The organism is Achromobacter sp. JD-1 (genome assembly GCF_038594925.1).
GTDB classification, from domain to species: Bacteria; Pseudomonadota; Gammaproteobacteria; order Burkholderiales; family Burkholderiaceae_B; genus Achromobacter; species Achromobacter spanius_C.
Genome location: NZ_JBCGCS010000009.1, coordinates 56,842 through 111,892 on the forward strand (window position 1 = coordinate 56,842; position 55,051 = coordinate 111,892).

Sequence of the window (55,051 nt, forward strand, 5' to 3'; positions counted from 1 at the left end):
CCGCGCGGCACACGCGTCGGGGGCTTGCTGCTGGTGTTGCGGCGGTACTACGCCGGGTTATCAAGGTCGATGAATTCGACCTTGATGCCGAACTGCTCGGCCACCGCCTGGCCCAGCGCCTGCGCACCATAGCGCTCGGTGGCGTGGTGGCCGGCCGCAATGAAGCCGACACCGGTCTCGCGCGCCAGATGCACGGTGGATTCCGACACTTCTCCTGTGAGGTAAGCGCTGGCGCCAGCGTCCACTGCATCGGACAGCATGCCCTGCGCCCCACCGGTACACCACGCCACGCTGGATAAGGGTTGATCCGGATCGCCCACCACCAGCGGCTGCCGGCCCAGCCGTTCGGCCACGCGCGCGCCCAGTTGGCCCAGCGTCGTCAGGCCCGTGGCCTCGCCCAGCCACACCAGGTTGTCCTGCCCACAGGTGCGCGGAGAGCCATCGTCGCGCCGCGCGGGGACCAGGCCCAGCACGCGGGCCAGTTGCGCGTTGTTGCCCAGACTGGGGTGGGCGTCCAGCGGCAGATGATAGGCGTATAGATTCAGGTCGTTTTTCAAGGCCAGCGCCATGCGCGTGCGGCGCGTGCCGATCACGCGGCGGTCTTCGTTGCGCCACATCCAGCCGTGGTGCACCAGCACCGCATCCGCGCCACGTTCGACCGCGGCGCGCAGCAATGCTTCGCTGGCGGTGACACCGGTGATAATGTGTCCGACTTCAGATCGGCCCTCCACTTGCAAGCCGTTGGGGCAGTAGTCCTTGAAGCGGGCGGCTTGCAGGATGTCGTCCAGCCAACTGGCCAGCACGTGGGAGTCCACTTTTTTCATCGTTCGTCCTATCAGAATCATGCGCCGATATTGGCTGATATTTGCTCAGGCCGTCACGGTCTGCCTGGGTATTCTATTCGTGGTCACAACGTTGCGGCCCGACCTGCTGCGCCTTGGCGGCCCAGGGGCCGCGTCGCCCGCCGCCGTGGCGGCAGCGCGTCCACCCGCCGGCGGCGGCGTGGGGCCGGTGTCGTATGCGGACGGCGTGGCGCGAGCGGCGCCATCGGTGGTGAACGTCTACACGACCAAGCACGTGAACGTACCGCTGGTGCCGCTGCCCGACGATCCGGTGCTGCGCCAATTATTCGGACAAGTGCCGGGCATGAGCCGGCGTCAGGCGACGACCAGCCTGGGCTCTGGCGTCATCGTCAGCCAGGACGGCCATGTGCTGACCAACTACCACGTGGTGCAGGCGGCTGACGCGATTGAAGTCGCGCTGCGCGACGGCCGGCGCGACACCGCGAAGCTTGTGGGCGCGGATCCCGATACGGACCTGGCGGTGCTGAAGCTCAGTTCCTTGCGGACGCTGCCCGCCGCCACGTTGGCTGCCGACCGCGGCCTGCGGGTGGGCGATGTGGTGCTGGCCATAGGCAACCCGTTTGGGGTGGGCCAGACCACCACCCAGGGCATTGTGTCGGCGTTGGGCCGCAATGGCTTGGGGCTGAACACCTACGAAAGCTTCATTCAGACCGACGCGGCCATCAACCCCGGCAATTCTGGCGGCGCGCTGGTGGATGCCGAGGGCAATCTGGTGGGCATCAATACGGCCATCTATTCGGAATCGGGCGGGTCGATGGGCATCGGCTTTGCCACGCCGATCGAGATTGCGCGCAAGGTAATGGATGACATCGTCAAGACGGGCTCGGTCAAGCGCGGTTGGCTGGGCGTGGAACCGCAGGACGTGACGCCGGAGCTTGCCCGCGCGTTTGGCCTCAAGAATGACACGCGCGGCGTGATCATCGCCGGCGTGATGCGCGATGGCCCGGCGGCGCGCGCCGGTTTGCGTGTGGGCGATATCGTGCAGACGGTCAATGGCAAGCGCATGGCCGATACCGTGCAATTGCTGGCCGAGATTGCACAGTTGCCGCCGGGCCAGCGCGCCACGCTGGGCGTCTTGCGCGCGGGCAAGGCGGTCGAGGTGGCCGTGGCGGTGGGCACGCGCCCCGGCAAGCCACGATAAGGGTGATCGCGGCGGGCGGGGCTGCCTGGCATGCTGCTACTACGCATCGGGGGGCGGCCGTTCGGCCAGCAGGCGCACCATCGACAACACTGCTTTTTTGATGCTCTCGGGTTGGCTTTGCAGCAATGCGCCGATCTCGGCACAGTAGCCGTCCAGGGTGGCGAAGGGCGCGCTGGGCGTGGCGGATTCCGTTGCGCTTACCACGCCGTCGCTCAGCCAGGGGACGCTGGTGTCCAGCGCTTTCGCCAGGCGCAGCAACGTGGCGCGCGATGGCGCGTAGTGCTCATCGCGGGTAAGGATTCGATGGATGCAGGACTGCGGCACGCCGGAAAGGCGCGCCAACTGGTTTTGGCTGTGGATGCCGCGCCACCGCATCAGGGCGCGCAGCCTTTGAGCAGGCGACATGCCAACAATGTAGGGTGGCGGCCAGGCGCCGGCAAGAGTGAAAGAGTCCGATACTGGGCCGTGCCCTGCGCCTTGTCTTTCGTGGGGCCGTGCGTTTCTTTCGGGGTGTTTCGCCTGGCATGCGCCGCGGACGCAAGCGACGGATATGAATAGGGCCGCTCGAAGGCGGCCCTGCGCAATGCGACCCCAGGGGCGCCCTGTCAGTGGCGCTCGGTCAGTGAGTCAGAGACGGCGTCGTCGGCCGCGCCCGCCTTGGGCGTTACCATTCGGGCAACGAGCAGGCCCACTTCATAAAGCAGGCACAGTGGCACCGCCAGCATGAACTGGCTGACCACGTCGGGCGGCGTGACCACGGCGGCGATGATGAAGGCGCCCACCACCACATAGCCGCGCGCGGCGCGCAGCTTGGACAGTTCGACTACGCCCATCTTCACCAGCAGCACCACGGCCACGGGCACTTCGAAGGTGATCCCGAACGCCATGAACATCGTCATGACGAAACTCAGGTAGGCCTCGATGTCCGGCGCCGGCGTGATGGACTGCGGCGCGAACGTGGCGATGAAATGGAACACCGTGCGGAACACCACGAAGTAGCAGAACGCCATGCCCGCGATGAACAGGAACGTGCTGGAGACAATCAGCGGCAACGCCAGTCGCTTTTCGTGGCGATACAGCCCCGGGGCCACAAAGGCCCAGGCCTGATACAGCACAACTGGCAACGCCACGATGAAGGCGGCCATCATCGTGACCTTGACCGGCACCATGAACGGCGTGATGACGCCCGTGGCGATCATGCGCGTGCCTTGGGGAAGCGACGCCAGCATGGGGGCCGCCAGCACGTCGTAAATGGCCGATGCGCCGGGATAGATGAACAGCACGATGAACACGGCCACTACCGCGCCGACGGCGCGCATCAGGCGGGTGCGTAATTCGACCAGGTGAGAGATGAAGGTCTCTTGCTGGCCTTCTTCTTGGGAGGCGTCCTGGGTCACGTCGGTGTTCCGGAGGGCGGGACGGGCTTGGCGGCGGGCGCTGCGTCGTCAGCCTTGGGCGCGCGAGGCGCCTGGGCGGGTTGTTGAGGTGCGGGGGCCGCAGCCGCCGTGCTGCTGGGTGCGGACGCGGGCGGCAGGTCCAGGTCCAGGCTGTGGCTCTGCCCGGGCGGCGCGATCGTGCGCGTGGGTTCGGGCACGGCGTCGGGCGTGGGTTCAACCGACGCGCTTGCCGCGGAGGCCGACGCGTCTCCCACGATCACGGGGGCAACCTTGCCGTTGGCTTCACGCGCGACTTCGTCGAGTTCGGCCCGAAACTGCTGCACCGGCTCTTGCAAGGAAGCTTGCGTTTCATTCAGCGACTGTTGTACGCCTTGCGCGGCGTCTTCCATTTCGCTTTTGAATTTGCGCAGCTCGTCGATTTCGATTTCGCGCTGGATATCGGACTTCACGTCATTGACGTAACGCTGCGCGCGACCCAGCAGGTGGCCGACGGTGCGGGCTACCTTGGGCAGGCGTTCGGGGCCAATGACGATCAAGGCGATGACGCCGACCACCATCAGCTCGGTGAAACTGACATCAAACATGCGACGGCCGCTCGGGAAGGGAAGCAATAAGGGCCGGCCCTTTCAGGGCTGGCCCGGGATTCGAGCCGCGGCTCAGGAATTGGTCTTTTCCTTGGCCTGCACGTCGATGGTGTCATCGGCCACGCGCTGTTGCGCGATGGGTTCCGCTGGCTTGTCGCCGTTGGCGTCCTTCATGCCTTCCTTGAAGCCCTTTACCGCACCGCCCAGGTCCGAGCCGATGTTGCGCAGCTTCTTGGTGCCGAAAATCAGCGCCACGATGACCAGAACAACCAACCAATGCCAAATGCTGAAACTACCCATGATGTTTCTCCGAATTACGCGGTGGGGGCCACGCGCCCTTTCCAGGGTCGCGCGCCGCCAATAATGTGGAAATGCAAATGCGGGACTTCCTGGCCGCCTTCGACGCCAGAGTTGATCATGATGCGAAATCCACCATCAGGGCCCGGACGGCAACCGTTTTCGGCTGCTAGCCGCGGCGCCAACGACATCATTCTACCCAACCAACCTGCGTCCTCGCCGGTAATATCCTGCATGGATGTGACATGACGTCGAGGGATCAGCAGCAAATGCACCGGTGCTGCCGGATTGATATCGTGAAATGCAACAAAGTCCTCGTCTTCATAGACCTTCTTGGACGGGATTTCGCCAGCGGCGATTTTGCAAAAAAGACAGTTGTCGCTCATGTTTCCGGGCTCCGGGGTCAGTCTTTGGGGCGGCTGGCTTTTTCGGCCAGGCCCGACAGGCCTTCGCGGCGGGCCAATTCGGCCAGCACATCTTCTGGGCGCAGCTTGAAATGCGTCAGGGCGACCAGGCAATGAAACCACAGGTCGGCCGTTTCGCTGACGATGCGTTCCGGCACCCCGTCTTTCGCGGCCATGACCAGTTCCGTGGCTTCTTCGCCGATCTTCTTCAGGAAGGAATCGGGGCCTTTGGCCAGCAGCTTGGCGGAATACGACGTGGCCGGGTCGCCGCCGTTTTCAGGGCGGCGGGTTTCCAGCGTGTCGGCGATGCGGGCCAGGATATCGGCGGCGCTTAGCGTTTGATCGGTCATTTGTAGATCAGTTCGGGGTCTTTGAGCACGGGGTCGACCGTGACCCAGGAGGCGTGGTCCGTCGGCCCTTCCAGGCGACGGAAAAAGCAACTTGCACGGCCGGTATGGCAGGCAATGCCGCCTTCCTGGTGGACCTTGAGCAGGATGACGTCGCCGTCGCAATCCAGGCGCAATTCGTGCACTTCCTGCACATGTCCGGATTCCTCGCCCTTGCGCCACAGGCGCTGGCGCGAACGCGACCAGTACACGGCGCGGCCGGTGGCGGCCGTTTCGGCCAGCGATTCGCGGTTCATCCAGGCCACCATCATGATCTGGCCGTTTTCAACGTCTTGGGCGATGGCGGGGATCAGGCCGTTTTCATCGAAAACAACGTCGGCCATCCAGGCGGGTTCGGTGCTCATAGTTAGTCCAACCGTACGGAAATACCTTGTTCGGCCATGAAGCGCTTGCACTCGCCGACGGTGTGCTGGCCGAAGTGGAAGATGCTGGCGGCCAGCACGGCGCTGGCGCGGCCGGTGGTGACCCCATCGGCCAAGTGCTGCAGGTTGCCCACGCCGCCCGAGGCGATGACGGGCACCGGCACGGCGTCGGACACGGCGCGCGTCAGTTCTAGGTCGAAACCTGACTTGGTGCCATCGCGGTCCATGCTGGTCAGCAGGATTTCGCCCGCGCCGTAGGCGGCCATGCGGCGCGCCCAGGCCACGGCGTCCAGCCCGGTGGCCTTGCGGCCGCCGTGCGTGAAGACTTCCCAGCGCGCCGGTTCGCCCTCGGCCGACACGCGCCGCGCGTCGATGGCAACCACCACGCATTGCGAGCCGTGGTAGTCGGATGCGGCCCGAACCAGTTCGGGGTTGGCCACGGCGGCGCTGTTGATGCTGATCTTGTCGGCGCCCGCGTTCAGCAGGCGCTGGATGTCGGACACCTGGCGCACGCCGCCGCCCACCGTCAGCGGAATGAACACCTGGGACGCCACCTGCTCGATGATGGGCAGGATCAGGTCGCGGCCGTCGCTGGTGGCGGTGATGTCCAGGAAGGTGAGCTCATCGGCGCCCTGCTCGTTGTAACGGCGGGCGATCTCGACGGGGTCGCCCGCGTCCAGCAGATTGACGAAGTTCACGCCCTTGACGACGCGGCCGGCGGTGACGTCAAGGCAGGGAATGATGCGGCGGGTCAGCGCGCTGGTTACGGGCGCGCCGGCCTCGGTGCTGCTGCGGGAAAGAGTCATTTTGCCAATTCGTCGGCGCGAGCCTGGGCTGCCTGGAAATCAAGCGTGCCTTCGTAGATGCTGCGGCCCAGGATGGCGCCTTCGACGCCCTCTTCCTCGACGGCGCAGAGGGCTTCGATGTCCTGGATGCCGGCGATGCCGCCCGAGGCGTACACGGGGATGCGTACGTGTTGGGCCAGGCGGACCGTGGCTTCGACGTTCACACCCGACAGCATGCCGTCACGGCCGATGTCGGTGTAGATGATGGCCTCGCAGCCGTAGTCCTCGAACTTCTTGGCCAGGTCCAGCACGTCGTGGCGGGTCAGCTTGCTCCAGCCGTCGGTGGCGATCTTGCCGTCGCGGGCGTCCAGGCCGACGATGATCTGACCGGGGAAAGCGCCGCAGGCGTCTTGCAGAAAGCCCGGATTCTTGACCGCGGCGGTGCCGATGATGACGTACGAAATGCCGGCGTCAAGGTAGCGTTCGATGGTGTCCAGATCGCGAATGCCGCCGCCGATCTGGACGGGCATGTCGTCGCCGACGGCCTCCAGAATGGCCTTGATGGGCGCTTCGTTCTTCGGCTTTCCGGCAACGGCGCCGTTCAAGTCGACCAGATGCAGGCGGCGCGCGCCCTGGTCAAGCCAACGGGTGGCCATGGCGGCGGGGTCTTCGGAGAACACCGTTGCATCGTCCAGGTCACCCTGGCGCAGGCGCACGCAGCGCCCGTCTTTGAGATCGATGGCGGGGATCAGCAGCATGGTGGGCAGCAAAAAAGAAAGAGGGGTTGAATGGGCTGGCGCATGCAGGTCCGGGACCTACGGCTGCCAGTCTACAAAATTGCGATACAGGCGCAAACCGTGTTCGGCGCTCTTCTCGGGGTGGAACTGCACCGCGAAAATGTTAGCCGCCGCCACCGCGCAGGTAAAGGCGATGCCGTAATCGGTTTCACCAACTGTCAGGCTGGAATCATCCGGATCGGCGTAGTAACTATGGACGAAATAGAAGTGCGTATCGTCCGGAATGCCGGCCCAGATGGGATGAGAGCGCGTCTGGCGCACTTTGTTCCATCCCATGTGCGGCACTTTCAGCCGTTCGGGGCGGGTGTCGGCCAGGCCCGCGTCGCCGGTGTCAGCCAGGCAGGCTTCGTCATCGGCGGGGATCAGGTCGGCAAAGCGGGGGCCCGAGAAACGGCGCACCACGCCCGGGAACAGGCCCAGGCAAGACGTGCCGCCTTCTTCGCTGGAGTCAAACAGCATCTGTTCGCCCACGCATACGCCCAGCAAGGGCTTGTTGCGGGCGGCGCGCACGACGGCCTCGCGCAGGCCGGATTCGTTCAGGGTGCGCATGCAGTCCGCCATGGCGCCCTGCCCGGGAAACACCACGCGGTCGGCCGCGTCGATGTCTTGAGGCTGGTTGCAGATGCGGATGTCCGCGTCGGGCGCGGCGAACTTCAGGGCGCGGGCGACGGAGTGGAAATTGCCCATTCCGTAGTCAACGATGGCGATAGTGGTCACTTCTTTTGCCTGCTGCGTTGGGGTTGGCGAACGTTACAGCACGCCCTTGGTGGAGGGCACGACGTCGCCCATGCGCGGGTCGACTTCCATGGCCATGCGCAGGGCGCGGCCACAGGCCTTGAACACGGTTTCGGCCTGATGGTGGGCATTGAAGCCGCGCAGGTTGTCGATATGCAGGGTGATGAGGGCGTGGTTGACCAGCCCCTGGAAGAACTCACGCGTCAGGTCTACATCAAAATTGCCGATGTGGGCGCGCGTGAACGGGATGTGATATTCCAGGCCGGGGCGGCCCGAGAAGTCCACCACCACGCGCGACAGCGCTTCGTCCAGCGGCACGTAGGCGTGGCCGTAGCGGCGCAGGCCGGCCTTGGTGCCGACGGCTTTGGCAATGGCCATGCCCAGCGTGATGCCCACGTCTTCCACCGTGTGGTGCGCGTCGATGTGCAGGTCACCCTCGGCCTTGATGTCCAGATCGATCAGGCCGTGGCGCGCGATCTGATCCAGCATGTGGTCCAGGAACGGCACGCCCGTGTCGATGGTCTGCTTGCCGGTGCCGTCGATGTTGATGGCCACGCGGATGCGGGTTTCGTTGGTGTTGCGGGTGATCTCTGCGGTACGCATGTTAAGCACTCAAAATCTCTTGCAGGGCAACCAGCAAGGCGGCGTTCTCGGCCGGGGCGCCCACCGAGATGCGCAGGCAGTTTGCCAGGAGCGGATGGGCGTTGGAAAAGTTGCGAATCAATATTTTGCGCGTTTTCAGCGCAAGATGCACGGCGTTGCCATCCAGCTTGCCGGAAAAGCGGGCAAGCACAAAGTTGCCGGCGGAAGGGAATACCCTGACGCCCGGCAAGGCGGCTAGCGCGTCGGCCAGCGGGCCCCGGTCGGCGCGCAGGCGCGCGGCCTGCTCGTCCAGCACGGGCTTGTGGCGCAGCACCGCCATCAGCGTGGCCTGCGTCAGCACGTCCAGGTTGTAGGGCGGGCGCAGCTTGTTGAGTTCGGCGATCCAGTCGGGATGCCCGGCCAGATAGCCGAAACGCAGGCCGGCCAGACCGATCTTGGACACCGTACGCATGACGACCACGTTGGGGGCGTCCAGCACTTGCGGCATCCAGGTGCGGTCGGCGAAAGGCTGATAGGCCTCGTCCAACACCACCAGCCCGGGGGCGGCGGCGATGATGGCCTGCACGTCTTCGTCCGACCACAGGCCGCCGGTGGGGTTGTTGGGCACGGCCAGGAACACCACCTTGGGCTGATGTTCGCGGATGGCGGCCAGCATGGCCGGTAGATCCAGGGCCAGATCCTCGGTCAGCGGCACGCCGACAAAGCGCGCGTGGTCAAAGCGCGCCGCCATGTCGAAATAAACGAACGACGGCCACGGCGACAGCACCACGTCGCCCGGGTTGCAACAGGCCTGGACGATGATGTGGATGAGTTCATCCGAGCCGTTGCCAAACAGCACGTCGGCCGCATCGGGCACGCCGAACCCGGCCTTTACCGCCTGCTGCAAGGCGGACAGATCGGCGGCGGGATAGCGGTTCAGCGGCGTGTCACGCACGGCGCGGGCGATGTCGTCGCGCACCGCGTCGGGCAGTTCATACGGGCATTCCATCGCATCCAGCTTGATGCAGCCATCCGCGTGGGCGACCGGGTAGGCGGCCAGCGCCAGGACGTCCGCGCGCAGGGTGCCTTGGATGCGGCCAGCGACGCTTGCCGCCGGGGCCGCGCTCATGGCTTGTCGACCCGGTACTGGGCGCTGGCGGCGTGCGCTTGCAGGCCTTCGCCCAGCGCCAGTTCGGCGGCGATGCGGCCCAGCGTTTGCGCGCCCTGGTGCGACACCTGGATCAGGCTGGAACGCTTCTGGAAGTCGTACACGCCCAGCGGGGAAGAAAAGCGCGCGGTGCGCGACGTGGGCAGCACGTGGTTGGGGCCGGCGCAGTAGTCGCCCAGCGCTTCCGAGCTGAAACGGCCCATGAAGATGGCGCCGGCGTGGCGGATCTTGGCGGTCCAGATCTCAGGCTGTTCGGTGGAAATTTCCAGGTGCTCGGGCGCGATGTCGTTGGCGATCTGGCAGGCTTCTTCCAGGCTTTGCACCTGGATCAGCGCACCGCGATTGGCCAGGCTGACGCGCAGGATGTCGGCGCGCGGCATCGTGGGCAACAGGCGCGCGATGGCGGCTTCGACTTCTTCGATGAAGGCCGCGTCCGGGCACAGCAGGATGGACTGCGCCAATTCGTCGTGCTCGGCTTGCGAGAACAGGTCCATGGCGATCCAGTCGGCCGGCGTCTTGCCGTCGCAGATGACCAGGATTTCGCTGGGGCCGGCAATCATGTCGATGCCGACCACGCCGAACACGCGGCGCTTGGCGGCGGCCACATAGGCGTTGCCCGGGCCGACGATCTTGTCCACGGCGGGCACGGTGGCGGTGCCGTAGGCCAGCGCGCCCACGGCTTGCGCGCCGCCGATGGCGAACACGCGGTCCACGCCGCCAATGGCGGCGGCCGCCAGCACGATGGGGTTGCGCACGCCGTCAGGCGTGGGCGTAACCATGATCAGTTCCTGCACGCCCGCCACCTTGGCGGGAATGGCGTTCATCAGCACCGACGACGGGTAAGCGGCCTTGCCGCCCGGCACGTACAGGCCCACGCGGTCCAGCGGCGTCACCTGTTGGCCCAGCATGGTGCCGTCGGCTTCGGTGTAGGTCCAGGTATGGGCAAGCTGGCGCTCGTGGTAGCCGCGCACGCGGTCGGCGGCGGCTTCCAGCGCGTTGCGCTGCGCGGTGGGCAAGGTGGCCAGCGCGGCGTGCCAGTCGGCTTTGGGAATTTCAAGCGTGTCTGCCGAGGCGGCCGGCATGCGGTCAAAGCGCTGCGTGTATTCCACCAACGCGGCGTCGCCACGCGCGCGCACGTCAGCCAGAATGCCGGCGGCGGCGCGGTCGATGGACTCGTCCTCGGTGGCCTCGAAGGCCAGCAGCTTGGACAGGGCGGATTTGAATCCGGGATCGCGGGAGTCAAGACGATTGATCAGGGCCATGGCGTCATGGAGCAAAGCGGAAAGCGGCCGCCGCGACGTCGCGGCGGGCGGGGGTCAGGCGTTGCGGGAGGCGGCTCTTTCGAAGGCGTCCAGCAAGGGTTGCAGGCGGGCGCCGCGGGTCTTCAGCGCGGCCTGGTTGACGATCAGGCGCGACGAAATCGGCATGACGTCTTCCACCGCGACCAGGTCGTTGGCGCGCAGCGTGCCGCCGGTGGACACCAGGTCCACGATGCAGTCGGCCAGGCCAACCAGCGGCGCCAATTCCATCGAACCATACAGCTTGATGATGTCCACGTACACACCCTTGGCCGCGAAGTGTTCACGGGCTGAGTGCACGTATTTGGTGGCCACGCGCAGGCGCGCGCCCTGGTGCACGGCGCCTTCGTAGTCAAAGCCGTTGCGTACGGCCACGGCCAGGCGGCACTTGGCGATGTTCAGGTCGATGGGCTGGTACAGGCCGCCGGGCTGCTCCTTGGCATGTTCGATCAGCACGTCCTTGCCCGCGATGCCCAGGTCCGCCGCGCCATATTGCACGTAGGTCGGCACGTCGGAGGCGCGCACGATGATCAGGCGCAGGCCGGGGTCGCTGGTCGGCAGGATCAGCTTGCGCGAGCTTTCCGGGCTTTCCGTGACTTCGATGCCGGCTTCAGCCAGCAGCGGCATGGTTTCTTCAAAAATCCGACCCTTGGACAGCGCCAGGGTCAGGGGCTTCATCGTGGTGGCATTGGTCATTGCCGGGCAGCCTCAAAATGAACGGACCCACTCGGGGGGCAGCAAGCCGAAGGCGCAGCGTGGGGGCTACTACATTTCATGCCTGTTCCTGGCCGGTCACGCGTTGGATATTCGCGCCCAGGGCGCGCAGTTTGACTTCCATCTGGTCGTAGCCACGATCCAGGTGATAGATGCGGTCGACCAGCGTGTCGCCATCGGCCGCCAGGCCGGCGATGACCAAGCTGGCCGAGGCGCGCAGGTCGGTGGCCATGACGGTGGCGCCCGACAGGCGCTTCACGCCGCGCACGACGGCGGTGTGGCCGTCGATGTCGATGTCGGCGCCCATGCGGCGCAGTTCCTGCACGTGCATGTAGCGGTTTTCGAAGATGGTTTCGACGATGACGGACGTGCCTTCCGCCACGGCGTTCAGCGCCATCACCTGGGCCTGCATGTCGGTGGCGAAGCCGGGGTATTCATGCGTGCGAAACCCCACGGCCTTGGGGCGCGTGGACATGGCGCCGCGTATCCAGTCGGGGCCGGTTTCGATGGTCAGGCCGGCGTCGGCCAGCTTGTCCAGCGTGGCGCCCAGGATGGCGGGGTCGGTGTTTTTCAGCAGGATGTCGCCACCCGCCGCGCCCACGGCGCACAGGAAGGTGCCGGCTTCGATGCGGTCGGAGATGACGCGATGCTCGGCGCCATGCAGGCGCTCAACGCCGTCGATCACGATGCGGCCGGTGCCGTGGCCCTGGATGCGGGCACCCATCTTGATGAGCAGTTCGGCCAGGTCCACCACTTCCGGTTCGCAAGCCGCGTTTTCAAGCACGGTCTGGCCCTCGGCCAGCACGGCGGCCATCAGCAGGTTTTCGGTGCCGGTGACGGTGACCATGTCGGTGCGTACCGACGCGCCCTTCAAGCGCTTGGCGCGCGCCACGACGAAGCCGTGTTCGATGCTGATTTCCGCGCCCAGCGCGGCCAGGCCCTTGATGTGCTGGTCCACCGGCCGCTGGCCGATGGTGCAGCCGCCCGGCAGGCTGACGCGGGCTTCGCCGAAGCGGGCCAGCAACGGGCCCAGCACCAGGATCGACGCGCGCATCGTCTTGACCAGGTCGTACGGCGCTTCCAGCTTGTCGACGTGGTTGGCCTGCAAGGTGACCACGCCATCGGCGCCGCGCTCGGCCCGCATGCCCATGCGCGCCAGCAGGCGCAGCATCGTGGCCGTGTCATTCAGGTGCGGCACGTTGGCAAGCGTCAGCGCGTCGGCGGTCAAGAGGCCGGCGCACAGAATCGGCAGGGCCGAATTCTTGGCGCCGGATATCGAGATCTCGCCGTGTAGTGGCGTACCGCCGGTGATGCGCAGCTTATCCATTACTTGCCTGCTTGCTGGTATTCGTCGGGGGTCAGCGTGCGCATGGACAGCGCGTGGATCTCGGCCTTCATGCGGTCGCCCAGGGCGGCGTAGACCATTTGATGACGCTGGATCAGGCGCTTGCCTTCAAAGGCCGCGCTGACGATGACGGCGTCGAAATGCGAGCCGTCGCCTTGCACGTCAAGATGTTCACAGGACAGGCCATCCGCAATGTATTGGCGGACTTGCGCGGGAGTGGGAAGCATGGACGTCAGTTCCTGAGTTTGTAGCCGCTGGCCAGAAGCCGCAGCGCGTAAAGCGAGAGCACCAGGAATACCCCCGTCACCACCGCCAGGCTGCGCCAGGGCGAGACGTCCGACACCGAGAAGAATCCGTAGCGGAAGCCGTCGATGGCGTAGAAGATGGGGTTCCAGTGGGACACGGCCTGCCAGAAAGGCGGCAGGGTGTGGATGGAATAGAACACGCCGGACAGGAACGTCGCGGGCATGATCAGGAAGTTCTGGAAGGCAGCCAGTTGGTCGAATTTTTCGGACCACAGGCCCGCGACCACGCCCAGCACGGCCATGATGCCGCAGGACAGCACCGCGAAAACCAGCAGCCACAGCGGGTTGGCCGGCACCAGCGACACGAAGCCCAGCGCTACGAACCAGACGAACAGGCCCACGCACAGGCCGCGCACGATGGCCGCCAGCACGAAGGCGCCGAAGATGTCGCGGTGTGACAGCGGCGGCAGCAGCATGAACACCAGGTTGCCCGTGATGCGGCTTTGAATCAGCGACGACGACGGGTTGGCGAAGGCGTTCTGCAGCATGCTCATCATCATGAGCCCGGGGATCAGGAACGCGGTGTAGGGCACGGTGCCATACACCATCAGGCGCCCTTCCAGCACGTGCGCAAAGACCAGCAGATACAGCAGCGCCGTGATGACGGGCGCGGCGATGGTCTGGAAACCCACCTTCCAGAAGCGCAGCAATTCCTTGCGCAACAGGGTGGGAAAGCCGGAACCCGCATCCAGGCGGGGCTGCACCAGCGGCTGGCTGGCGGTCGCGTTGGACTGCGTCATGACGAGATCTCTTCAGGTTGCAGGGCGGGCGCGGCGGGTTCATCGCCCTGGTGCATGATGCGCACGAAAGCGTCTTCCAGGTCAACGCCGCCCACGCGCGCCATCAGCGCCTGCGTGGTGTCCAGCGCAACGACGCGGCCGCGCTTGAGCATGGCGATGCGGCCGCACAGGGCTTCCGCTTCTTCCAGGTAATGCGTGGTCAGCATGATGGTGTGGCCGGCCTTGTTCAGGCGCGAAATGAATTCCCACAGCGTGCGGCGCAGGTCCACGTCAACGCCCGCGGTGGGTTCGTCCAGCACGATGACCGGCGGGCGGTGCACCAGCGCCTGCGCCACCAGTACGCGGCGCTTCATGCCGCCGGACAGCGCGCGCATGTTGTTGTCGGCCTTGTCGGCCAGGCCCAGGTTGAACAGGATTTCGTCGATCCAGTCGTCGTTGTTGCGCAGGCCGAAGTAGCCGGACTGGATGCGCAGCGTTTCGCGCACGGTGAAGAACGGGTCGTAGACCAGTTCTTGAGGCACAACGCCCAGCGAACGCCGCGCCGACTTGTAGTCGGTGACGACGTCGTAGCCACAGACGCTGGCCCGGCCGGACGTGGCATGCGCCAAGCCGGCAAGAATCGAAATCAGGGTGGTCTTGCCCGCGCCATTAGGCCCCAGCAGGCCGAAGAATTCGCCGTGTTCGATGTTCAGGCTGACGTTGTCCAACGCCTGGAAGCCGGGGGCGGGCTTGCGCCCAAGCAGCTTTTGCCAGCCGCGTTGGCGCGGCGAGTAGATTTTGGAGACGTTTTCAAGACTGACGGCTGACATGACGGCGGGTGGTGCCCGAAAAAGAGCGAATTGATCATTATATAAGCGCACCGTGACGGCAAGCGCCTATGGCCCCGGCAAGCGTGGGGGATGCGCAAGCTATGCGTCCCCGAAATAATCAGCCCGGCGGGCCACTCAGGGCGCGCCGGGCCGGAAGCAGCCGGAACCGTACGGTTACTGGTTGCGCTTGTTCAGCGCCTGGATCAGGCCGTCGATGCCGCTCTGGTTGATCTGCTGCGCAAACTGGTTGCGGTAGTTTTCAATCAGCCAGATGCCTTCGACGTTCATGTCGTAGATCTTCCAGCCTTGCGGCGTCTTTTCCAGGCGGTAGTCCACGCCGGTGGGCTGGCCGTTGGATTGGCTGATCAAGGTGCGCACGACCACGTCGTCGGCCTTGGGATCGCCACGGAACGGCAGCGCCTTGACCGTGGTGTCGGGCGTAACGCGGGTCAGCGCGCCGCTGTAGGTACGCACCAGCGTGCCACGGAAGGCATCGGCCAGCTCGGTCTTTTGTTGCGCGGATGCCTGGCGCCAGAAGCGGCCGGCAGCCAGACGCGTGGTCTTCTGGAAGTTGACGTAGGGCAGGATGTGCTGGTTGACCACTTCGTTGATGCGCGCGGTGTTGCCGGCTTTGACGGCACCGTCGGCCTTCAGCACATCAAGCGCTTCGTTGGCCGTGGCAATGACGAATTGGTCGGGCGGACCACTGGGATCGGGCTTGGCCTGGGCAACGCCGGCCGCGGCAAGACCAAGCAGGCCCGCGAAGGCCAGGCGTTGCAACAGGGGAACAAAAGCAAATCGCATCAAAACTCCTTACTGTACCGATGAACGCAAGGCCACAGCTTACTTGGTTGCGGGGGCAGGCGCCGGGGCGGCCTTGTCCGCGGCAGGGGCATCGTCCTCGTCGTCTTCGTAGTTGGGCAAGGAACTTTCGTCATCCGCTCGGTTGCCCATCACCATGGCGTTGCGGCGTTGCAGATAGGCGTCGCGGATAAAGCTGTACGGGTCCAGCGCCACACGGTCGACCGTGTCGGTGGCGTCCAGCAAGCTGGCGCGGGTGTCGACCAGGCGCAGGCCCCACAGCGAGTTGCGCAGGCGCACGTTGTCGATGGAATCGATGCCCATGTACCCGTAGGTGGTGCCGGCGAAGTCGCCGGCCAGACCGACGCCGTCGCGCACGGTGGACGAACCGAAGATGGGCAGCACCAGGTACGGGCCCTGGCTAAAGCCCCACACGCCCAGCGTGGTGCCGAAGTCGTTCGGGATCTTGCGGGCGCCATTGGCCGAGGCCACGTCAAAGCAGCCGCCCACGCCCATGGTGGTGTTGAACAGGAAGCGGCCCAGCGTGTTCACGAAGTCGTGGCCACGGCCCTGCAGGAAGCTGTTCGTGCCCGACCAGAGGTCGGTCATGTTGCTGAAGATGTTGTGCACGCAACTGCGCACGGGCTGCGGCGTGACGAAGGTATAGGCCTGGGCCACCGGCTTGAATACCGCACGGTCGACCGTGTCATTGAACTTGTAAACGCCCCGGTTGAAGCCTTCCCATGGGTCGCGCGGGTCCGGGTTCTGCGGCGCGGCGCAGCCGGCCATCAGGACACCCGCCGCCGCGATGGTGGCAATTCGGGAGAGTGCGTTCTTGTTCATGATCAGGAGATCCCTATCAACGATTCTTATGTTATGGCGATGTCGAGGCGTGGCGCCGTTACAGCGTTTATCGCATCGTCTTTAATTCGGCGCTTTCGCGGCGGGCTAAGGCGATGTGGTGCCTTCTTTTTCGGCGGACCCATACAGGAACTTGCTGATCAGCTGCTCCAGCACGACCGCGCTCTGTGTATAGCGGATTTTTCCACCGTCGGTAAAGTTCTCTTCCTCGCTGCCCGCCGTCAGGCCCAGGTACTGCTCGCCCAGCAAGCCGGATGTGAGGATCGAGGCCGAGGAGTCTTTCGGAAACTGATAAGCCTTTTCCAGGTTCACCGACACGACCGCCTGGAAGGTCTTGTCGTCGAAGGTGATGCTGGACACACGGCCCACCACAACACCGGCGCTTTTCACGGCCGCGCGCGGCTTGAGGCCGCCTACGTTATCGAAATTGGCGGAAAGCGTATAGGTGGGGGCGAAGGAAAAGGTGCTGAGGTTGCCGGCCCGCAACGCCAGGAACACCAGCGCGACCGCGCCCAGCAATACAAACAGGCCTACCCAGAAGTCGGTTTTTTCGCGTGACATGATCAATCCGTTTCAATTTCCAAACATCAAGGCGGTGAGCAGGAAGTCCAGCCCAAGTACCGCCAGGGAACCCACGACCACGGTGCGCGTGGTGGCGCGCGCCACGCCTTCCGGGGTGGGCTTGGCCTGCCAGCCTTCATGAAGCGCGACCAGCGTGACCGTAATGCCGAACACCACGCTCTTGATGACGCCGTTGGCCACGTCGTTCCAGACGTCAACACCGCTTTGCATCTGCGACCAGAACGCGCCCGCATCCACGCCGATCATCAAGACGCCGACGACCCAGCCGCCCAGGATGCCCACCATGGAAAACACCGCCGCCAGGATGGGCATGGCGATGATGCCGCCCCACAGGCGCGGCACCAGCACACGGCGGATAGGGTCGACAGCCATGACTTCCATGGCGGCCAGTTGTTCGCCCGCCTTCATCAGGCCGATCTCGGCGGTGAGCGACGTGCCTGCCCGCCCGGCGAACAGCAGCGCCGTGACGACAGGCCCCAATTCGCGCACCAGCGACAACGCCACCAGCAGGCCCAGCGCTTCTTCGGAGCCGTAGCGGTTCAGCGTGTAATAGCCTTGCAGCCCCAGCACGAAGCCCACGAACATGCCCGACACGGCGATGATCAGCAGCGAATAGTTGCCGATGAAATGGACCTGCTGCGACACCAGGCGCGGGCGCGAAAACACGATGCCGCTGCGTGCCAGCATGCCGCCGAAAAAGCGGGTGAAAAAGCCAATGCCGGAGACTTGCTTGCGCACCCAGCCGCCCATCGCGCTAACCGCGTTGTTGGAACCGCTCATGCTTTGCGCCCTTTCTGTTCGGACAGCCACTTTTGGAAAGCGGGCGTTTCGGGGTACTGGAACGCGACCGGGCCGTCGGGTTCGCCTTTCAGGAATTGCTGGACATAGGGGTCTTGCGACGCCGACAGCGTTTCCGGCGTGCCGGCCGCGGCCAGCTTGCCCTGGCCGACCAGATACACGTGGTCGGCGATGGAAAAGGATTCTTGAACGTCGTGGGTGATCAGCACCGAGGCGCAGCCCAGGCGGTCGGCCAGGTGGCGGATCAGGCGGGCGGTGATGCCCAGCGAGATCGGGTCCAGCCCGGCAAAGGGCTCGTCGTACAGGATGAGTTCGGGTTCCAGCACCACGGCGCGCGCCAAGGCCACGCGCCGCGCCATGCCGCCGGAGATTTCGGCAACCTTCAGGTGCGCGGCGGCGCGCAGGCCCACGGCGTCAAGTTTGTCCAGTACCCGTTCGGTAACGTCGGCTTCGGACAGGCGGGTGTGTTCACGTAGCGGAAAAGCCACGTTTTCAAATACGTTCAGGTCGGTAAACAGCGCACCCTGCTGGAACAGCACGCCCATGCGCTTGCGCAGGGCCTGCAATTCGTCGGGGTTGGCGCGGCTGATGTCCTGGCCGAACGCCTGCACCTGGCCCTGGCGGGCGATGAGCTGGCCGGTGGCCGCGCGCAACAGCGTGGTCTTGCCCGAGCCCGAGCCGCCCATGATGGCGACCACTTCGCCCGCGCGCACGTCCATGGAAATGTCGCGCAAGACGGTGAAATCACCGTAGCCTAGCGCCACACCGTCCAGGCGCAGGGCGAATTCCGGGGTGCTGCTTGTTTGAGCGGGCATGGGCAACGAAAGGGTGTTTCGGTGGCGGAGCTTGCCCTGTCGGCTTGTCGATACGCAGGGCGGAAACCGAGGCTGCGGGGGCGAGACAAGCGGTGGCGGGAAGCGCCCGGTTACTCAGGTGCGGGAGCCAAGAAAGGCGATGGCTGCCAGCGGCGAGGCGCCATTGTAGCTCGACGCTTTGTAATCACAACGTAAGGGTGCGCCCATGGAACAGTGTTTTCGGCGTGAGGGACAATCCGGCCCGAATGCCACACTGGCGTCTGCGGCCAGAGCGGCGGGCCGGGGGCGCTGCCCTGGCTAGCGTGGGAGTCGCGTCGCGGTTAGCGGGAATTCGTGTCGCGTCAGTGGCGCGCTTGCGCGGCGGCCAGTTCCTGCGCCAGGCGGCGGACGAGGTCAGCCGTGGATTCGCGCCGGGCCAGCGGCGCGGCCTGCCCCGCCCACAGGGACAGAACATTGACGTTGCCCGCCTTGCCGCCTTCGGTGCGCATCGGGCGGGTCAGGGCGTTCTGCAGGGGATACGGCAGGATGTCGGCCGCGATGGCGTCCGCGTCCTGCATGAAGGCGTTGGCGATGCCGCGCGCGGGGCGGCCCGAAAACGCCCGCGTCAGGCGCGATTGCTCCGAGCGCGATGCCGGCAGCACGGCCTTGTAGGCGTCGCTGATACCGGATTCGTCTGTCGTCAGAAAGGCCGTCCCCATTTGCGCGGCCTGCGCACCCAGCGCCAGCGAGGCAGCGATGCCACGGCCATCCATGATGCCGCCGGACGCAATCACCGGCACCGACACCGCGTCCGCCATCTGCGGCACCAGCGCCATGGTGCCGATCAGCGACTGCTCGAAGCCGTCCAGGAACGTGCCGCGATGCCCGCCCGCTTCCGCGCCTTGGGCCACCACGGCGTCCACCCCGTCTTGCTCCAGCGTGACCGCTTCGCGCACCGTGGTGGCGGTGCCCACCGTCAGGATGCCCAGTTCGCGGCATCGCGCCAGGACATCGGGGGCGATGCGGCCGAACGTGAAGCTGAAGACGGCGGGGCGCAGCCGCAGGATGGCGTCGATCTGGCCGGGCAGCGGATCCGCCTGCGGGCCTGGCATGGTCGGGGCCGGCAGGCCCAATTGCGCGTGGTAGCGGGCCATCAAGGCCAGCATCCGGTTGGCATCGCCCAGCATGGGCTGGTCCGGCACGCTGGCGAACAGGTTGATCGCGAACGGCCGGTCCGTTCGGGCGCGGATGCCGTCCACTGCGGCTTCAATCTGCGCCGGGCTCATGTAAGCCGCCCCGAGCGATCCCAGAACCCCCGCCTTGGATGCCTCCGACACCAGCTCCACCGTGGTGGCGCCGCCGGCCATGGGCGCCTGGATGATGGGATGGTCCAGCTTCAGCAGATCAAGCAGACGGGGGGACATGGGAAGACTCCTTTAGGTTATTGAAGCTGGATGTTTCCAGCCTTGATGACGTGGGCCCACTTCTCGGTTTCGCTCTTGATGAAGGCCGCGAATTCCTCGGGCGTGCCGCCGCCGGCCTGGCTGCCGGTGTCGGCAATGGCCTTTTGCACATCCGGCTCTTTCAGGATGCGATTGAACTCGGCGTTCAACTTGGCGATGATCGGCGCGGGCGTGCCGGCGGGGGCGACGATGCCTTGCCAGTTATAGGACTCGAAACCCGTCAAACCCGATTCGGCCATGGTCGGCACATTGGGCAGCACGGCCAGGCGCTTGGCGGACGTGACGGCAATGGGGTGGATCTTGGAACCCTGGATGGCCGGCAGCGCGGAATAGCCCATTTCGAACATCATCGAGATATGGCCGCCCATCAGGTCAGTGGCGGCCAGGCTGCCGCCCTTGTAAGGCACGTGCACGATGTCGATCTTGGCTTGTTCCCGGAACATTTCGCCCGACAGGTGATGCGCGCCGCCCACGCCGGACGAGCCGAACGACAGCTTGCCGGGTTGCTTCTTGGCCAGCGCGATCAGGTCGTCCAGCGTCTTGACCGGCAGCTCGTTGTTCACGCTCAGCACCAGCGGGCTGGTTTCGATCAGGATGATCGGCGCCAGATCCTTTTGCGGGTTGTAGGGCATGTCCTTCATCAGCGTCGGGTTGACCGCCATCGGCGCCAGGTTGCCGGTGCCGATGGTGTAGCCGTCCGGCGCGGCCTTGGCGATCAGGCTGGTGCCGACCACGCCGCCCGCGCCCGCCTTGTTTTCAACCACGATAGGCTGCCCCAGCGATTCGCCCAGCTTGCGTGCCAGGAGGCGCACGCGCGTGTCGGCAAAGCCGCCGGGAGCGTAGGGCACGATCATCGTGATGGGCTTGGCGGGCCACTCGCCGGTTTGGGCGTGGGCGGCGCCGCTGAAGGCGGCAGCGGCCGACAGGGCGGCAATCAGGGGGCGCAATGCTTTCATGCTGGGTGACTCCTCGTTCTCTTCTCTAATGTGTACAGCCCTTGGGGCCGATCGCATTATGCCCAGCGCCTTCGCCTTCTGTGGGGATTTTTCCCAAACGCCATGCCGACAGCGCCAGCAGCGCCGCGCCGCCGCCCAGCACCTGCGGCAAACCCGCGCCCCAGTGGCCGGCCCATGACGCCAACAAGGGTCCCAGGATCTGGCCGGCCGCGAAGGCGGCGGTCATGACGGCGGCGGCACGCGCAGCGGCCGCGCCCGCCGTGCGCCGCGCCGTCAGCATGCCGGCCTGGGTGATCACCATGAAGGTGCCGCCTACCAGCAGCGCGGCCACGATCACGGCGGCGATGTGCTGCCATAGCGCCGCGGTCAGCATGCCCGCGGCCATTAGCGCCTGGGCGGCTTGCCATACGCGCTTTTCGTCGCGACCGCGCGCCAGGCGGGGCACCAGCAGGCAAGACACCGCCGCGGCCAGGCCAAACAGCGGCCAGGCCCAGCCGAAGATGGCGGGGTTGGGGATAAGCTGCTTGGCCATCGCGGGCAGGAACGTCGCGGGAATGATGTAACCCACGCCGAACACGCCGTAGTGCAGCGCCAGCCAGGGGGTGGTGCGGGGCAGGCGGGCGGGTGGTGCGACGGTCGGTGTGTTTGGAGCGATTGCAACGTTTGCAGCGCTCGGCGCAAATGCAGCGTTTGGGGCGATTGCGGCGTTCGCAGCGCTTGGGGTGTTCGCAGCGTATGCGGCGCTCGGGGCAATTGCAGCGTTTGCTGCGTTTGGCGCGGTCGGTGCGGTTGGCCGATTCAGGCCCGGCCAAGCCATGGCGGACAGCGCCAGTGTCAGCGCGCCCAGCATCAGCCAATTGCCGTCGGCCCCCACCTGCCCGGCCATCAGCACCAGGCAGGCCAGCCCCGTCAGCGCGATACCTGCGCCTACCCCGGCGTAGGTCAGCGCCGCCGTGGCGGCTTCGCGCGGGTCTCCCGTGGGCACGGCGCGGCTGGAGGCCACGCAGATGAAGGCGCTGGCGCTGGCGTAGCCGGCGGCCAGCCGCAGCCCGCACCAAACCGCCACATCATGCGTAAGCGGCATCGCCAAGGTCAAAAGCGCCACGGCCAGCAGGCTGATGGCAAGCTGGGCGCGGACGTGGCGCACCGGCCAGGCCACGGCGGCCAGCGCACCCAACAGGTAGCCGGCATAGTTGGCCGATGCAATCCAGCTTCCCTGGGCCAGCGACAGCCCGCCTTCCTGCGCCATCAGCGGCCACACCGGCGTGAAGGCAAAACGGCCGATGCCCATGGCGGCGGCCAGCGCCAGCGCGGCTGGCCACGCCAGGCTGAGCGCGCTGCGGGAATCGAAAGTGGAAGGGTAAGCAGGCGTTGACATGCGTCCACTCTACGGCTGTACTTATATCTTTAATAGTGAATTATTAAGAACATAGGTTCTTGAAATGAGAAACTTGGATCTCGACGCCTTGCAGATTTTCAAAGCGGTGGCCGACCAGGGCGGCGTGGCGCGGGCCGCCGCGCACCTGAACCGGGTGCAGTCGAATGTGTCGACGCGCTTGAAGCAGTTGGAGGCCTCGCTGAACGCCCCGCTTTTCAGGCGCCAGAATCGCCGGCTGGTGTTGTCGGACCAGGGGCGCGTGCTGCTGTCCTACGCTGACCGCCTGCTGCGCCTGTCAGACGAAGCACAGGCCGCCGTGCGCAATGGCGCGCCACAAGGCGTGCTGCGCATCGGCACCATGGAAAGCACGGCGGCCGCGCGCTTGCCGCCCATTCTGGCGGCCTATCACGCGGCGTGGCCGCAAGTGGGCATTGAACTGGTCACCGGCACGTCGGGCGCGTTGGCGGCCAAGGTGCGCAACTACGAGATCGAAGCCGCCTTCGTGGCCCAACCGTTTCCCGACGAGGGCCTGGCGGCCATGGATGCCTTCGATGAAGACCTGGCGTTGATTTCACCGCTAGCCTGGGGCGACATCGACGGCGCGCGCGACGTGGGCGGCCGCACGGTGATCGCGTTTGCCGCGGGGTGTTCGTATCGGCGCATCCTGGAATCCTGGCTGAACCACGAAGGCGTGGCGCCGGGGCGAGTGATGGAGTTTGCGTCGTATCACGCCATCGTGGCGTGCGTGGCAGCGGGCTCTGGCGTGGCCATCGTGCCGCGTTCGGTGTTGGCGGTGCTGGGGGCGGAGCATGCCGTCCGCGTCAGTGCGCTGCGCGGCCCGTACGGGCAGGCGCGCACGCAGTTGGTCTGGCGCGCGGATGACGACACGCCCGCATTGCAGGCCTTGCGTCAGCAGTTGCAGTCTGAAGGCGATTGATCTGCATGCGGGTTGCGCGGCATGTTGCGCAACCCATCCCGCCAAGGTTCAGAAGCGGTAGCCCACGCCCAGCGTCGCCACCCACGGGTCGATGCGCGCGGTGCCGATGTGCTGGCCGTCCAGCTTCACCTTCGACTTGATGTCGATGTAGCGGATGTCCGCGTTCATGAACCAGCGTTCGTTGATCTTGAAGTCCGCGCCCAGTTGCGCGGCCACGCCCCAGGAATCTCCCAACTTCAAGTCCGATCCCTTCAGCGCGCCTTCAGCCTGGGTGTCGAAGAAGTGCGTGTAGTTGATGCCGACGCCGATGTAAGGCTGGATCATGCTGTCCGGCAAGATGTGCCATTGCAGGCTCAGCGTGGGGGGCAATTGCTTGCTGGACCCAATCTTGCCCAGGCCGCTGCCGCTGACGTCATGCTGGAACGGCCAGGCGCCCAACAGTTCGATGCCAATGTTGCGCGTCACCATGTAGCCCAGCGTGAAGCTGGGGCGCACGTTGTTGTTGACGTCCAGCTTGACGCTGCCATCCAGTACGGTGCCGTTATTGGAAGAGGGACGAACCTGCGTGACGCCCACCCGGAACAGCACGTCGCCTGCTTCATGCGCGTGGGCCGGGGTGGCAAACCCGCCGGCGGCGATCAGTCCAGCGATGGCGGCGGCACGGATACGCCCATTCAACGAAAACATTTTTGTTCTCCGATCTTTCCATGAGGGTGAGGCCACAGGTTCTCAGACGTGGCGCCCGGCCCGCTTGACGTGTATCAAGCCGTTAAAAGATGCGGATCGCGCCGTGGCGGTATGGCAACAGGAGCGTCGCGACGCGCCGTAGGATGGGTGTAGCGCGAGAGATTTCAAAAAAAGAACGCCAACGCCAATCGCGCGAAACCCATCAAGCAACGCCGGGTTCTTCTGAAAGAGCAGCCACATTGCGAGCGTTGCATGATGGGTTGCGCGCGTTGGAGGGCAGCGTTCTTCTATCGTTTCACCCGCGCTTCACCCATCCTACGCCCAGCCTGCAACGCCATCAGATGGCTGCGTCGCCACGCGGCAACAGCCGCTTCGCGAACACACCGTAGGATGGGTGCAGCGCGCACGATTCAAAAAAAGAACGCCACCGCCGATCGCGCGAAACCCATCAAGCAACGCCGTCAGGTGGCCGCCCAAATAGCATTCGCCGCCTTGGCGCTACGGCGCGAAGGCGGCGAATGGGTGTTGCAGAGCCTGAGGATCAGCGCGGCAGTTCGCTGCTGCCCATCAGGAATTCATCCACCGAGCGCGCGCATTGGCGGCCTTCGCGGATGGCCCAGACCACCAGCGATTGGCCACGGCGCATGTCGCCCGCCGCGAAGACTTTTTCCACGTTGGTGCGGTAGTCATCGGTGTTGGCGCGCACGTTGCCGCGCCCGTCGCGATCCACGCCGAAAGATTCCAGCACGGTCTGCACCGGCGACACAAAGCCCATGGCCAGCAGCACCAGGTCAGCCTTGATCTCGAACTCCGAGCCCTCGACTTCGCGCATCTTCATCTGGCCGGTGGCGTCGTCTTTGAACCACTCGACGCGTGCCCCGACCAGCTTTTCGACCTTGCCGTTGCTGCCCTTGAGCAGCTTGGTGGTCACGGACCAGTCGCGCTCGCAGCCTTCTTCGTGCGACGACGATGTGCGCATCTTCAGCGGCCAGTACGGCCACGTCATGGTCTTGTTTTCGGATTCGGGCGGTTGCGGCATCAGCTCGAATTGCGTGACCGAGGCCGCGCCATGGCGGTTGCTGGTGCCCACGCAATCCGAACCCGTATCACCACCGCCGATCACGACCACGTGCTTGCCCTTGGCCAGCGTCTGGTTGCTCAAGCGGTCACCCGCCACGGCCTTGTTCTGCTGGCGCAGGAAGTCCATGGCGAAATACACGCCCGACAATTCACGGCCCGGAACCGGCAGGTCGCGCGGCGTTTCCGAACCGCCCGTCATGACGATCGCGTCGAATTCCGCCTTCAGCGATTCCGGCGTGCGCACCGTCAAGCCATCGGCCACGGGGTCTTTCGGGTTGCCGATGTAAGTAGACGGCGCGAACTCCACGCCTTCCGCTTCCATCTGCGAAATGCGGCGGTCGATCTGGTGCTTTTCCAGCTTGAAGTCGGGGATGCCGTAGCGCAGCAGGCCGCCGATGCGGTCGCTCTTTTCGAACAGCGTCACCGAGTGGCCGGCGCGCGCCAGTTGCTGCGCGCACGCCATGCCGGCGGGGCCGGAGCCCACCACGGCGACCTTCTTGCCCGTCTTGCGGGCCGGCACTTGCGGCGCCACCCAGCCTTCTTCCCAGCCCTTGTCGATGATCGCGTGTTCGATGGACTTGATGCCCACGGCGTCGCTGTTGATGTTCAAGGTACAGGCGGCTTCACACGGGGCCGGGCAGATGCGGCCGGTGAACTCGGGGAAGTTGTTGGTGGAGTGCAGCACGTCCAGCGCGCGGCGCCAGTCCTGCTTGTACACCAGGTCGTTCCAGTCCGGGATGATGTTGTTGACCGGGCAGCCGTTGTTGCAGAACGGGATGCCGCAGTCCATGCAGCGCGCGGCTTGCTGCTTGGCCTGGTCATCGGTCAGGTGCAGCACGAATTCGCGCCAGTTCTTCAGCCGCTTCTGCGGGGCCTCGGAGGCCTCCTGCAGACGCTGAAATTCCATAAAGCCAGTAATCTTTCCCATGGTATTCCTCACGCAGCCAATTGTTGCTGATTGGCCGCACGCCACATTTCACCCAATGCGCGACGGTAGTCCGTCGGCATGACCTTTACGAATTTGCCGCGCGAGGCTTCCCAGTCGCCCAGGATTTCGCGGGCGCGGTAGCTGCCGGTGTAGCGGAAGTGGTCTTCCACCAGGCGGCGCAAGATGGTTTCATCCGTCTCGCGTTCGCCACCGCGCTGCGCGCTGTGCCAGATGTCGATGTTGTTCAGCGCTTGCTGTTCCGCATGCGGCGCCACGCTTTCCAGTTCCACCATGGACAGGTTCACGCGGTGCTTGAGCGTGCGTTCCGGGTCCCACACATAGGCCACGCCGCCCGACATGCCGGCCGCGAAGTTACGGCCCGTGGCGCCCAGCACCACGACCGTGCCGCCCGTCATGTATTCGCAGCCGTGGTCGCCCGTGCCTTCCACAACCGTGGCCGCGCCCGAGTTACGCACCGCGAAACGTTCGCCGGCCACGCCGTTGAAGAACGCTTCGCCCGCCAACGCGCCGTACAGCACGGTGTTGCCGGCAATGATGTGGTCGGGGCCGAAGCCGCGGAAGTCGTTGGGCGAGCGCACGATGATGCGGCCGCCCGACAAGCCCTTGCCGACGTAGTCGTTGCCTTCGCCCACCAGGTCCATCGTGATGCCGTGCGCCAGGAACGCGCCGAAGCTTTGGCCGGCGGTGCCGTTGCACTGGATGTGGATGGTGTCGTCGGGCAGGCCGTCGTGGCCGTAGCGCGAGGCCACGGCGCCCGACAGCATGGCGCCGATGGTGCGGTTGCGGTTGCGCACCGGCACGATGAACGACACCTTCTCGCCACGCTCAAGCGCGGGGCGGCTGCGTTCGATCAACTGGTGGTCCAGCGCGTTGGCCAGGCCGTGGTCCTGCTCTTCGGTCTGGCGCACGTCGGCATCCGACTGCGTTTGATGGAACACGCGGGCGAAGTCCAGGCCTTGCGCCTTCCAGTGTTCCACGCCCGAACGCATGTCCAGCAGATCGGCGCGGCCGATCAGGTCGTCGAACTTGCGAATGCCCAGCTGCGCCATGATTTCGCGCACTTCTTCGGCGATGAAGAAGAAGAAGTTCACGACGTGTTCCGGCTTGCCCTGGAATTTCTTGCGCAGGACGGGGTCTTGCGTGGCCACGCCCACCGGGCAGGTATTCAGGTGGCACTTGCGCATCATGATGCAGCCTTCCACCACCAGCGGCGCCGTCGCGAAACCGAATTCATCGGCGCCCAGCAGCGCGCCGATGACGACGTCGCGGCCGGTCTTCATCTGGCCGTCGGCCTGCACGCGGATGCGGCTGCGCAGGCGGTTCAGCACCAAGGTCTGCTGCGTTTCGGCCAGGCCCAGTTCCCAGGGCGTGCCCACGTGCTTGATGGACGACACCGGGGACGCGCCCGTGCCGCCGTCATGGCCGGCGATCACAACGTGATCGGCCTTGGCCTTGGCGACACCAGCGGCCACCGTGCCCACGCCCACTTCGGACACCAGCTTGACCGACACCGAGGCCTTGGAATTCACGTTCTTCAGGTCGTGGATCAGTTGGGCCAGGTCTTCAATGGAATAGATGTCGTGGTGCGGCGGGGGCGAAATCAGGCCCACGCCCGGCACGGAATAGCGCAGCTTGGCGATGTATTCCGACACCTTGTGGCCGGGCAACTGGCCGCCTTCGCCGGGCTTGGCGCCCTGGGCCATCTTGATCTGGATCTGGTCGGCGGACGACAGGTATTCGGCGGTCACACCGAAACGGCCCGAGGCCACCTGCTTGATCTTCGAACGCAGCGAGTCGCCCTTCTTCAGCGCAACGTCGGCTTCGATACGGTCCGAACCGAGCAGCGAGGCCAGCGTGTCGCCGTCCTTGATGGTGCTCTTGCCTTCGCGCATTTCGGCGCGGTAGCGCAGTTCGTCTTCGCCGCCTTCACCGGTGTTGGACTTGCCGCCGATGCGGTTCATGGCCACGGCCAGCACCGAATGCGCTTCGGTCGAGATCGAACCCAGCGACATGGCGCCGGTGGCAAAGCGCTTGACGATGTCCTTGGCAGGTTCCACATCATCCAGCGGAATGGCGCGCGTCGGGTCGAAGCGGAACTCGAACAGGCCGCGCAGAGTCATGTGACGACGGCTTTGGTCGTTGATGATCTGCGCGTATTCCTTGTACGTGCGGTAGTTGTTGGCGCGCGAGGCGTGCTGCAGCTTGGCGATGGAATCCGGCGTCCACATGTGCTCTTCGCCGCGCACGCGGTAGGCGTATTCGCCGCCCGCGTCCAGATCGTTGGCCAGCACCGGGTCGGTGCTGAAAGCAGCGCGATGCTGGCGCAGCGCTTCTTCGGCCACCTGGAAAATACCGATGCCTTCGATGTTGGAGGACGTGCCGGTGAAGTACTTGTCCACCAGCTTGCTTTGCAGGCCCACGGCTTCGAAGATCTGCGCGCCGGTGTACGACATATAGGTCGAAATGCCCATCTTGGACATGACCTTGTTCAAGCCCTTGCCGATGGCCTTGATGAAGTTCTTGACCGCCTTTTCGGGGTCATTCATCTTGCCCAGCGATTCCAGCGCCAGGTACGGGTGGATGGCTTCGGCGCCATAACCGCCCAGCAGCGCGAAGTGGTGCACTTCACGCGCGGAACCGGTTTCCACGACCAGGCCGGTGTTGGTGCGCAGGCCGGCGCGGATCAGGTGCTGGTGCACGGCGGACGTTGCCAGCAGCGCGGGGATGGCCACGCGCTCGCTGTCGACCAGGCGGTCAGACACGATCAGGATGTTGTAGCCGCTTTGCACGGCATCGACGGCGCGCGCGCACAGCGCGGCCACGCGGGCCTCAATGCCCTCGGAGCCCCAGGCGGCGGGGTACGTGATGTCGAGTTCGAAGCTGCGGAATTTCTTGCCCGTGACCTGTTCGATGTCACGGATCTGCGCCATGGCGGCGAAGTCCAGCACCGGCTGGGACACTTCCAGACGCAGCGGCGGGTTGACGTTGTTGATGTCCAGCAGGTTGGGCTTGGGGCCGATGAACGACACCAAGGACATCACCAACTGTTCGCGGATGGGGTCGATGGGCGGGTTCGTGACCTGCGCGAACAACTGGCGGAAATAGTTGTAGAACGGCTTGGCGCGGTCGGACAGCACGGCCAGCGGGGCGTCATTGCCCATCGAGCCGATCACTTCCTCACCGGTGGACGCCATGGGTTCCAGGATGAACTTGTAGTCTTCCTGGGTCCAGCCGAAGGCTTGCTGGCGGTCCAGCAGCGACACGGCCGACTGCGTGGCAACGGCGGTCTGGCGCGGCGCGGGCAGCGATTCCAGCTTGATCTGCAGGCGCTCGATCCATTGGCGGTACGGGCGGCTATTGGCCAGTTGCAGCTTGATTTCGGCGTCGTCGATGATGCGGCCTTGTTCCAGGTCGATCAGGAACATCTTGCCCGGCTGCAGGCGCCACTTCTTGACGATGCGATTTTCCGGAATCGACAGCGTGCCGGCTTCGGACGCCAGGATGACCATGTCGTCATCGGTGACCAGATAGCGGGCGGGGCGCAGGCCGTTGCGGTCCAGCGTGGCGCCGATCTGGCGGCCATCGGTGAACGCGACGGCGGCGGGGCCGTCCCACGGCTCCATCATGGCGGCGTGGTATTCGTAGAACGCGCGGCGCGACTCGTCCATCTGCGTGTGCTGTTCCCAGGCTTCCGGGATCATCATCATCATGGCGTGGGCCAGGGAATAGCCCGAATTCACCAGCAGTTCCAGGCAGTTGTCGAACGTGGCGGTGTCCGACTGGCCTTCATAGACGATGGGGTACAGCTTCTTCAGGTCGTCGCCCAGCACGGCCGATTGCATCATGCCTTCGCGGGCGCGCAGCCAGTTGAAGTTGCCCTTGACCGTGTTGATTTCGCCGTTGTGGGCAATCATGCGGTACGGGTGGGCCAGCGGCCAGGCGGGGAACGTGTTGGTCGAGAAACGTTGGTGTACCAGCGCCAGGGCGGACACCGTGCGGGGGTCGGCCAGATCGCGGTAGTAGCGGCCAACCTGGTCGGCCAGCAGCAGGCCCTTGTAGACCACGGTGCGAACCGATGCCGACGGCACGAAGTATTCCTTGCCGTGGGCCAGATGCATGGCCTGGATGGCGTGGCTGGCGGTCTTGCGAATGACGTACAGCTTGCGTTCCAGCGCGTCCGGCACCATCACGTCGGCGCCACGGCCGATGAACAATTGGCGGATGACGGGCTCGCAATCGCGCACCGTGGGCGACATGGGCATGTCGACATCCACCGGCACATTGCGCCAGCCCAGCACGACCTGGCCTTCGGCACGCACCGAGCGTTCAAGCTCTTGCTCGCAAGCCAGGCGCGAGGCGGTTTCCTTGGGCAGGAACACCATGGCCACGCCGTATTCGCCCGGAGGCGGCAGGATGATGCCTTGCTGGCCGAGTTCGTCGCGATAGAGCGTGTCGGGGATCTGGATCAGGATGCCGGCGCCGTCGCCCATCAGCTTGTCCGCGCCAACCGCGCCGCGGTGGTCCAGGTTTTCAAGGATCTTCAGGCCTTGCTGGATGATCGCGTGGCTTTTCTTGCCCTTGATGTGCGCAACGAATCCAACGCCGCAGGCGTCATGCTCGTTCTTGGGGTGGTACAGACCCTGGGCCGCGGGCAGACCGATGCGGGACGCATCGATAGGGGTGGCCTTGGGCGTGGGACAGGATTCGATCGGGGTAATTTGGGGCATGGCGCGCTCCGCAGTGAGCCTGCGTCGTAATGTTGCAGTGCAGGAGACGGACAATACCCCCACCGAGGGTAGGGTGCAATAAAAACAAACAGGGTATGACCCTATTTATATTGATGATCCATCATAGGGCATTAATATGGGGACATATTAAGGTCCGCGCCATTCCTGGGGCGATGCGCAGGGGTGAGCGCGAGGCGATCCGAGTCTGCACCAAAATCGATCTTTTTCGAATAATGCGTCCCCATTTTTTGGCGCGCATGTGCGCCATCGCCTGTGGCGAAAAATGCACAGCCGGGGGCAGTCCAGGTCCACAAAGGGCGTCAAATAAAAACCCGCCAGGCAGGCGGGTTTGGAAATTCAAGAAGTTGCCGGAGGGTTGTTGCTGGGCGGCGGGGTCGCGGGCGAATCCGATTCCGTTGCAGCGGCGGGTTTCTTGCGCGGCCGACCGCGCTGGCCCGGTGCCACGCGCCGGCTGGCGGTATGCGCCAGGCTGGCAATGAAGCTGGGCCCGCCCAATGCCCACTGGCCGGATACAGCTTGATCAATGCGCTGGGACTCTTCCCGCGACAAGCCGTCTTGCAAGCGTTTGCGGTAGTTGGCTTGACGGTCGAAAGGCGTGTTGCCGCAAGCCCAGTAGTCCGCGTGGTCGGACTGCCATTGCGCGGGCGCGGCCGTGGTGTTGCCGGTGTGGCTGGCCGCCGAGGACCATGGCCATGAATCAGGATCTTGCGAGGCGCCGCTGCGCACGGGATACGTTTCCAGCCAGACCAGCGCCGGCAGCACCCAGGCGCCCGGTTCCAGCAAGGCGGACCGGTAACGCCCCGCGAAGACCCGGCCACCGCGCAGGCGAGCGGCCAGGTTGCGGCCCAGCGTCTGCATCAACCGAGGCAAACCTTCTTCGTCGGCGGGAGTGGCCAACAGCAGGATGCGGTCGTTGGCCAACAGCCAGCCGTGGACAGACACTCGATGGCGTTGAGCGGATTCGCCCAGCCAGGTGGCCAATTGGTTCAGGATGTCGGCGGGCGCGGGTTGAGACGGCGCGGCCAGCGGCGAAATGAAGTTGGCCTGCACCAGTTGGGGCAGCCCAGGGGCGTACAGACGGGGCAGACGGGCCATAGTGTCAGGGCTTGCGTATCTGGAAGAACGGGTTGTCTTCGCTCACGGTATATAAATAGTGCCACGATGGGCGCTGGTCAAGTACCGCGATCACAATATGGGCACGGAATCGCTTTTTTTTGTCGTCCGGCCGGTATGCAGCGCAGGTTAACATTCGGCGACGGAACGTCGTACCGTGGATATACCCTAACCCGTCTTCGCTTTTTCATCCCCCCGACCGGAGAACGTCCATGCCCGTGGCCCTGGAGCTCATTTCCCAGCATCGCTGCTTTGGCGGTACGCAGCGCTACTACCGCCATGAGTCCGCCCAGATCGGCCTGCCCATGCGCTTTTCGGTCTTCGTGCCGCCCCAAGCCGAGCAAGGCCCCGTGCCCGTGCTGTTCTTTCTGGCAGGCCTGACCTGCACGGAAGAGACGTTCATGATCAAGGCCGGGGCACAGCGCCTGGCGGCGGAATTGGGCGTGATGCTTGTTGCGCCAGACACCAGTCCGCGCGGCGCCAACGTGCCTGGCGAAGACGAAAGCTGGGATCTGGGCACTGGCGCGGGCTTCTATGTGGATGCCGTCACGCCAGCGTGGCGCGACCACTACCGCATGTACAGCTACGTGACCGAAGAACTGCACGCCATCGTCACGGGCGGCACATTGCCGGGCGATGCGTCGCGCACCGGTATTTTCGGCCACTCCATGGGCGGCCACGGCGCGCTGGTATTGGCGCTGCGCAACCCGGGCAAATTCCGTTCGGTGTCGGCCTTTGCGCCGATCGCCGCGCCCAGCCAGTGCCCCTGGGGCAAGAAGGCATTCGGCGCCTACCTGGGCGACAACCCCGCCGACTGGGCCGCGTACGACGCTGCTTCGCTGATGCAGGGGATGAAACAGCCCTTTCCGGGCGGCATCCTGATCGACCAGGGAGAATCCGACCAGTTCCTGGCCGAGCAGTTGTATCCCGAGGTGTTCGAATCCGCCTGCGCCGCCGCCGGCCAGCCACTCACCCTGCGCCGCCAGCCCGGCTATGACCATGGCTATTACTTCATCTCGACCTTCATCGAAGATCACATCCGGTTTCACGTCGAGCGGCTTGGAAAACCGGCAGGGTGAAAGCCCGCTTCTATACTGGGTAGCCTGCCGCGGCAGGCTCGCGGCGCTCTGGGCGCATCGGGCTATCAGCCGTGGTGCGCTATATAGGAACGCCTGACTTGATCAACGGTATTGCTCCCTTCGTCTGGATTCTTCTGGGCGCCCTCGTCGTCCTGCTGCCCGGCCTTGTCATGCTGCTGAGCCGCGGCGGCCCGCGTGACGAGCGCGGCCGCAAGATGTTCCAGTTTCGTCCGGTACGCCGCCTGTTCGGCCTGATGCTGGTCTTGCTGGGATGTGTTTCCGGGCTGCTGGCCTTGTCGCTGGTGCAGTTTTACAAGCTGACTACGGACGAATCCGTGGCCCGGGTCGAAATTCGCCAACAGGCCGAAGGGCAGTTTCAGCTGACCGCCACCGGGCCGGGCACGGAGCCCAAGCAATACGTGCTGTATGGCGACCAATGGCAGATCGACGCCCGGGTCGTGCGGTGGAAGCTGCCGGCGCTGATGGCGGGCGTGCCGCCGTTGTATCGCCTTGAACGCTTGTCCGGCCGCCACAGCGACATCGCGCGGGAAGCGACTGGCACGCGGTCCGTCCATGCACTGGACGATTGGCCCGCACCCGATCTCGGATCCCTGAAGAAGAGTTTTCCGAACTGGTTCCCCTTCGTCGACGTCCAATTTGGTAGCGCCGCCTACATGCCGATGTTCGACGGCGCGAAGTACCAGGTGTTCATGGACCCGCGCGGCGCCTTGTTCATCCGGCCGGATGGAGAGGCCACGGCAGAGGGTTTGAAGCGTCTGGGCTGGTAGCGCCTTTTGGCCTGATCGGTGCGTCAGAAAAAATGGGGACGCGCCATAAACTTGAAACTTTGACGCGGCGCAATAGTCGTATTAGCACTCCCTTTACTAGAGTGCTAACATCGAATCCATGTCGCTATCCCCTCGCTTTCCGGAGACCCCCGCTATGAAGCAACCCAGTACCTCGTTGGCCGCGTCTGGCAACGCTCTGGCGTTGGCCATTGCCAATCCGGGCGCACTTGGCACGATCGACGCTTATATTTCTACCGTCAACCGCTTGCCCGTTCTGTCGGCCGAGCGTGAAACCGAGCTGGGCCGTCGCCTGCGCGACCAGGAAGACCTGGGTGCCGCGCGCGAACTGATTCTTTCGCACCTGCGCCTGGTGGTGTCGGTGGCGCGCCAGTACCTGGGCTATGGTTTGCCCCACGCCGACCTTATCCAGGAAGGCAACGTTGGCCTGATGAAAGCCGTGAAGCGTTTCGACCCGGAGCGCGGTGTGCGCCTGGTGTCGTTTGCCGTGCACTGGATCAAGGCCGAAATTCACGAATACATCATCCGCAACTGGCGTCTGGTCAAGGTGGCCACCACCAAGGCCCAGCGCAAGCTGTTCTTCAACCTGCGCAGCATGCGTCCCGACGGCCAGACGCTGGACCCCGACCAAGTCGACCACATCGCCAGCGAACTGAACGTGCGCCGCGAAGATGTCAGCGAAATGGAAGTGCGTTTGTCCGGCCGCGACATGTCGCTGGAAAACCAGGATGACGATGACGACAGCTATGCGCCCATCGCCTACCTGTCCGACGACGGCCGCCAGGAGCCCACGCGGGTGCTGGAACGCGCCGCGCGCGACCAACTGCAAAGCACTGGCCTGACCAGCGCGCTGGATGCCTTGGACGCCCGTTCGCGCCGCATCGTTGAAGCGCGCTGGCTGCAGGATGATGGCGGCGCCACGCTGCACGAACTGGCGCAAGAGTTCGGCGTGTCCGCCGAACGCATCCGCCAGATCGAAGCCGCGGCGCTAAAGAAGATGCGCGGCAATCTGGCTTCCTGATTCGGTTCCCGATCGGCTGGCTGATATCTGACTCGGGCCGCGCAAGCGGCCCTTTTCTTTGCCCAGCGTTTCCGCGTGCCACCCTGCCAATAACGGCGCCAATAAATTGATACAAATTCGCCGGCAAATTTCGGGCTCTTGCAGAAACTTAATAAAGAGAGCGCCGCCTAAGTTCATGTAGACCGCGAACTTTAGCTAGTTTGCAGTCTTGCCATCCGTCTCGGCTTCTCCTCTTTCCCCTCCCCTATGAGACGGATGCTTGCGGGGCACCACATATATTCATATATCTGGTGCCCCGATTTTTATGCGGCTTGCGCGTCGTCCGGCGCCAGCGCCGTATGCCACAACGCGTCCTGCACGCGACGCACGCCCGTGGCCATTGATCCATCCTGATAGAGCTTGATCCAACGGTAGCCTGGCGCCAGGTTGTCGACCACATGCTTGCCGTCGCGAATGCTGAACTGGAAGCAGGTCGATGGCGTGGCCAGCATGCGCAGGTTGTGGCGGCGGCGGTCGAATTCATGATGGACGTGGCCCCACAGCAGTACGCGCGCCTGCGGCCAGCGCGTCAGCCGCTTGAACAGCGCCTGCGGGTTGTCGATCATCATCGAGTCGTGCCAATGGCTGTCGATCTGCATGGGGTTGTGATGCATGGCAATCAGGGTGTGACGTCCGGGCTCGGCCGCAAGCGCCGCTTCCAGCATGTCCAACTGGCTGTCGGACAAGTGGCCGGCATTGGAGCCAGGGACCGTGGTGTCCAGAGTCACGACGCGCCAGGCGCCCACATCCGTCACGGGCACTGACCATTGCGGCAGTTCTTGCCGCATCACGGCCGGCTGGTCGTGGTTGCCGGGCAGGCAACGGATCTGCGCACCCGACAAACCGCCGGCTTCACCCAAAATCGCTGCAAAGCGCCGGTAGGCGGCGGCCTCGCCGTCTTGCGACAAGTCGCCCGTGGCCAGGAGCAGGTCGGGCCGTTTGCCGTCGGCTTCAATCTGGCGCAGCACCGCGCGCAGGCTCGCGTCGGTATTGACGCCCAGCATCGCGGTGTCGGGTTCGCCGAACAAATGGCTGTCGGTCAACTGGACCAGCATGGCGGGCGCGTCGTGACGGCGGGCCAGAGAGTGGACGCGTGGCAAGTGCCGCTCCTGCGTAGTTTGTACGTTTGCACATTACCCAAAAAACAGGGCGCGGCGCGTATCAGCCGCGGCACCTAGGGTAACGAAACGTGCATTCTCTACGATTCCCTACAGTTTCCTAGCCTGCCTCACTGAAAAATGCCGCTATTCTTGTCGCACCTCTCACTGCTCGGGACGTGGCAATACCCATGGATGTAGGATTTCTCGTATTCGGCTTGGCCGGATTGCTCACGCTGGTTTGCTTTATGCCGCCGCTGGCTGGCCGGCTCAAGCTGCCCTATTCGGTATTGCTGGCTATTGTCGGGTGTTTGCTTGGCATCATCATCCACGTCCATGGTTGGGCACCCAGCTGGATCGCTGATTTTCTCGATTCACTGGAACGCTTCGAGATTTCGTCCGAAACCTTCCTGATGGTGTTCCTGCCGGTGCTGTTGTTCGAGACCGCGCTGGCCATGAATGTGCGCCGCCTGATGGACGACATCGGCCCCATTCTGATGATGGCGATTGTGGCCGTGGTGGTGTGTACCGTGGTGGTCGGGGTGACGCTGGACGCGATTTCGCCCTACGGCCTGGTGGTCTGCCTGTTGTTGGGCGCCATTGTGGCCACGACGGACCCGGTCGCCGTGGTGGGTATTTTTCGAGAAGTGGGCGCGCCCAAGCGGCTGACAACGCTGGTCGAAGGCGAAAGCCTGTTCAACGACGCCGCGTCCATCGCCTTGTACTCCGTGCTGCTGGCCGTGCTGAGCGGCCATGGCGAACTGACCGTCAGCGGCATTTTCAACGATTTCATCGTGCACTTTATCGGCGGCGGCGTCGCGGGCTTTGCGATGGGGCGGCTGGCCTGCTTTCTGTTCGCCTGGCTGCGCGGCTTTCCCACGGCCGAGATCACGCTGACCTTGACGCTGGCCTACCTGTCCTTCTTTATCTCGGAACACTATCTGAACGTGTCGGGCGTGGTGGCCACCGTGATCGCGGGCCTGGTCGTGGGCTCCACCGGCCGCACGCGCATGTCGCCCACCACCTTTGAATACTTGTCCAGCGCCTGGGGACAATTCGGCTTCTGGGCCAATTCCCTGATTTTCCTGTTCGCGGCAATGCTGATCCCCAAGCTGATGGCGGCCGCGGATTGGCAGGAACTGCTGTTGGTGGCCGTGGTGTTCGTCGCGACCCTGGTGGCGCGCGCGATCGTCGTCTTCGGCCTGTTGCCCCTGCTGGGGCTGACGCGCCTGGGCACCAAGGTCAGCAACCCGTACAAGGTGGTGATGCTGTGGGGCGGACTGCGCGGCGCCGTGTCGCTGGCGTTGGCGCTGGCGGTGACCGAGCAGACCGGCGTGCCGGAAGAGGCGCGCCAGTTCATCGCGGTGGCAACCACCAGCTATGTGCTGCTGACGCTGTTCATCAATGGCATCAGCCTGCGGCCCTTGATCCGCATGCTGGGCCTGAACCAACTGTCGTCGGTGGAGCGCACCATCCGCAACCAGGCGCTGGCTGTGGCGTTGGAAGACCTGCAGGACAAAACCGATGAAGTGGCCAAGACCGAGCACATCGGCAATGAAGTGCGCGACCGCATCCGCGCCGTGTTCGACGCCAGCCTGACCAGCGTGCACGACGGCCAGGTCAGCCAGATGAGTGACGAGCAGCGCGTAGCCGTGGGCCTGGCCATCGTGGCGCAGCGCGAAGAGGAAATGTTTTTCGACATCCTGAAGGCGCAGATCGTGGACTGGCGCATGGCCGAGACGCTGCTGGCGCGCGCCGAGCGTCTGGAAGACGCCATCCGTCTGGGTGGCGTGCCTGGTTTTGAGCGCGCCATTGTGCAGGACGTGCGCTATTCCACCGGCTTCCGGCTGGCGCTGCGCATGCATTACCTGTTTGGTTTCCAGGGCTGGCTGGCGCGAGAGCTGGGCCAGCGCTTCGCCAATCTGATGAGCAAGCGCTCCGTAGCGCAACGGCTGATTGTGTTCGCGCGGGAACAGATCACGCCTTTGCTGGGCGAAGAGGCGACCCAGCGCATTGTGGCCTTGCACCAGCGCCGGCTCGACCTGATCGAAAACGCCCTGCAGGCGCTGAACCTGCAATACCCAGCTTATGCACAATGGCTGCAGGAAAGCTATCTGGGCCGCGTTGCGCGTGAACTCGAGCGTATTCGCTACCGCGACATGCTTGAGCAGTTTTTGATCAGTGGGGAGGTTTACGCTGACCTGATGGCGCAGTTGAAAAGCCGCTGGGCGCATATCGACTCGCATCCGCCGCTGGATATCGAGATGAGCGCGGCCGAGCTGATCAAGCGCGTGCCGTTGTTCGAGGGGCTGTCGCCGGATTCGCTGCGTGCCATCAGCAAGCTGCTCAAGCCGCGTCTGGCGCTGCCCGACCAGCGCGTGCTGACGCAAGGCCGGCATGGCGAGGAAATGTGCTTCGTGGCGTCGGGCGCCGTGGCGGTGCATCTGCCCGACAACACCCTGATCGAGCTGGGCAGCGGCGAATTCTTTGGCGAACTTGCCCTGCTGGGCGAAAAGAACATTACGCCGGAGGTCACGTCGTTGGGCTATAGCAAGCTGTTGATGCTGTCGTCGCGCGACTTTCATGCCTTGCTGGCCCGTGACGAGAATCTGCGCGAACGTATCCAGGTCGTGGCCAAGCAGCGCTTGCGCGCGATCGAAGTGTGGAAGCAGTTTTCTCAGGCGGCGCAGGCGGCGCCCGCCGCAACGCCCGCCCCCGCCTCGGCCCCAAGCCCGGCGCAGGCGGCGGAAGCGGCCGAAGCCGCGGGCGTGGCGCGAGAACTGGATGAGCCGGCGACCGATGCGCCGGGAACAGCGTCCCGCTGATTCAGATCTGGCCGGCGGCCTGGCGTTGCATGATGTCTTCGACGATCACCAGCGCCGCCTCCAGCGTGAACTCGCCGTCGGCGATCTGCCGCAGCACGGTGGGCACGTCGACGGTGGCGATCTCCATGACTTCACCGTCGCGGTTGGCGGGCCGCACGCCGGGCGCCAACACGCAGGTGCTGGTCAGCACGTCTTCCACCTGATAGCCCTCGGGCAGCCGACGATGTATGCGCAGGATGGTGCGCAACGGCGTGCGGTTGACCAGGTCAGGTGCGTCCAGGCCCGCTTCTTCGCCGCATTCTCGCACCAGCGCCAGCTCAAGGTCTTCGCCACTGCCGGCCAGGCCGCCCACCAGTGTGTCCCACATACCGGGATCCGTCGACTTGCTGAGCGCGCGCCGCGCCACCCACATGCGACCGTCCGGGGTCCAGGCGTTCAGGTGCACCGCGTGGGTCAGCAGGCCCAGGGGGCGAACCGCCGCGCGCTCGATGACGCCCAACGCGTCGTCGCCATCCATCACGTCCAGCAGCTCGTCGCGCCAGCCGCGCAGGCAGTTGGCTTGGCGCAACAGTTGCGCGGTATTTTCCAGCACGGCGTTCAGTGCGGCGCCGGGGCTAAGGTGCGCGCCGATGTGCAGCGCGGCGTCGTCGCAGACGATGCCGGGCGCATCGCGCAGTGCGTCGCAGGCGGCATGCGTGGCCCAGCCGCAGCGGCGGCCCGCTATATATAAAGCGTGCGCGCCTTCGGGGGCGGCTTCCTGCGCGCGGGCGCACAGGTCGGCATACAAGTCGGGCAACTGCTTGGGCATCGTGGCGTGTGGTGATGAGGTTGCCGACGATTTTATGCCACACGGTTTGGCGTGCGCGTCAAGGGCCGAAGCTTGGGGCGGCGCAGATGGGGGCGAGGCCTTTTTATTCAAGAGCCCTGTCTTACATCTATTTGCGTGTCCGCTATAATCCGCCAGTTTCTTTGTGATTTCGAGTGGGAACGCGGGGGCCGCTCTATCTCCCTGCTTAACCCTGCCATCTAATAATTGCGCGTAGTCCTGTTGAAGTGACACTCGTGCCACTAGGCGACAAGGGCCCTCGCGCCGTGTTTCGAGGTAAGCATGAAGAAGTGGAGAGGGATACTGGGGGCTTGTGCGATGCTGATTGGCAGCGTGGCCGGTGCTCAGGTGCAAGACATGCCCGGCGGCCCGAAGGTCAATCAGCTCAACCTGCATGAAGGTGTGACCGCGATTTCGCGCGACATCATGTGGCTGCACTGGCTGTTGCTCACGATCTGTATCGTGATCTTCATCGGTGTGTTCGGGGTGATGTTCTATTCCATCTGGGCGCACCGCAAATCTCGCGGGCACAAGGCCGCGACGTTCCATGAACATCTGGGCGTGGAAGTCGCCTGGACGGTCATCCCTTTCATCATCGTCATCGCCATGGCCTTGCCGGCCACCAAGACGGTGGTGGCCATGAAGGACACCTCAAGCGCCGACCTCACCATCAAGGTCACCGGCTATCAATGGAAGTGGGGCTACGAATACCTCGACGGCTCCGCCGCCGGCGTCAAGTTCCTGTCCACGCTGGCCACGCCTCGCGCACAGATCGAGAACCGCGAGCCCAAGGGCCAGTTCTATCTGATGGAAGTGGACAACCACATGGTTGTGCCGGTGGATAAAAAGGTCCGCGTCGTTCTGACCGCGGCCGACGTCATCCACTCCTGGATGATTCCCGACTTCGGCGTCAAGCAGGATGCCATCCCTGGTTTCCTGCGCGACGCCTGGTTCCGTGCCGACACCCCGGGTATCTACCGAGGTCAGTGCGCGGAACTCTGTGGCAAAGACCACGCCTTCATGCCCATCGTTGTCGAAGTCCTGGCGCAAGCCGACTACGATAAGTGGGTTGAAGACCAAAAGAAGAAGATGGCGGCAAACGCCGACGATCCCAATAAAGAGTGGACGGAAGCCGAACTGGTTGCCCGTGGCGAAAAAGTCTTCGCCGCCAATTGCGTAGCCTGTCACCAGGCCAACGGCAAGGGCATTCCGGGCAGCTTCCCACCGCTTGACGGAGACAAGGTTGTTCTGGGTCCCCAAGCGGCCCAGATCAACACCGTGCTCAAGGGCAAGCCCGGCACCGCCATGGCGGCATTTGGCGGGCAGCTCAATGATGTCGAGATCGCAGCGGTCATCAGCTATACACGCCATGCCTGGAGCAATGCAGGCAAGGGGCAGGACCCGACGGTTCTACCGAAGGACGTTGCGGCTGCGCGCTGATCGCGCACCCCACGCCTACACCGATAGAACCGGTTCCGTTTAGTTAGAGATACCCTGCCGGTCCCGTGGATCGGGGCCGGCACTCAGCAGGAAGGAGTCCATCATGAGCAGCGTCACTGTAGACCACGTGTCGCCGGGCCACGGCCACGGTCACGATGACCACCACCACGCCATCCCCTCCGGTTGGCGCCGCTGGCTTTTCGCCACGAACCATAAAGACATCGGGACGATGTATCTCATCTTCTCGTTTGCCATGTTGCTGGAAGGCGGCACGCTTGCCTTGCTGCTGCGTACCGAATTGTTCGAGCCGGGCCTGCAATTCTTCCGCCCCGAACTGTTCAACCAGTTCACCACCATGCACGGCATCATCATGGTGTTCGGCGCCATCATGCCGGCCTTCGTGGGCTTTGCGAACTGGATGATCCCGATGCAGATCGGCGCATCCGACATGGCGTTCGCGCGCATGAACAACTTCAGCTTCTGGCTGCTGCCGGTGGCCGCCATCATGCTGACGGCATCGTTCTTCGTGCCGGGCGGCGCCACCGCCGCGGGCTGGACGCTGTATGCGCCGCTGTCCTTGCAGATGGGTCCGGGCATGGACCTGGGCATTTTCGCGATGCACTTGATGGGCGCGTCCTCGATCATGGGCGCAATCAACATCATCGTGACCATCCTGAACATGCGCGCGCCCGGCCTCACGCTGATGAAGATGCCGCTGTTCTGCTGGACCTGGCTGATCACCGCCTTCCTGCTGCTGGCCGTGATGCCGGTGCTGGCCGCCGCCATCACCATGGTGCTGACCGACCGCCACTTCGGCACGGGCTTCTTCAACGCCGCCGCCGGCGGTGACCCGGTGCTGTACCAGCACGTGTTCTGGTTCTTCGGGCACCCCGAGGTCTACATCATGATCTTGCCGGCGTTCGGTATCGTGTCGGCCATCGTGCCCGCGTTCGCCCGCAAGAAACTGTTCGGCTACGCCTCGATGGTGTACGCCACCGCGTCGATTGCCGTGCTGTCGTTCATCGTGTGGGCGCACCACATGTTCACGACGGGCATGCCGGTAACCGGCCAGCTTTACTTCATGTACGCCACCATGCTCATCTCCATCCCGACCGGGGTGAAGGTGTTCAACTGGGTCGCCACCATGTGGCGTGGCTCGATGACGTTCGAAACGCCGATGCTGTTCTCGATCGGCTTCATCTTCGTGTTCACCATGGGCGGCTTCACCGGCCTGATCCTGTCGGTGGCGCCCATCGACATCCAGGTGCACGATACCTATTACGTGGTGGCGCACTTCCACTACGTGCTGGTGGCGGGTTCCCTGTTCGCGCTGTTCGCGGGCGCCTACTACTGGGTGCCGAAGTGGACGGGCCGCATGTACAGCGAAAAGCTGGGCAAGCTGCACTTCTGGTCCACGCTGATTTCGTTCAACGTCACCTTCTTCCCGATGCACTTCCTGGGGCTGGCCGGCATGCCGCGCCGCTACGCCGACTACGCCGCGCAGTTCACGACGTTCCACCAGATGGCCACCATTGGCGCGTTCTGGTTCGGCTTGTCGCAGCTGATCTTCCTGTGGGCGATCGTGCGCTGCTACATGGGCAAGGGCGAACCGGCGGCCGCCAAGCCGTGGGAAGGCGCCGAAGGGCTGGAATGGACGGTGCCTTCGCCCGCGCCGTTCCACACCTTCGAAACCCCGCCCGAAGTCAAATAAACCGTCTTCCACGTTTCAGGTAGCACAGCAATGACACCCGAGCAGCGCCGCCGTAACAAGATTGCAGGATGGGTCCTCGTGGCCTTTGTCATTGCCGTGTTCGGCTGGACCGTGTTTCGCGGTTCAGCCCTGCTGACCGGCAACGCGGTCAGCTAGGCGCAGGCCATGAGCGACGATCTGCACGAAACCTCCCGGCGCAAGCTGAGTTTCCTTCAGACCATGAAGGCGGTGGCTTGGGGGTTCTTTGGTGTGCGCAAGGGGTCTGGCCACCAGGAAGACATCGCCAAGCTGAACCCGGTGCACGTGATTGTGGCGGGGCTGCTGGCGGCGGCAATCTTCGTAACTGTGCTGGTTTTAATTGTGCGTTGGGCCGTTTCCAGCCTGACTTGAATCACTTAATTCTATAAATCTGTACCAGGGAGAAAGCCATGAGTGCAAGCCACTCGGTTCAAGGTAAAGAGGCACCGTACTACTTTGTGCCCGCCGACTCGGGTCATCCCGTACGCACGGCGGTGGCGCTGCTGTTCATGGGGCTGGGCGCCGCGGCCTGGATCAACGGGGTCGACTGGGCCAAGTGGTCTGTCCTGGCGGGGTTCATCGGCTTGATCGTGGTGCTGTATTACTGGTTTGGCGACGCCATCCAGGAATCCGAAGCCGGCCTGAACAGCAAGCGCATCGACGGGTCTTACCGTTGGGGCATGAGCTGGTTCATTTTCTCGGAAGTGATGTTCTTCGCGGCTTTCTTTGGCGCGCTTTGGTACACGCGCACCATCACCACGCCGTGGCTGGGCGACATCGATCACCGCCTGATGCTATGGCCCGATTTCAAGGCCGCGTGGCCCAACTTCGGACCGGCCGGCGTGGTCGAGGAATTCCAGACGGTCGGCCCGTTCTGGCTGCCCACGATCAACACCGCGCTGCTGCTTTCCTCGGGCGTCACGCTGACCATCGCCCACCATGCGCTGCGCGAAAACCATCGCGGCAAGACGATGTTCTGGTTGGCCGCCACGGTCATCCTGGGTTTCATCTTCGTGGCCTGTCAGGCCGCGGAATACCACCACGCCTATACCGAACTGAACCTGAAATTCAACTCGGGCGCGTACGGTTCGCTGTTCTACATGCTGACCGGGTTTCACGGGTTCCACGTGATCCTGGGCGCCACGATGCTGACGGTGATCCTGATACGCCTGATGCGGGGCCACTTTACCGCCGACCATCACTTTGGATTTGAAGGCGCGGCCTGGTATTGGCACTTTGTGGACGTGGTGTGGCTGGGGCTGTATTTGTTTGTGTATTGGTTCTGATGTTGGGTGATGGGTTACGCGCGCTTGATGCCGGGATTCTTACGGTGAATCCGGCGCGCTACACCCATCCTACGTGGCGAGGTTGCAGCAGCCGGACATCGTAGGATGGGTGAAGCGCGGGAACTCCTGCGCAAGAACCCTGTCGATAATCGCGCGCAACCCATCAAGCAGCGGTGAAGCGGTGCAAGCCCTCCAACGGAAGGCTGCGGTGTGGCAAAGCTTGTTGATTGGGTGGCGTTGCGTGATGGGTTACGCGCGTTGGGTGTTGGGGTTCTTGCGGTGAATCCAGCGCGCTTCACCCATCCTACGTTGCCATAGCCATAGCCATACCCATCACCGCAGGCCCGTGCTTTCGATCCAGCCCATGTGATGGGCGAACAGCACGAACAGGAACAGGGCGACCGACAGCCCGATGCGCACCGTCAGCGCATTGACGGTGCGGTTGGTGGATCCTTTGTCCCGCATCAGATAGACCAGGGCGGATGCCAGACTGGCCAGAATTCCGATGAAGGCCAGTACGACGAAAACGCGCATGGTGGTCTCCGGACAAAACAGAGTTAGCAACGATACATGGCCCGACCGCATTCAACACGCTACACGGTAACCGCCCTACTTCTGCTTGGCATCGCCGTGGTGATTCTGGTGTCGCTTGGGCAGTGGCAGTTGCGTCGCAGCGATGAGCGACGCGCCATTCTGGCCGCTATCGAAGCGGGCCGCAAGCAAGCGCCGGTGTTGTTGACACCCGCCACCCCTTCTGACGATTTGACGCCCTGGCGTGTGGCTCAGGCCACGGGCGTGTGGCAACCGCAATTCAGTGTACTGCTGGACAACCGCAACCACGAAGGGCGGCCCGGCTACTGGCTGGCCACGCCGCTGCTGCTGGATGGGTCTTCGCGTCAGGCCGTACTGGTGCTGCGCGGCTGGCTGCCTCGGGCCATGCCCGGCCGGGGCGAACCCGCGTTGCCGGCCACGCCGCAAGGCCCGCAGACCGTCACCGGCGAAATGGCCGAACGTGTGCCGCGCCTGTTTGAATTGTGGTCGCTTGGTGGGCAGGATCAATCGGCCCTGCCCGCCACGCTGCCGGTCGCGGACGGCAAGGTGCCGCAGGTTCAAAACTTGCCGCTGGACGCTTATGCGCGTGCGACGGGGCTGAACCTGCTGCCCGTCGTGTTGGCGCAGAGCGGTCAGAGCAGCGCGAACGCTCAGAGCAGTTCGAACGCTCAGAGCAGCCCGAACAGCCCGAACAGCCAGACCAGCCAGACCACTCAGCTCAGCCAGGCCGACGGCGATGGTCTGGTGCGTGACTGGCCCCAGCCGTCCGTGGATTTTGAAAAGAATACGTCTTACGCGGTCCAGTGGTTCGCGTTCGGCTTGATTGCCGCCATCGCATGGCTGGTGGTGCTGGGGGGCGCCATCAAGCGCATGCGCCAGCGCGCGGGACAGGGCGCAAGGCCCTGAGCGCGCGCATCAATGAATGACTCTTCCAGGATATAACGTGGCTCGCGACATCTCATCCCACACACCCGCACGCAAGCGTTCGTTGATGCCCATGCTGCTGGTGTTCCTGTGTTCGCTGGCGCCCATCGTGGCCGCCTTCGTGGTGTACATGAACCCGCAATGGTGGCCGGACGAGTCCAGCAATTACGGCACGCTGGTGTCGCCGCAGCGCCCCATGCCCGCCGCCAACGAACTGAAACTGACGACCTTGGACGGCAAGCCGTTCGACCTGCAAAGCTTGAAGGGCAAGTGGCTGCTGGTGGCGGCCGATGGCGCGGAATGCCCGGAAAGCTGCGCTCGCAAGCTCTACATTACGCGCAACACCCACGCCAGCCAGGGCAAGAACGTGGATCGCCTGGCCCGCGTCTGGTTCATTACCGACGACGCGCCGGTGCCGCAGAAGGTGTTGGATGCCTATCAGGGCACCGTCATGCTGCGCGTGAACCCGGACCAGCTTGCGCACTACCTGCTGGCCCGCGATACCGCCGCCGGGCAGCCGGGCTTGCAGGACCCGATCTGGGTGATCGACCCGCTGGGCAACCTGATGATGCAGTACCCTGCCCAGGCGGATGGCGTGAAGGTGCGCAAGGACATCAGCAAGCTGGTCTATAACTCGCGCATTGGTTAAGCATTCTTTGCCCGCCACCGGCACCCTATGGGGTGCGCGGCTCGGGGGTACTTACAGTTGGTTGATATGGAACGCATCAAAGCGCGTTATCGCAAGCTCGTTTTCTTCACCTGGTTCCTGACGCTGGACCTGATCATGTTTGGCGCCTTCGTGCGCCTGACGGACTCCGGCCTGGGTTGCCCGGATTGGCCCGGCTGCTACGGCAGCGTCACGCCCTTGGGCGCGCAGGGCGACATCCATCAGGCGTCGCAGGCCATGCCCTTCGGACCCGTCACGATGTCCAAGGCCTGGATCGAAATGATCCATCGCTACGTCGGCACCATCCTGGGCATGCTCATCATTGGCATCGTCTACATGGCATGGCGCTATCGCCGCGAACTGGGCCGCTCGCCCGCGCTGGCCGTGACGACGCTGGTCGCCGTGTGCGTGCAAGGCGCCTTCGGCGCGTGGACCGTCACGCACAAGCTCATGCCCGCCGTGGTGACGGCCCACCTGGTGTTCGGGCTGTCGGTACTGGCGCTGATGACGTGGCTATCGGCCCGCGAACGTCCGCACCTGGCCATTGCAGCAACCGCTGCGCGTTGGAAGCCCTGGGTAGCGGTGGGCTTTGGCCTGCTGCTGGTGCAGGTGACGCTAGGCGGCTGGGTCAGCACCAACTACGCCGCGCTGGCCTGCATGGACTTTCCCATGTGCCACGGCCAGTGGGTGCCCGACATGGACTTCCACGGCGGCTATTCGGTGATTCGTGGCCTGGGTGAATTGCCATCGGGCGAAATGATCTCGCAGCCCGCGCTGACCGCCATCCACTGGGTGCATCGCAATTTCGCGTTCGTCGTGTTCCTGTACCTGGGCACGCTGGCCTGGCGGTTGCGGGCCGAACCGGGCCTGCGCGGCCCCGCCACGCTGATGCTGGCCTTGCTGGTCGCGCAATTGTTCACCGGCCTGACGACCATCTTCTTTCAGTGGCCGCTCTTGATTGCGGTGTTGCACAATGGGGGCGCCGCCGGCCTGACCTTGGCCGCCGTGGTGCTGATGGTGCGTTTATCCACGGCGGGAAGCGTGCCGACCGGGGGCTATGGCCCCAATTCGGTGCGCGTTTAAAATAGGGTCCACTATGACCAGTCTTGCCGCTCCTCAACCCGGATTGCTCCGCCAATACCTCGTACTCACCAAGCCGCGCGTCACGCAGTTGGCGGTGTTTTGCGCGGTCATCGGTATGTTTCTCGCTGTACCGGGCGTACCCGATATGCGCCGCGTGCTGTTTGGCACCATCGGCATCTGGCTGCTGGCCGCAGCCGCCTTCGCCATCAACTGCCTGATCGAACAGGAAGTGGATGCGCGCATGCTGCGCACGGCGCGGCGCGCCACCGCCCGGGGCACCATTTCCGCGTTCCAGGTGCTGAGCCTGTCGGGCCTGTTGGGCGGCGCGGGCATGTTCGTGCTGTACACGCTGGTGAACCCGCTGACCATGTGGCTGACCTTCGCCACGTTTGTGGGTTACGCCGTCATCTATACCGTCATCCTCAAGCCGCGCACGCCGCAGAACATCGTGATTGGCGGCTTGTCGGGCGCCATGCCGCCGGCGCTGGGCTGGGCCGCCGTGGCGGATTCCGTGCCTGCCGAGGCCTGGGTGCTGGTGCTGATCATCTTCATCTGGACCCCGCCGCACTTCTGGGCGCTGGCGCTGTACCGCAACCATGACTACGCCAAGGCCGGCCTGCCCATGCTGCCGGTCACGCATGGCAACCAATTCACGCGCTTGCACATCCTGCTCTACAGCGTGGCGCTGGTGGCCACGACCCTGTTGCCCTACGCCATCCGCATGAGCGGCGCGCTGTATCTGTTGTCGGCATTGGTGCTGGGCGGCATGTTCGTGTCCTACGCCTGGCGCCTGTACCGCGTCTATAGCGACGAACTGGCGCGCAGCATGTTCCGCTTTTCCATTCTCTACCTGGCGCTGCTGTTCGGCGCCCTGCTGGTGGACCACTGGGTCGGCCTGCTGCGCTGACCCCTGGAGATTGTTTGATGTCTTTGTTTTCCGCGAGCCGCCGGCAGGGTCTGCGCTTTGCCGCCGCTGCCGCCATCACTGTCCTTAGCGCCACCCTTGCCGCCTGCGGCGACAGCGCGCCCAAGTTCAAGGGCAGCGACATCAGCGGCACCCAGTTGGGCCGTGGCCTGGAGCTGACCGACACCAATGGCAAGACCCGCCAGTTGTCCGACTTTGTCGGCAAGGTTGTCGTGGTGTTCTTTGGTTTCACGCAATGCCCGGACGTGTGTCCCACGTCCCTGGCTGAACTGACCGAAGTCATGAAGAAGCTGGGTCCGGACGCCGACCGTGTACAGGTCTTGTTGATCACCGTGGACCCCGAGCGCGATACGCAGGAAGTGTTGAAGCAGTATGTGACGGCATTCGACCCGCGCTTTCTGGGCCTGACCGGCACGCCGGACCAGATCAAGAAGGCTGCCGCGTCATTCAAGGCGTATTACGCCAAGGCGCCCACCAAGGACGGCAACTACACGATGGACCACACCGCCGCGTTCTACCTGCTGGATGGCAAGGGCGAATCGCGCGTGCTGGCCAACAACACGCTGGGTGTGGACGCGCTCACGCACGACATCCAGGCGCTGCTTAAAGACTAGCGGGCTAGTGCGTAAGAAGGATCAGCGGGTTTGCGAACCCGCCGCAGCCCAGCCGGCCAACGCCGCCTGGGCTTTTTCATTCAGCTCGGCCACGGCAATGTCGTGCCGGTGCGTGATGATCATCAGGGCATAGGGCGTGGCCAGCGCCGCGGCTTCAGGGCACAGGCGCGACTCGTCGCCAACGGACGGCGAGACGTTGCGCCAGTAATTGATGGCCTGTTCGAGCTGGGGCAGGGAAATGGAATCCATGCGCGTATTGTCCACGAATGGGCATGGCTGTCCACCGACGTGCCCGGCGCCTGCAACCCCTGCAAAGAAGCGTCACCATCGCAACATGCCGAAACCGCGTGCGGGTGCTATACCGATGCCGGTTAGTTACGATGGAGCATCGTCATGAATACATCCACCCGAATCCAGCACTCGCGCAGCGGCTTGCACCCCTTGGTTGCGGCTGCCGCCATCGCCGTCATTGTCATGTGCGCCGTGGGCGTGGCCGCGGTGATGGGCTGGTTGCCGTCGCCGTCGGCCAATCCGCATGCCGACACCCCGGTGGCGGAAGCTGGCCCTGAAGACGCCAATCTGGCGCCTGCGCCTGCGCCTGCACAAGCACAAGCGCAGCCGTCCGCGCCGCAGGCGCAGCAAGCCCGCCCGGCCTCGGCGCCGCGAGCATCCGCTCCGGCACCCGCCAAGCAGGCATGCCAAAGCTGCGGGGTAGTGGAAACCATCCGGCAGGTGCAGGTGCCCGTGAAGGACAACAGTGACCACCTGGTCGGCACCATCGGTGGCGGCGTGGTCGGCGGCGTCGTGGGTAATCAATTTGGCGGAGGCAGCGGCAAGACGGCGCTGACCGTGCTGGGCGCGGTGGGCGGTGCTTTGGCAGGCCGTGAAGTTGAGCGTAATATCAGACAGCAACAAACGGTGACGCACTATGAGCTGACGGTCCGCATGAGCGACGGCAGTGCGCGCCAGTTCCGCAGCGCGCAGCCGTTCGCCTTTGCTTCGGGCGATCACGTGCGCGTGGAAAACAACCAGCTGCTGCCGGGCTAACCCGCGCGGCCGGCGGCAATCAGTCCATGGGGAGACCTGGCATGAGCGACCAATTCACGAACCCGTTTGTCCTTCCCGGCATGGGACAGAATTCCGACCTGTCGGGCAACCCCTTGCTGGCCAGCATGGAAATGATGCGCCAGGCATGGGCCGGCCTGACCGGCCCGGGTGGCCTGGCCAGCAGCCTGCCGATGGCGCCTCCCATGAATCTTGAAGACCTGGACCGCCGTATCGCCGAGTTGCGTTCGGTGGAAAACTGGCTGCGCATGAACCTGTCCATGCTGTCGTCCACCATCCAGGGCATGGAAGTGCAGCGTTCCACCATCAGCACCCTGCGTGCGTTTGTGGACAGCGCGGCCAGCATGGACATGAACGCCGTGCGCGACAGCGGCGCGGCGTCGCCGCTGGAAGTGGTGCTAGGGCTGAAACCCGCGCCGACATCCGCTGCCAAACCGGCAGCACCGGACAGCGCACGCGACACCAAGCCGCAAGGTCCTTCCGCTGGCGCGGCGTCGGAATCGGATGCCGCTAACGCATCGGCCGCATCGGCCGCCGAATCGGCCGGCCCTGGCATGACCGAGCAAATGGGCGCCGCCGCGCAGTCGGCGTCGAAGGCGTGGTGGGACCTGCTGCAGCAGCAGTTCAACCAGATTGCAGCCGCCACCGCCGCGTCCATGCCGACCAACCCCGCCGAGTCGGGCGCGTCCGCCACGCCCAAATCCAAGGATTCCAAACCGGCCGCCAAGACCGAAGCCAAGGCTTCCAAGCCCGCCGCCCGCAAGCCCGCGGCCAAGTCCACTTCGAAGACGGCAGCCAAGTCCGCGCCTCGGGCGTCCAAGAACAACGGGCCTGCCGACGGCAAGCCCTGAACTCCTTTCAATCGACCCGCATCGGCCGCAAGGCCGTTTGCGCCGTCTCTCAACCTATCAGAACTTATGCTTAATGTAGTGATCCTCGCCGCCGGACTGGGCAAACGCATGCAGTCCGACCTTCCCAAAGTCTTGCACACGCTGGCCGGCAAACCCATGCTGGCACATGTGCTGGACAGCGCGCGCCAGTTGAAGCCCGCGCGCATCATCGTTGTGGTGGGCCACGGCGCGGATCGCGTCAAACAGGCTTTTGAAGGCCAGGCGGATCTGCACTTCGTGTTGCAGCAGCCGCAACAAGGCACGGGCCACGCGGTGCAGCAAGCCGTGCCGGTGCTGCTGGAAGGCGATGGCAAGGACGACGTTACGCTGGTGCTGTACGGCGACGTGCCGCTGGTACAGCCCGACACGCTGCAACGCCTGCTGGAAGCGCGAGGCCAGGGCGCCGCCGTGCTGACCGAAGTGCTGGACGATTCCACCGGCTATGGCCGCATCGTGCGCGATGACAAGGGCAACGTGTGCCGCATCGTCGAACACAAAGATGCGTCGGAAGCCGAACACGCCATCAAGGAAGTGAACACCGGCATTCTGACTGCGCCAACGGCCAAGCTGAAAGATTGGCTGAGCCGTATCGACAACAAGAACGCGCAAGGCGAGTATTACCTGACCGACGTGGTCGGCCTGGCCGTGGTCGACAAGGTGCCGGTGGGCGCGGCGCAACCCGGCGCGGGTTGGGAGACGCTGGGCGTGAACAGCCGAGTGCAGCAAGCCGAGCTGGAACGCCGCTTTCAGGGCGAGCAGGCCCGTCGCCAACTTGAAGCCGGCGTGACGCTGGCCGACCCTGCCCGCTTTGATGTGCGCGGCACGCTCACTTGCGGGCGCGACGTATTCATTGACGTGGGCTGCGTGTTCGAAGGCAAGGTCACGCTGGCTGACGGCGTGCGCGTGGGCCCGCACTGCGTGCTGCGCGACGTGACCGTGGGCGCGGGCACGCAGATCGAGGCATTCAGCCATTTGCAGCAAGCAGAAGTGGGCCAGGATGCGCGCGTGGGCCCGTATGCCCGCCTGCGTCCGGGCGCTGAATTGGGCGACCGCAGCCACGTCGGCAACTTCGTCGAAATAAAGAAGAGCGTGCTGGGCGCCGACAGCAAGGCCAACCACCTGGCCTACATCGGCGATGCCGACATTGGCCAGCGCGTGAACGTGGGCGCGGGCACCATCACCTGCAACTACGACGGCGTGAACAAGCACCGCACCGTCATCGAAGACGACGCCTTCATCGGTTCGGATACGCAGTTGGTGGCGCCGGTGCGCGTGGGCCGGGGCGCAACCCTGGGCGCGGGCACCACCCTGACCCGCGACGCGCCGGCCGACAAGCTGACGGTGTCGCGCGCCAAGCAGATCACCGTTGAGGGTTGGCAGCGTCCCGCGAAGAAGTCGTGATGGCGGAGAACGACGCCGGCAAGGCCGCCCTGCCTGACGGCCTGCCCGCGCCGCGCCGTTACTGGGCGGCTGCCACGGTCATGACAGGCATCAGCCTGTCGGTGCTGGACACCACCATCGCCAACGTGGCGCTGCCCACGATTTCCGTGGACCTCAACGCCTCGCCCGCCCAGGCGGTGTGGATCGTCAACGCCTACAACCTGGCGGTGGTGATGACGCTGCTGCCCTTGTCGGCGCTGGCCGAGCGCATCGGCTTTCGCCGCATGTTCACCTTCGGCCTGATCCTGTTCACGCTGGCGTCGCTGGGCTGTGCGCTGGCCGGCACCTTGTGGCAGTTGACCGCCGCGCGCGTTTTCCAGGGCGTGGGCGCCGCCACGCTGATGTGCATGTTCGGCGGCCTGGTGCGCAATATCTATCCGCTGCACATGCTGGGCCGGGGCATCAGCATCAACGCCACCACGGTGGCCGTGATGTCGGTGCTGGGGCCCACCATCGGCTCCGCCATTCTGTCGGTGGCGCCGTGGCCCTGGATCTTCGCCGTCAACCTGCCCATCTGCGTGCTGGCCATGTTCGGCCTGCGCCATCTGCCCGAAGTGCCGCGCAACGATGTGAAGCTGGACTGGGTCAGCGTGCTGCTCTGCATGGCGACGCTGGGCGTGTTCATTTCCGGCGTCGACATGATGGGCCAGGACCTGCTGCGTGGTATCGGCCTGGTGGCCATTGCGTCGGTGGCGGGCTGGGTGCTGGTGCGCCGCGCCAGCAAGCAGCCGGCGCCCTTGGTGCCGGTGGACCTGCTGCGCATCCGCCCGCTGGCGTTCGCGGTGGGCGCGTCCGCCTGTACCTTCGCCGCGCAGATGGCGTCGTATGTGGCCCTGCCGTTCTACTTCCAGCAGGTGCTGGGCCGGCCGTACCTGGAAGTGGGCTTGCTGATGGGCGCCTGGCCCGTGGGCACGGCGCTTATCGCCCCGCTGGCTGGCCGCCTGTCCGACCGCTATTCCGCCGCCACCCTAAGCGGCGTGGGGGCGGCAACCATGGTGGCCGGCATGCTCTGGCTGACCCTGCTGCCGGCCTCGGTGTCGAATTGGCCCATCGTGGCCGGCATGTTCGTGGCGGGCGTGGGCTTTGGCTTCTTCCAGACGCCGAATAACCGCGCCATGCTATCGGCCGCGCCCCGCGCGCGTAGCGGGGCGGCGGGCGGCCTGCAAGCCACCACCCGCGTGTTCGGGCAAAGCTTCGGCACCGCGCTGGTGGCCATCGCGTTCAGCATCAGCCTGGCGCACGGGCCGGGACTGGCGCTGGTGCTGGGCACGATATGCGCGGCCTTGGCGGTGGTGGTGAATACCGTCCGGTTCAACAAATTACGCGTCTAGGGGCCGCAGCGCCCCTGGCCCCCGGCCGCTTCTATAATGGCGGCCGGCGCCTGGTTCCTTTTGCCAGGCGCGCAAAATTCCCTATTTTGAAGGCGTGCAGGCATGAAAATCACGGTCGTGGGTACCGGTTACGTGGGGTTGGTGTCGGGAGCGTGTCTGGCCGACATGGGCAACGACGTCATGTGTCTGGACGTGGACGCCGCAAAGATTGCCCTGTTGCGCCAAGGCGGCATCCCGATCTATGAGCCCGGCCTGGAAGACCTGGTCCGCCGCAACGTGCAGGCGGGCCGCCTGCATTTCACGGACGACGTGGCGCAAAGCGTGGCCTTTGGCGACGTGCAATTCATTGCCGTGGGCACGCCGCCCGGCGAAGACGGGTCCGCCGATTTGAAGTACGTGCTGGCCGCCGCGCAGAACATCGCGCGCCACATGACGTCCCGCAAACTGATCGTGGACAAGTCCACCGTGCCGGTCGGTACCGCCGACAAGGTGCGCGGCGTGGTGCAGAAGGAATTGGCCGCGCGCGGCGTGGACATCCCGTTCAGCGTGGCGTCCAACCCCGAATTCCTGAAGGAAGGCGCGGCCATCAATGACTTCATGAGCCCGGACCGCGTTGTCGTCGGCGCCGACGACGACTACACCGTCGGCGTGATGCGCCGTATCTACGAACCGTTCCAGCGCACCCACGACCGTCTGATGGTGATGGACGTGCGCTCGGCCGAGCTGACCAAGTACGCCGCCAATGCGATGCTGGCCACGCGCATCTCGTTCATGAATGAAATGGCGAACCTGGCTGAAGCGCTTGGGGCCGACATCGAACAGGTGCGCCGTGGCATCGGCGCGGACCCGCGCATCGGCTACCACTTCCTGTACCCGGGCGCGGGTTACGGCGGCTCGTGCTTTCCCAAGGACGTGCAGGCGCTGGTGAACACCGCCGCCGAAAATTCGCTGCCCATGCGCGTCATCGAAGCGGCCGAGGCTGCCAACCACGCTCAGAAATTCCGCTTGTCCGAAAAGCTTGTCGCGCGCTACGGCAACGATTTGCGCGGCCGCAAGATTGCGCTGTGGGGCCTGTCGTTCAAGCCGAACACCGACGACATGCGTGAAGCCCCCAGCCTGACGGTCATTGCCGAACTGACGCGCCGTGGCGCCGACGTGCGCGCCTACGACCCCGTGGCCATGCACGAGGCGGCCCGCGTGCTGGTCGGCCAGCCCGGCATCAGCTTCGCCACCGACATGTATGACGCGCTGGACGGCGCCGACGCGCTGTTGATCGCCACCGAATGGAAGGTCTTCCGCGCGCCCGACTTCGACCGCGTGAAGGCCCTGCTGAAAACCCCCGTCATCATCGATGGCCGCAACCTGTACACGCCGGCCGACGTACGCGCCCTGGGCTTCGAGTATTCCGGCATCGGACGCGCATGAAGATCCTGCAACTGAACTTCGAGAAGGGCTGGCGCGGCGGCGAACGGCAGACGCTGTATTGCATGCGCGCCTTCCGCAAAGCGGGCCACGACGTCGAGGTGATGTGC

57 protein-coding genes (1 of these 57 cut by a window edge) are annotated in these 55,051 nt (G+C 64.7%); 22 read left to right on the forward strand and 35 right to left on the reverse strand.

Annotated features, from left to right (window positions below):
- Window positions 1-47: 47 nt before the first annotated feature.
- Window positions 48-824: a Nif3-like dinuclear metal center hexameric protein gene (locus WBR68_RS15675; RefSeq protein WP_230694687.1), complete on the reverse strand. Its 777-nt coding sequence runs from the start codon at window positions 822-824 to the stop codon at window positions 48-50.
- Between the two features lie 19 nt (window positions 825-843).
- Between WBR68_RS15675 and WBR68_RS15680 the strand changes: the two genes are divergently transcribed.
- Entirely contained in the window at window positions 844-2,004 is a 1,161-nt protein-coding gene (locus WBR68_RS15680) for a trypsin-like peptidase domain-containing protein (RefSeq protein ID WP_127183142.1), read from the forward strand.
- 39 nt (window positions 2,005-2,043) lie between these two features.
- Here the strand turns inward: WBR68_RS15680 and WBR68_RS15685 are convergent, their stop codons facing one another.
- The 26 genes from WBR68_RS15685 to WBR68_RS15810 form a co-directional block, all read right to left on the reverse strand.
- On the reverse strand, window positions 2,044-2,409 hold the full coding sequence (locus WBR68_RS15685) for a helix-turn-helix domain-containing protein (protein WP_050449677.1): 366 nt from the start codon (window positions 2,407-2,409) through the stop codon (window positions 2,044-2,046).
- 200 nt (window positions 2,410-2,609) lie between these two features.
- A complete protein-coding gene (gene tatC, locus WBR68_RS15690) occupies window positions 2,610-3,401 on the reverse strand; it encodes a twin-arginine translocase subunit TatC (RefSeq protein ID WP_050449676.1) in 792 nt (263 codons plus the stop codon).
- The gene (gene tatB / locus WBR68_RS15695; RefSeq protein ID WP_050449675.1) at window positions 3,398-3,985 is read right to left on the reverse strand and encodes a Sec-independent protein translocase protein TatB; all 588 of its coding nucleotides are present in this window, start codon (window positions 3,983-3,985) and stop codon (window positions 3,398-3,400) included. Before tatB ends, tatC begins: the two co-directional genes overlap by 4 nt.
- Window positions 3,986-4,057: 72 nt before the next feature.
- Complete coding sequence (gene tatA, locus WBR68_RS15700; RefSeq protein ID WP_230694688.1) at window positions 4,058-4,285, reverse strand: Sec-independent protein translocase subunit TatA; 228 nt, start codon at window positions 4,283-4,285, stop codon at window positions 4,058-4,060.
- Window positions 4,286-4,299: 14 nt separating this feature from the next.
- Window positions 4,300-4,668 carry a histidine triad nucleotide-binding protein gene (locus tag WBR68_RS15705; RefSeq protein WP_050449673.1) on the reverse strand — a complete coding sequence of 123 codons (369 nt, stop codon included), beginning with the start codon at window positions 4,666-4,668 and terminating at the stop codon, window positions 4,300-4,302.
- Window positions 4,669-4,685: 17 nt separating this feature from the next.
- On the reverse strand, window positions 4,686-5,036 hold the full coding sequence (locus WBR68_RS15710) for a phosphoribosyl-ATP diphosphatase (protein WP_230694689.1): 351 nt from the start codon (window positions 5,034-5,036) through the stop codon (window positions 4,686-4,688).
- Window positions 5,033-5,437 (reverse strand): phosphoribosyl-AMP cyclohydrolase, encoded by a 405-nt coding sequence (gene hisI, locus WBR68_RS15715; RefSeq protein ID WP_050449671.1) that lies wholly within the window; start codon window positions 5,435-5,437, stop codon window positions 5,033-5,035. Before hisI ends, WBR68_RS15710 begins: the two co-directional genes overlap by 4 nt.
- Window positions 5,438-5,439: 2 nt before the next feature.
- Entirely contained in the window at window positions 5,440-6,261 is an 822-nt protein-coding gene (gene hisF / locus WBR68_RS15720) for an imidazole glycerol phosphate synthase subunit HisF (RefSeq protein ID WP_050449670.1), read from the reverse strand.
- Complete coding sequence (gene hisA / locus WBR68_RS15725) at window positions 6,258-6,998, reverse strand: 1-(5-phosphoribosyl)-5-[(5-phosphoribosylamino)methylideneamino]imidazole-4-carboxamide isomerase (protein ID WP_050449680.1); 741 nt, start codon at window positions 6,996-6,998, stop codon at window positions 6,258-6,260. The genes hisF and hisA overlap by 4 nt, the downstream gene beginning before the upstream one ends.
- A 57-nt stretch (window positions 6,999-7,055) precedes the next feature.
- Entirely contained in the window at window positions 7,056-7,754 is a 699-nt protein-coding gene (hisH, locus tag WBR68_RS15730; RefSeq protein ID WP_050449669.1) for an imidazole glycerol phosphate synthase subunit HisH, read from the reverse strand.
- 33 nt (window positions 7,755-7,787) lie between these two features.
- On the reverse strand, window positions 7,788-8,375 hold the full coding sequence (gene hisB, locus WBR68_RS15735) for an imidazoleglycerol-phosphate dehydratase HisB (protein WP_006216836.1): 588 nt from the start codon (window positions 8,373-8,375) through the stop codon (window positions 7,788-7,790).
- A 1-nt stretch (window position 8,376) separates the two neighbouring features.
- Complete coding sequence (hisC, locus tag WBR68_RS15740) at window positions 8,377-9,483, reverse strand: histidinol-phosphate transaminase (RefSeq protein WP_230694690.1); 1,107 nt, start codon at window positions 9,481-9,483, stop codon at window positions 8,377-8,379.
- The gene (gene hisD, locus WBR68_RS15745) at window positions 9,480-10,784 is read right to left on the reverse strand and encodes a histidinol dehydrogenase (RefSeq protein ID WP_230694691.1); all 1,305 of its coding nucleotides are present in this window, start codon (window positions 10,782-10,784) and stop codon (window positions 9,480-9,482) included. The genes hisC and hisD overlap by 4 nt, the downstream gene beginning before the upstream one ends.
- A gap of 54 nt (window positions 10,785-10,838) precedes the next feature.
- Window positions 10,839-11,516 (reverse strand): ATP phosphoribosyltransferase, encoded by a 678-nt coding sequence (gene hisG, locus WBR68_RS15750; RefSeq protein ID WP_050449664.1) that lies wholly within the window; start codon window positions 11,514-11,516, stop codon window positions 10,839-10,841.
- A gap of 76 nt (window positions 11,517-11,592) precedes the next feature.
- Window positions 11,593-12,861 carry a UDP-N-acetylglucosamine 1-carboxyvinyltransferase gene (murA, locus tag WBR68_RS15755; protein WP_230694692.1) on the reverse strand — a complete coding sequence of 423 codons (1,269 nt, stop codon included), beginning with the start codon at window positions 12,859-12,861 and terminating at the stop codon, window positions 11,593-11,595.
- Window positions 12,861-13,106 carry a BolA family protein gene (locus tag WBR68_RS15760; protein WP_046805270.1) on the reverse strand — a complete coding sequence of 82 codons (246 nt, stop codon included), beginning with the start codon at window positions 13,104-13,106 and terminating at the stop codon, window positions 12,861-12,863. The genes murA and WBR68_RS15760 overlap by 1 nt, the downstream gene beginning before the upstream one ends.
- A gap of 5 nt (window positions 13,107-13,111) precedes the next feature.
- Window positions 13,112-13,924, reverse strand: a complete 813-nt coding sequence (locus WBR68_RS15765) for an ABC transporter permease (RefSeq protein WP_050449662.1) — start codon at window positions 13,922-13,924, stop codon at window positions 13,112-13,114.
- Window positions 13,921-14,733, reverse strand: a complete 813-nt coding sequence (locus WBR68_RS15770) for an ABC transporter ATP-binding protein (RefSeq protein WP_050449661.1) — start codon at window positions 14,731-14,733, stop codon at window positions 13,921-13,923. Before WBR68_RS15770 ends, WBR68_RS15765 begins: the two co-directional genes overlap by 4 nt.
- 174 nt (window positions 14,734-14,907) lie before the next feature.
- Entirely contained in the window at window positions 14,908-15,537 is a 630-nt protein-coding gene (locus WBR68_RS15775) for an MlaC/ttg2D family ABC transporter substrate-binding protein (RefSeq protein ID WP_050449660.1), read from the reverse strand.
- Window positions 15,538-15,576: 39 nt separating this feature from the next.
- On the reverse strand, window positions 15,577-16,377 hold the full coding sequence (locus WBR68_RS15780; protein WP_050449659.1) for an MlaA family lipoprotein: 801 nt from the start codon (window positions 16,375-16,377) through the stop codon (window positions 15,577-15,579).
- 105 nt (window positions 16,378-16,482) lie between these two features.
- The gene (mlaD, locus tag WBR68_RS15785; RefSeq protein ID WP_050449679.1) at window positions 16,483-16,956 is read right to left on the reverse strand and encodes an outer membrane lipid asymmetry maintenance protein MlaD; all 474 of its coding nucleotides are present in this window, start codon (window positions 16,954-16,956) and stop codon (window positions 16,483-16,485) included.
- 12 nt (window positions 16,957-16,968) lie between these two features.
- A complete protein-coding gene (gene mlaE / locus WBR68_RS15790) occupies window positions 16,969-17,757 on the reverse strand; it encodes a lipid asymmetry maintenance ABC transporter permease subunit MlaE (protein ID WP_050449658.1) in 789 nt (262 codons plus the stop codon).
- Window positions 17,754-18,590 carry an ABC transporter ATP-binding protein gene (locus WBR68_RS15795; RefSeq protein WP_050449657.1) on the reverse strand — a complete coding sequence of 279 codons (837 nt, stop codon included), beginning with the start codon at window positions 18,588-18,590 and terminating at the stop codon, window positions 17,754-17,756. Before WBR68_RS15795 ends, mlaE begins: the two co-directional genes overlap by 4 nt.
- Window positions 18,591-18,931: 341 nt before the next feature.
- Complete coding sequence (locus WBR68_RS15800; RefSeq protein ID WP_230694693.1) at window positions 18,932-19,993, reverse strand: NAD(P)H-dependent flavin oxidoreductase; 1,062 nt, start codon at window positions 19,991-19,993, stop codon at window positions 18,932-18,934.
- 17 nt (window positions 19,994-20,010) lie between these two features.
- On the reverse strand, window positions 20,011-20,988 hold the full coding sequence (locus WBR68_RS15805) for a Bug family tripartite tricarboxylate transporter substrate binding protein (RefSeq protein WP_127183149.1): 978 nt from the start codon (window positions 20,986-20,988) through the stop codon (window positions 20,011-20,013).
- Between the two features lie 25 nt (window positions 20,989-21,013).
- The gene (locus WBR68_RS15810; protein ID WP_230694694.1) at window positions 21,014-22,366 is read right to left on the reverse strand and encodes a YbfB/YjiJ family MFS transporter; all 1,353 of its coding nucleotides are present in this window, start codon (window positions 22,364-22,366) and stop codon (window positions 21,014-21,016) included.
- 64 nt (window positions 22,367-22,430) lie between these two features.
- On the opposite strand from WBR68_RS15810, the gene WBR68_RS15815 reads away from it, so the two are divergent.
- Window positions 22,431-23,303, forward strand: coding sequence for a LysR family transcriptional regulator (locus WBR68_RS15815; RefSeq protein ID WP_230694695.1), 873 nt, complete (start codon window positions 22,431-22,433; stop codon window positions 23,301-23,303).
- Window positions 23,304-23,351: 48 nt separating this feature from the next.
- On the opposite strand, the gene WBR68_RS15820 is transcribed toward WBR68_RS15815, so the two are convergent.
- From WBR68_RS15820 to WBR68_RS15835, 4 genes are all read right to left on the reverse strand, one after another.
- Window positions 23,352-23,990: an OmpW/AlkL family protein gene (locus tag WBR68_RS15820; protein WP_050449652.1), complete on the reverse strand. Its 639-nt coding sequence runs from the start codon at window positions 23,988-23,990 to the stop codon at window positions 23,352-23,354.
- Between the two features lie 541 nt (window positions 23,991-24,531).
- Window positions 24,532-25,998, reverse strand: a complete 1,467-nt coding sequence (locus WBR68_RS15825; RefSeq protein ID WP_230694696.1) for a glutamate synthase subunit beta — start codon at window positions 25,996-25,998, stop codon at window positions 24,532-24,534.
- 8 nt (window positions 25,999-26,006) lie between these two features.
- Window positions 26,007-30,746 (reverse strand): glutamate synthase-related protein, encoded by a 4,740-nt coding sequence (locus WBR68_RS15830; protein WP_050449649.1) that lies wholly within the window; start codon window positions 30,744-30,746, stop codon window positions 26,007-26,009.
- A gap of 357 nt (window positions 30,747-31,103) precedes the next feature.
- Window positions 31,104-31,862 (reverse strand): hypothetical protein, encoded by a 759-nt coding sequence (locus WBR68_RS15835; protein WP_050449648.1) that lies wholly within the window; start codon window positions 31,860-31,862, stop codon window positions 31,104-31,106.
- 230 nt (window positions 31,863-32,092) lie between these two features.
- Here WBR68_RS15835 and fghA point away from each other — a divergent pair, with 230 nt between their 5' ends.
- From fghA to rpoH, 3 genes are all read left to right on the forward strand, one after another.
- A complete protein-coding gene (gene fghA, locus WBR68_RS15840; protein ID WP_050449647.1) occupies window positions 32,093-32,959 on the forward strand; it encodes an S-formylglutathione hydrolase in 867 nt (288 codons plus the stop codon).
- Window positions 32,960-33,057: 98 nt separating this feature from the next.
- A complete protein-coding gene (locus WBR68_RS15845) occupies window positions 33,058-33,747 on the forward strand; it encodes a hypothetical protein (protein WP_230694697.1) in 690 nt (229 codons plus the stop codon).
- A gap of 154 nt (window positions 33,748-33,901) precedes the next feature.
- Window positions 33,902-34,786: an RNA polymerase sigma factor RpoH gene (gene rpoH, locus WBR68_RS15850; protein WP_050449645.1), complete on the forward strand. Its 885-nt coding sequence runs from the start codon at window positions 33,902-33,904 to the stop codon at window positions 34,784-34,786.
- A gap of 302 nt (window positions 34,787-35,088) precedes the next feature.
- On the opposite strand, the gene cpdA is transcribed toward rpoH, so the two are convergent.
- Entirely contained in the window at window positions 35,089-35,925 is an 837-nt protein-coding gene (cpdA, locus tag WBR68_RS15855) for a 3',5'-cyclic-AMP phosphodiesterase (RefSeq protein WP_050449644.1), read from the reverse strand.
- Between the two features lie 188 nt (window positions 35,926-36,113).
- On the opposite strand from cpdA, the gene WBR68_RS15860 reads away from it, so the two are divergent.
- Window positions 36,114-38,747, forward strand: a complete 2,634-nt coding sequence (locus WBR68_RS15860) for a cation:proton antiporter (RefSeq protein WP_230694698.1) — start codon at window positions 36,114-36,116, stop codon at window positions 38,745-38,747.
- A 1-nt stretch (window position 38,748) separates the two neighbouring features.
- On the opposite strand, the gene WBR68_RS15865 is transcribed toward WBR68_RS15860, so the two are convergent.
- The gene (locus tag WBR68_RS15865; protein ID WP_050448187.1) at window positions 38,749-39,555 is read right to left on the reverse strand and encodes an NUDIX hydrolase; all 807 of its coding nucleotides are present in this window, start codon (window positions 39,553-39,555) and stop codon (window positions 38,749-38,751) included.
- A 300-nt stretch (window positions 39,556-39,855) separates the two neighbouring features.
- Here WBR68_RS15865 and coxB point away from each other — a divergent pair, with 300 nt between their 5' ends.
- The 5 genes from coxB (at window position 39,856) to WBR68_RS15890 (ending at window position 44,028) form a co-directional block, all read left to right on the forward strand.
- Window positions 39,856-41,013 carry a cytochrome c oxidase subunit II gene (coxB, locus tag WBR68_RS15870; RefSeq protein WP_050448186.1) on the forward strand — a complete coding sequence of 386 codons (1,158 nt, stop codon included), beginning with the start codon at window positions 39,856-39,858 and terminating at the stop codon, window positions 41,011-41,013.
- A gap of 103 nt (window positions 41,014-41,116) precedes the next feature.
- Window positions 41,117-42,724 carry a cytochrome c oxidase subunit I gene (gene ctaD, locus WBR68_RS15875; protein ID WP_050448185.1) on the forward strand — a complete coding sequence of 536 codons (1,608 nt, stop codon included), beginning with the start codon at window positions 41,117-41,119 and terminating at the stop codon, window positions 42,722-42,724.
- 30 nt (window positions 42,725-42,754) lie between these two features.
- Window positions 42,755-42,880, forward strand: coding sequence for a cytochrome oxidase small assembly protein (locus tag WBR68_RS15880; RefSeq protein WP_230694699.1), 126 nt, complete (start codon window positions 42,755-42,757; stop codon window positions 42,878-42,880).
- Window positions 42,881-42,889: 9 nt separating this feature from the next.
- Window positions 42,890-43,114: a DUF2970 domain-containing protein gene (locus WBR68_RS15885; RefSeq protein ID WP_050448184.1), complete on the forward strand. Its 225-nt coding sequence runs from the start codon at window positions 42,890-42,892 to the stop codon at window positions 43,112-43,114.
- Between the two features lie 38 nt (window positions 43,115-43,152).
- Window positions 43,153-44,028, forward strand: a complete 876-nt coding sequence (locus WBR68_RS15890; RefSeq protein WP_050448183.1) for a cytochrome c oxidase subunit 3 — start codon at window positions 43,153-43,155, stop codon at window positions 44,026-44,028.
- A 333-nt stretch (window positions 44,029-44,361) separates the two neighbouring features.
- On the opposite strand, the gene WBR68_RS15895 is transcribed toward WBR68_RS15890, so the two are convergent.
- Entirely contained in the window at window positions 44,362-44,562 is a 201-nt protein-coding gene (locus WBR68_RS15895; RefSeq protein WP_006392373.1) for a twin transmembrane helix small protein, read from the reverse strand.
- Between the two features lie 36 nt (window positions 44,563-44,598).
- On the opposite strand from WBR68_RS15895, the gene WBR68_RS15900 reads away from it, so the two are divergent.
- The 5 genes from WBR68_RS15900 to WBR68_RS15920 all read left to right on the forward strand — a co-directional run bounded on the left by WBR68_RS15900 (window position 44,599) and on the right by WBR68_RS15920 (window position 48,793).
- Window positions 44,599-45,486, forward strand: coding sequence for an SURF1 family protein (locus WBR68_RS15900; protein WP_230694700.1), 888 nt, complete (start codon window positions 44,599-44,601; stop codon window positions 45,484-45,486).
- Window positions 45,487-45,571: 85 nt separating this feature from the next.
- Window positions 45,572-46,153 (forward strand): SCO family protein, encoded by a 582-nt coding sequence (locus tag WBR68_RS15905; RefSeq protein WP_050448194.1) that lies wholly within the window; start codon window positions 45,572-45,574, stop codon window positions 46,151-46,153.
- Window positions 46,154-46,219: 66 nt separating this feature from the next.
- Window positions 46,220-47,254, forward strand: coding sequence for a COX15/CtaA family protein (locus tag WBR68_RS15910; protein WP_127183157.1), 1,035 nt, complete (start codon window positions 46,220-46,222; stop codon window positions 47,252-47,254).
- Window positions 47,255-47,267: 13 nt separating this feature from the next.
- Window positions 47,268-48,161: a heme o synthase gene (gene cyoE / locus WBR68_RS15915; protein WP_230694701.1), complete on the forward strand. Its 894-nt coding sequence runs from the start codon at window positions 47,268-47,270 to the stop codon at window positions 48,159-48,161.
- A 17-nt stretch (window positions 48,162-48,178) separates the two neighbouring features.
- A complete protein-coding gene (locus tag WBR68_RS15920) occupies window positions 48,179-48,793 on the forward strand; it encodes an SCO family protein (RefSeq protein ID WP_230694702.1) in 615 nt (204 codons plus the stop codon).
- A 21-nt stretch (window positions 48,794-48,814) separates the two neighbouring features.
- On the opposite strand, the gene WBR68_RS15925 is transcribed toward WBR68_RS15920, so the two are convergent.
- Window positions 48,815-49,042, reverse strand: a complete 228-nt coding sequence (locus WBR68_RS15925; protein ID WP_050448178.1) for a DUF3717 domain-containing protein — start codon at window positions 49,040-49,042, stop codon at window positions 48,815-48,817.
- Window positions 49,043-49,186: 144 nt separating this feature from the next.
- On the opposite strand from WBR68_RS15925, the gene WBR68_RS15930 reads away from it, so the two are divergent.
- The 6 genes from WBR68_RS15930 to WBR68_RS15955 all read left to right on the forward strand — a co-directional run.
- Window positions 49,187-49,840: a glycine zipper 2TM domain-containing protein gene (locus WBR68_RS15930; protein ID WP_230694703.1), complete on the forward strand. Its 654-nt coding sequence runs from the start codon at window positions 49,187-49,189 to the stop codon at window positions 49,838-49,840.
- Between the two features lie 41 nt (window positions 49,841-49,881).
- Window positions 49,882-50,709, forward strand: a complete 828-nt coding sequence (locus WBR68_RS15935; protein ID WP_230694704.1) for a PhaM family polyhydroxyalkanoate granule multifunctional regulatory protein — start codon at window positions 49,882-49,884, stop codon at window positions 50,707-50,709.
- Window positions 50,710-50,775: 66 nt separating this feature from the next.
- Complete coding sequence (glmU, locus tag WBR68_RS15940; RefSeq protein ID WP_230694705.1) at window positions 50,776-52,149, forward strand: bifunctional UDP-N-acetylglucosamine diphosphorylase/glucosamine-1-phosphate N-acetyltransferase GlmU; 1,374 nt, start codon at window positions 50,776-50,778, stop codon at window positions 52,147-52,149.
- Window positions 52,149-53,519: an MFS transporter gene (locus tag WBR68_RS15945; protein ID WP_050448174.1), complete on the forward strand. Its 1,371-nt coding sequence runs from the start codon at window positions 52,149-52,151 to the stop codon at window positions 53,517-53,519. Before glmU ends, WBR68_RS15945 begins: the two co-directional genes overlap by 1 nt.
- A 102-nt stretch (window positions 53,520-53,621) precedes the next feature.
- A complete protein-coding gene (locus WBR68_RS15950; protein ID WP_050448173.1) occupies window positions 53,622-54,944 on the forward strand; it encodes a UDP-glucose dehydrogenase family protein in 1,323 nt (440 codons plus the stop codon).
- Window positions 54,941-55,051, forward strand: the 5' end (the start) of a protein-coding gene (locus WBR68_RS15955) for a glycosyltransferase family 4 protein (protein WP_230694706.1). The gene runs 948 nt beyond the window's last position; only the first 111 of its 1,059 coding nucleotides appear in the window; it begins with the start codon at window positions 54,941-54,943; its stop codon lies off the right edge, out of view. The genes WBR68_RS15950 and WBR68_RS15955 overlap by 4 nt, the downstream gene beginning before the upstream one ends.

What these genes read in the sequence shown, in the direction of transcription:
- tatA (WP_230694688.1), bottom strand. Translation starts at nt 4,285, where the DNA reads ATGGGTAGTTTCAGCATTTGGCATTGGTTGGTTGTTCTGGTCATCGTG.
- WBR68_RS15795 (WP_050449657.1), bottom strand. Translation starts at nt 18,590, where the DNA reads ATGCCCGCTCAAACAAGCAGCACCCCGGAATTCGCCCTGCGCCTGGAC.
- WBR68_RS15820 (WP_050449652.1), bottom strand. Translation starts at nt 23,990, where the DNA reads ATGTTTTCGTTGAATGGGCGTATCCGTGCCGCCGCCATCGCTGGACTG.
- WBR68_RS15910 (WP_127183157.1), top strand. Translation starts at nt 46,220, where the DNA reads ATGGAACGCATCAAAGCGCGTTATCGCAAGCTCGTTTTCTTCACCTGG.
- fghA (WP_050449647.1), top strand. Translation starts at nt 32,093, where the DNA reads ATGCCCGTGGCCCTGGAGCTCATTTCCCAGCATCGCTGCTTTGGCGGT.
- hisD (WP_230694691.1), bottom strand. Translation starts at nt 10,784, where the DNA reads ATGGCCCTGATCAATCGTCTTGACTCCCGCGATCCCGGATTCAAATCC.
- hisC (WP_230694690.1), bottom strand. Translation starts at nt 9,483, where the DNA reads ATGAGCGCGGCCCCGGCGGCAAGCGTCGCTGGCCGCATCCAAGGCACC.
- WBR68_RS15770 (WP_050449661.1), bottom strand. Translation starts at nt 14,733, where the DNA reads ATGTCAGCCGTCAGTCTTGAAAACGTCTCCAAAATCTACTCGCCGCGC.
- WBR68_RS15920 (WP_230694702.1), top strand. Translation starts at nt 48,179, where the DNA reads ATGTCTTTGTTTTCCGCGAGCCGCCGGCAGGGTCTGCGCTTTGCCGCC.
- WBR68_RS15900 (WP_230694700.1), top strand. Translation starts at nt 44,599, where the DNA reads ATGGCCCGACCGCATTCAACACGCTACACGGTAACCGCCCTACTTCTG.
- cyoE (WP_230694701.1), top strand. Translation starts at nt 47,268, where the DNA reads ATGACCAGTCTTGCCGCTCCTCAACCCGGATTGCTCCGCCAATACCTC.
- WBR68_RS15765 (WP_050449662.1), bottom strand. Translation starts at nt 13,924, where the DNA reads ATGACGCAGTCCAACGCGACCGCCAGCCAGCCGCTGGTGCAGCCCCGC.
- tatB (WP_050449675.1), bottom strand. Translation starts at nt 3,985, where the DNA reads ATGTTTGATGTCAGTTTCACCGAGCTGATGGTGGTCGGCGTCATCGCC.
- WBR68_RS15950 (WP_050448173.1), top strand. Translation starts at nt 53,622, where the DNA reads ATGAAAATCACGGTCGTGGGTACCGGTTACGTGGGGTTGGTGTCGGGA.
- WBR68_RS15760 (WP_046805270.1), bottom strand. Translation starts at nt 13,106, where the DNA reads ATGCTTCCCACTCCCGCGCAAGTCCGCCAATACATTGCGGATGGCCTG.
- ctaD (WP_050448185.1), top strand. Translation starts at nt 41,117, where the DNA reads ATGAGCAGCGTCACTGTAGACCACGTGTCGCCGGGCCACGGCCACGGT.
- murA (WP_230694692.1), bottom strand. Translation starts at nt 12,861, where the DNA reads ATGGATAAGCTGCGCATCACCGGCGGTACGCCACTACACGGCGAGATC.
- WBR68_RS15810 (WP_230694694.1), bottom strand. Translation starts at nt 22,366, where the DNA reads ATGTCAACGCCTGCTTACCCTTCCACTTTCGATTCCCGCAGCGCGCTC.
- WBR68_RS15800 (WP_230694693.1), bottom strand. Translation starts at nt 19,993, where the DNA reads ATGTCCCCCCGTCTGCTTGATCTGCTGAAGCTGGACCATCCCATCATC.
- WBR68_RS15680 (WP_127183142.1), top strand. Translation starts at nt 844, where the DNA reads ATGCGCCGATATTGGCTGATATTTGCTCAGGCCGTCACGGTCTGCCTG.
- WBR68_RS15825 (WP_230694696.1), bottom strand. Translation starts at nt 25,998, where the DNA reads ATGGGAAAGATTACTGGCTTTATGGAATTTCAGCGTCTGCAGGAGGCC.
- WBR68_RS15775 (WP_050449660.1), bottom strand. Translation starts at nt 15,537, where the DNA reads ATGCGATTTGCTTTTGTTCCCCTGTTGCAACGCCTGGCCTTCGCGGGC.
- WBR68_RS15815 (WP_230694695.1), top strand. Translation starts at nt 22,431, where the DNA reads ATGAGAAACTTGGATCTCGACGCCTTGCAGATTTTCAAAGCGGTGGCC.
- WBR68_RS15880 (WP_230694699.1), top strand. Translation starts at nt 42,755, where the DNA reads ATGACACCCGAGCAGCGCCGCCGTAACAAGATTGCAGGATGGGTCCTC.
- coxB (WP_050448186.1), top strand. Translation starts at nt 39,856, where the DNA reads ATGAAGAAGTGGAGAGGGATACTGGGGGCTTGTGCGATGCTGATTGGC.
- mlaE (WP_050449658.1), bottom strand. Translation starts at nt 17,757, where the DNA reads ATGAGCGGTTCCAACAACGCGGTTAGCGCGATGGGCGGCTGGGTGCGC.
- WBR68_RS15895 (WP_006392373.1), bottom strand. Translation starts at nt 44,562, where the DNA reads ATGCGCGTTTTCGTCGTACTGGCCTTCATCGGAATTCTGGCCAGTCTG.
- WBR68_RS15805 (WP_127183149.1), bottom strand. Translation starts at nt 20,988, where the DNA reads ATGAAAGCATTGCGCCCCCTGATTGCCGCCCTGTCGGCCGCTGCCGCC.
- WBR68_RS15890 (WP_050448183.1), top strand. Translation starts at nt 43,153, where the DNA reads ATGAGTGCAAGCCACTCGGTTCAAGGTAAAGAGGCACCGTACTACTTT.
- WBR68_RS15860 (WP_230694698.1), top strand. Translation starts at nt 36,114, where the DNA reads ATGGATGTAGGATTTCTCGTATTCGGCTTGGCCGGATTGCTCACGCTG.
- WBR68_RS15945 (WP_050448174.1), top strand. Translation starts at nt 52,149, where the DNA reads ATGGCGGAGAACGACGCCGGCAAGGCCGCCCTGCCTGACGGCCTGCCC.
- hisF (WP_050449670.1), bottom strand. Translation starts at nt 6,261, where the DNA reads ATGACTCTTTCCCGCAGCAGCACCGAGGCCGGCGCGCCCGTAACCAGC.
- WBR68_RS15675 (WP_230694687.1), bottom strand. Translation starts at nt 824, where the DNA reads ATGAAAAAAGTGGACTCCCACGTGCTGGCCAGTTGGCTGGACGACATC.
- WBR68_RS15930 (WP_230694703.1), top strand. Translation starts at nt 49,187, where the DNA reads ATGAATACATCCACCCGAATCCAGCACTCGCGCAGCGGCTTGCACCCC.
- WBR68_RS15865 (WP_050448187.1), bottom strand. Translation starts at nt 39,555, where the DNA reads ATGCCCAAGCAGTTGCCCGACTTGTATGCCGACCTGTGCGCCCGCGCG.
- WBR68_RS15705 (WP_050449673.1), bottom strand. Translation starts at nt 4,668, where the DNA reads ATGAGCGACAACTGTCTTTTTTGCAAAATCGCCGCTGGCGAAATCCCG.
- WBR68_RS15780 (WP_050449659.1), bottom strand. Translation starts at nt 16,377, where the DNA reads ATGAACAAGAACGCACTCTCCCGAATTGCCACCATCGCGGCGGCGGGT.
- WBR68_RS15885 (WP_050448184.1), top strand. Translation starts at nt 42,890, where the DNA reads ATGAGCGACGATCTGCACGAAACCTCCCGGCGCAAGCTGAGTTTCCTT.
- WBR68_RS15710 (WP_230694689.1), bottom strand. Translation starts at nt 5,036, where the DNA reads ATGACCGATCAAACGCTAAGCGCCGCCGATATCCTGGCCCGCATCGCC.
- WBR68_RS15935 (WP_230694704.1), top strand. Translation starts at nt 49,882, where the DNA reads ATGAGCGACCAATTCACGAACCCGTTTGTCCTTCCCGGCATGGGACAG.
- hisG (WP_050449664.1), bottom strand. Translation starts at nt 11,516, where the DNA reads ATGACCAATGCCACCACGATGAAGCCCCTGACCCTGGCGCTGTCCAAG.
- WBR68_RS15835 (WP_050449648.1), bottom strand. Translation starts at nt 31,862, where the DNA reads ATGGCCCGTCTGCCCCGTCTGTACGCCCCTGGGCTGCCCCAACTGGTG.
- WBR68_RS15830 (WP_050449649.1), bottom strand. Translation starts at nt 30,746, where the DNA reads ATGCCCCAAATTACCCCGATCGAATCCTGTCCCACGCCCAAGGCCACC.
- WBR68_RS15685 (WP_050449677.1), bottom strand. Translation starts at nt 2,409, where the DNA reads ATGTCGCCTGCTCAAAGGCTGCGCGCCCTGATGCGGTGGCGCGGCATC.
- WBR68_RS15905 (WP_050448194.1), top strand. Translation starts at nt 45,572, where the DNA reads ATGCCCATGCTGCTGGTGTTCCTGTGTTCGCTGGCGCCCATCGTGGCC.
- mlaD (WP_050449679.1), bottom strand. Translation starts at nt 16,956, where the DNA reads ATGTCACGCGAAAAAACCGACTTCTGGGTAGGCCTGTTTGTATTGCTG.
- WBR68_RS15925 (WP_050448178.1), bottom strand. Translation starts at nt 49,042, where the DNA reads ATGGATTCCATTTCCCTGCCCCAGCTCGAACAGGCCATCAATTACTGG.
- hisB (WP_006216836.1), bottom strand. Translation starts at nt 8,375, where the DNA reads ATGCGTACCGCAGAGATCACCCGCAACACCAACGAAACCCGCATCCGC.
- hisI (WP_050449671.1), bottom strand. Translation starts at nt 5,437, where the DNA reads ATGAGCACCGAACCCGCCTGGATGGCCGACGTTGTTTTCGATGAAAAC.
- hisA (WP_050449680.1), bottom strand. Translation starts at nt 6,998, where the DNA reads ATGCTGCTGATCCCCGCCATCGATCTCAAAGACGGGCGCTGCGTGCGC.
- glmU (WP_230694705.1), top strand. Translation starts at nt 50,776, where the DNA reads ATGCTTAATGTAGTGATCCTCGCCGCCGGACTGGGCAAACGCATGCAG.
- rpoH (WP_050449645.1), top strand. Translation starts at nt 33,902, where the DNA reads ATGAAGCAACCCAGTACCTCGTTGGCCGCGTCTGGCAACGCTCTGGCG.